The sequence below is a fragment of the Waltera acetigignens genome, from assembly GCF_025567015.1.
GTDB classification, from domain to species: Bacteria; Bacillota; Clostridia; order Lachnospirales; family Lachnospiraceae; genus Acetatifactor; species Acetatifactor acetigignens.
Window position 1 is genome coordinate 59,505 of record NZ_JAOQJO010000012.1, and the last position, 53,706, is coordinate 113,210.

Consider the following 53,706-nt stretch of genomic DNA (forward strand, 5'->3'; position numbering starts at 1 on the left):
AGGTATTCCGTTCTATTTTTGCATGGCTCGTAGCTAGGCTAACTTTCCATTTATTTCAGCTTCCAGATATCTCTGTTGTACTCTGCAATAGTTCTGTCGGAGGAGAAGAATCCGGCCTTGGCGATGTTCACTAACATCATCTTCTTCCACTTCTGCTGATCCTCGTAATCAGCAAATGCCTGATCCTTTACCTTGATGTAGTCCTCTAAGTCAAGCAGGGTCATGAACCAGTCTTTGTTCAGCAGCTCGTTGTACAGACGCTCCAGGTTCTCCTTTTTGCCGACCTTGAGCACTTCTTTGCTGACGATGAAGTCTACAGCCTCTTTGATCACAGGGCTCTTCTTGTAGTAGTCCTTAGAGACATAATCTGCCTTCTCGTAATGCTTGATCACAGTGTCGCTGTCCTTCCCGAAGATGTAGATATTGTCATCGCCTACCAGCTCATGGATCTCTACGTTTGCACCGTCACTGGTACCCAGTGTTACGGCACCGTTTAACATGAACTTCATGTTACCGGTTCCGGATGCCTCCTTGGATGCCAGGGAGATCTGCTCGGAGATATCGCAGGCAGGGATCAGCTTCTCGGCATAGCTTACGTTATAGTTCTCTACCATAACAAGCTTCATGTAAGGGCTGACTTCAGGATCGTTATTGATAATGTCGGACATTACCAGCAGGAGATGGATGATATCCTGAGCAATCACATACGCAGGCGCAGCCTTTGCACCGAAGATAAAGGTCAGTGGAGTAGAAGGCTTCCTGCCGCCCTTGATCTCCAGATATTTGTGAATGATATACAGTGCATTCATCTGCTGACGCTTATACTCATGCAGACGCTTTACCTGAATATCGAAGATGGAATCGGGATTCAGCTCCACGCCCTCCTTCTCCTTGATATAGGATACCAGTTCTGCCTTCTTGGTCTTCTTGATGTCGTAGATGGCATCCAGTACGGCCTGATCGTCCTTATGCTCTAACAGCTTCTGTAATTCATCCGCATCCTTCTTGTAGCCGTCACCAATGGTCTGGGTCAGGAAGGCAGCCAGCTCATGGTTGCAGGACAGCAACCATCTGCGGAAGGTAATACCGTTGGTCTTGTTGTTGAACTTCTCGGGATAGATCTTGTAAAAATGATTGAGTTCGCTCTGCTTCAGGATCTCGGTATGGATCGCTGCCACGCCGTTGACACTATAGCCATAGTGGATGTCGATATGTGCCATGTGCACTCTCTTGTCCTTGTCAATGATCTGAACTTTTTCGTCCTTATATTTCTTTGCCACACGGTCACTCAGCTCCTTGATGATGGGAACCAGCTGAGGCACTACTTCCTCGATATAAGCCAGAGGCCATTTCTCCAGAGCTTCTGCCAGAATGGTGTGGTTCGTATAAGCACAAGTGTGGCTTACTACGTCGATAGCTTCATCCATAGTGAAACCTTCCTCTGTGGTGAGAATGCGGATCAGCTCGGGGATAACCATGGTAGGATGGGTATCGTTGATCTGGATCGCTACATGCTCGGGCAGAGTATGCAGATCATAACCCTTTTCCTTTACTTCCTTCAGGATCAGCTGGGCACCGTTGCATACCATGAAGTATTCCTGATAGATACGCAGCAGATTACCTGCCTCATCGGAATCATCGGGATACAAGAACAGGGTCAGGTTCTTCTCAATGGCTTCCTTATCAAAAGTGATGCCCTTCTTTACCAGGCTCTCATCTACGGTCTCTACATCAAATAAATGCAGCTTGTTCAGTCCATTCTCATAACCTACGACATCAATATCATAAAGTACGGAAGTCACCTTGCGGTCACCGAAAGATACTTCGAATTTTGTGCCGGTATTGTTCAGCCAGGAATCCTTCTGGATCCAGTCATTCTTCTCGGCATTCTGCAGGTGATCCTTGAATACCTGCTTGAACAATCCGAAGTGGTAATTCAGACCGATACCGTCCCCGGGAAGTCCCAGGGTAGCAATGGAATCCAAGAAGCAGGCTGCCAGTCTGCCTAAGCCCCCGTTACCCAGAGAAGGTTCGGGTTCTGCCTCTTCGATGTCTGCCAGATTCTTGCCGTTCTTCTTCAGGATATCGCTCAGCTCCTCATAGATGCCTAAATTGATCAGATTGTTGGATAACAGCTTACCGATCAGGAACTCCATGGAAATATAATATACCTTCTTGTCTCCTGTAATGGCGGGAGTCTCTGCCATCTTCTCTTTGGTCAGCTGCAGTACTCCGGTGTACAACTGTGCATCGGTGCAGGCACCGATATTCTTGCCATATAATTTGCCGGTGATCTCATTTAAAGTCTGCTCTAAATTCATTTCAAACTCCATTCTGCACGATAGTTTTATTTTTGCCAAAATGAATGTACCGTGCCACACTCATTTTTTCATATTCTTTTTCTTTGTCTGGGTACTATACTTATTTTTGGTATCCCATCCCCTTGTCTCAGCTGTGCCTTGGGTATTTTCTATCCTTTTCGGCCTCCATACCCCTTCCTGCCGCTGCGCCTTGGGTATTTCTTGCACTTTCCGGCTTTTCATACCCTCGCAATACTGAGATTTTGTGTATGTCGTTCTCTTACAATACACAGGATAGCATAGGAAAACGTTTTCCGCAACCTTTTCTTTAATTTTCCTGATTTTTTGTGCAAAATAGCTTAACAGATAATGTCCTTATAGTACATTTTCACGATACTGTGGGGCATGATTACCTGATGCCCTTCCCCGCCGTTCATCAGCTGGTGTACCTCTTCCACGGCTCTGCTGGAGATGCTGTAGAAGTCCTGCCTTATGGTATTCATCTGCTTGCCGACATATCCCATCAGGGTGATACCATCGAAGCCGCACACCGGACGGAAAATATCCATATCGATCAATGCATTCATGGCACCTATGGCCATCAGATCGGAAGCGCAGACCACCACATCCTTATTCTTCGCATATTTCAATGCCACGTTTCTTGCCGTCAGCTCACTGAAGTCTCCCTGTCTGACCATCATGGTCAGATCCAGATCCTTCACCAGACGCTTCATCCCCTTCAATCTCTGATCCGTGACATAACCGTCTCTTCTGCCCGCAATGTAGAGCACTCGTTTACAGTTGTCATCCAGCACGGTCTTCTTCGCCACATCATACTGGGCCTGTTCCTGATCAATGCTGATGGATGTAGTCCTGGAATTGACAATCGGCGCATCCACTACCACACAGGCAAACTGTTTCTCCCGGATCAGCTTCTGCAGCACCTTGTCCTCCTTAGACATGCCATAGATCACCACGCCGGAAATACTCTGGGACAGAAAAGATCTTGTGATCTCTTCCGCCGTCATCCCCGCGATCATGGACGGAAAGATCGTCACAACTTCCACGTTCAGTTCCTTGGCCTTATCCAGTGCCCCTACCAGATACTGCATGAAGATCTGGTCAATGGCCTGGGTCTGTCTATTGGGATCCAGCACCAGCGCGATTCTTCCAAACTGCTTGGAGGAAAGCGCCGCAGCAATGGAATTCGGAATATAATTCAACTCCTTGATGGCGTCCTGTACTTTTTTCTTCGTCTCTTCACTGACATTAGGATAGCCATTTAAGACCTTGGATACTGTGGAAATAGCCACTCCGGCATGTTTTGCAACTTCTTTGATCGATACCATAAATCCCCCGTTCCGTCCGCAGCTCCCTGCGGTCGTCATTCTCGGTTACCATACAATTACGGTTTGTTTCATTTGACGTTTACCTATATATTCTCTATACTATAATTTAACGACAAATTCGTCAATGTACAGCATTTACGAAATATAGTGTGATTTTTTGGAAAAGGTTTTCCAAAGCATAATACCTCGGACAACGCAAGCATCAGAAAGGCTACAGATACCATGGCAGTAATCAAAAGTGTGGAAGAAAAATATATGAAGGAAGCTCTGAAGCAGGCGAAAAAAGCCTATGCCCTGGGGGAAGTCCCCATCGGCTGTGTCATTGTACATGAAGGTAAGATCATCGGTCGTGGTTACAACCGGAGAAATACAGACAAGAATACATTGGCGCACGCAGAGATCACAGCGATCAACAAAGCCAGCAAAGTGATCGGCGACTGGCGTCTGGAAGAATGCACGCTCTATGTGACCCTGGAACCCTGCCAGATGTGCGCCGGTGCCATTGTGCAGGCCCGTATCCCTGAAGTAGTGATGGGCTGCATGAATCCCAAGGCGGGATGTGCAGGTTCGATCCTGAATATACTGGAAATGCCCCAGTTTAACCATCAGGTGAAGGTTACCCGGGGCATTCTGGAAACGGAATGCAGCCAGATGCTGAAGACTTTTTTTGAAGAGCTCCGCATCCGGAACAAACAGGAGAAAGCTGCCAGAAAGGCATCAGGCGATCTCTCGTAAGCTTTCTTCCTGTGTCTGGTTCTGTTCGGTTGTTTTTCTTCTATGCTTCGGTAATCGGGAAATCGCTCTTCCCGTTTCATAAAGTCCCATCGGCACAAAGAGGATCAAAAATACATAGTACGGAAATACATATCTGCTCTGCGCTTCCCAGATGATACTGAACAGGAAGCCACCTACTATGCCAATCAACGGCAGCCACAATGCTGTCGGAATTTCTTTTTTTTGCCACCATCTTCCGCACAAAGCAATTCCAAGTACAAGTCCTGCCAAGTATACGATACTCTGGTAATAATTGGCCAGCTTCCATACTGTTTCATGTATGTTCCCATAGTACAGACTGGTAATCCCGGAGGACAGCGGTTCTCCATCCGTATCAAACGACTCTGTTGCCTTGAGGCTGGAAAACAGCGGTTCGATCCACTGATCTTCCAGTTTTCTCTTAAAGAAATCTCTGGCCATAGCCGGATTCTCCCGGAACTCCCGCAATCGTTCTCGAATATATTCCTTTCCTTCCTGTGCGGCAGGCTCCTGTTGAAAATCATGTTCTGCAAACGTGGTTTGCTGATAGCGATTGTACACCCCGGCCATGCCATCCGTCTCCTGTAATCCCATCGCAATCCAGAGAATGCTCGGAATGCCAATGTCACTGGGATATCCGGAACGGTATTCATACATTACATCTACCGCTTTCACCGTCAGTGCTGCCGTCAGAAGAATTGCAAACCCTGCCAGCAGATATTGTCCCTTCTTTTTCTTCAGGCAGACCAGAACTGCATAAATTCCCACTCCAATGAGTATGATCCATGTATTTTTCCGGGCAAGCACAGCAATCCCTGCCACACATGCCGCCAACGCAATATACCTCTTCTTCTCATAATGTTCATAAGCAGACACCGCCCAGAACATTACCATTCCAAAACTGATACTGAGCACGTCCCCGTAAATATACGGTAAATACAGCAAAAAAGGAATACAGCCCAACATCATAATACAATATACGATTCTAAATATGGCTCTGTCTGTATTCAGTTTCAGGAAACCGTATCCTGCCAGAATCGCCAGTACCCACCATATTACATGCAGGATTTTTGCCGGAGTATAATTGAAATTTCCAAACAGGGCAAACAGCATCTCGTATAATATCCCCAGTCCTTTTTGTTGTTGGTACATCCCCACATAACCTCCGGAGCACAACATAATGAAGTTGCCATCCCGGCAATATGCTGCAAATGCCGTGGCGCTGATCTGATCTCCTACCGGATAATAGGGATTGTTGAGAACGTAGATACTTCCCAGCAGAAACGCAGTAACACTGGTTGCCAACAATGTATAGATGCAGATTTTTTCCTGCTTTATCTGATTTTGGGCAGTCAGCCATTTATCTCCTTCGTAGACGATGACGGATGCCAGCAGGAAAATAACAAAATGTTTCCAGGTACTGTCTTTTATCAGGAGATTTCTGATGCTGTAATCCACCGTTCCGTAATAAGAATACCGACAGGACCAGTAACTCAGGACCAAAAGAATGGGAATCAGACAGACAAGAAATATTCCCAACAGAATACGGTATATTTTTTCCATTAATGTTCCCTCATTTTTATCTTATAGTTCCACATAATTTCTGTCACCGACATATACTGCCAGCTTTTCATTCTCATATTCCAGTATCGGTTCTTCCCCTTCCGGAAATTGCTGTTCAAAGGCTTCACGCATTTCTGTCCGTACGACGTAAGCGGTCCGCATTTCCGTGGGCAACGTCGGGGGATACCATTTCGTACTGGTGAGCCACCAGTATCCGGAAAGACTGGCCATGGTATAGGAATGTCCCATCGTCACCCGGCCGTCCGTGATCAGACAGATCCGTTCGGCATCCCAGAATTCTGCATATCCGTAGTCGATTCCCGCTTCTGTCAGATAATCCGCCACTTCCTGATATTCCTTCAGGTTATCCTGTGTGGTGGCCGCTTCACAGTAGGTGTATTTCAGATTCAGCACCGCGAACAGCGCTACGGCCGTTAAGATCAGACCAGCGAACACCGGCTGTCCTTCCGACATATGATCCACCATCACCGCTACCAGAACAGCTGCTGCGAACCATGCCATGAAAAAGTAATAATGGGCCGCCTCCGCGCTGGTGATCCCGATGATAAATGCTGTGACTCCCACAGAAGCAAGGAGAATTGTCAGTGCATCTTTTTGTCTGTCTGTGCTCTCTGTATTTTTCCGGAACACATACCAGAGTCCATACCCCAACAGGATCAGGAACACCCAGACAAGAAGCTGCATCAGAGAAGCAAAGCTCCCTACCTTTGCATTTCCCACCAGTCCGAAGTTCTCCAACAGGGCTGCCGGAACCCCAAGAAGCAGTTTCTCTACTGCCTCTCCCGGCTGCAGCAGATAGACTGCATAATCTCCTCTGCCGCCGTACAGACAGGATACCAGAAAAGCAAGTACAAGACTTCCCACATAGGCTGTGGCAAGATAACGTCCACCGGGCAGCTTCTGCCGGAGATGTCCGGATTCCATGAATAAAGCGATCACTTCCACTACAAGCAGTGGCAGGATGATGACCTGCAGACATCTCTGTCCTCCACAGTTCAGCAAAACTGCGGCAACAAACAATACCAGCCACTCCAGAAAGGTCTTCCGGGTCATCTGCCGGTTTTCTTTTAATTTCAGGTAAAACAGGATATTAAAAAACAGAAAAATGCCATGAAACACATAATACTCTGCAAATAGGAATAAAAGCAGCGCTACAAAAGGAACCATCTGCCCCTCATTGCGAAAACCGTTGATTGGCAGCGCACACAATACCAGCAATGCCGTAATTGATGCCGGTCTGCTCAAAGATAATTTTCTCAGAAAAAAATAAAATATCCCCAGCAAAATCGCACCCAATAGAACGCAGGTAATCCCCGCCGCCGTCTGCATACTGCCGGTGATACCGTAAAATACGGCTGCAACCGTAGGCATTCCAATGATCCGTCTTTCCGTGCTGGAGATCCAGTCGTTGGGTGTAATATCCTTCTCCACCCAGATCTCCCGGGCCAGCAAAGCCTCTGCTGCAATATCCGAATCCACATGTTGTGCATATTTACACAGGTTCAGGTAGCAAAATACTCCCAGATATATCAGTAAAAGTGCACCTATTATCCATCCCAGCAGGGATATACTTTTTCGCTCGTTTCTCATGGATCCTTCTCCGTAGGCAACTATCTTTCGACAAAATTACATATTATTTTGATTATAACACTCTTCCCTGTTTCCTTCAAGGCAAAGAGGCTTGACAAAAACCGGGGAACAGGATACACTAAAAAGGCCGTACATGTCCGGTATCATGGGAATAGTGATGAAACTCGGTCTTACGCAATGGGAATCTACGAACCGTGTCAGGTTGGGAACAAAGCAGCACTAAGTAGAACCTTCCATGTGCCGTGAGGAAACTGGGTGGAGCTGTTATCCTGGTCCGGCATGTGCGGTTTTGATATTTAAAGTGTTCTGTGAATTCATGGATAAGTCAGTTAAGAGGTTATAGATTGTGTCAGGCGATATGTCATCCCCTTTTTCGGTTTCCAACAGCATAGCATCCGTTTCCGGCGATCTGGCTCCCCAAGATGCCGCATGGTTCCGGAAAATCATGTCCGACTGCATCCTGTGTCCCAGGGCCTGTCATGCCGATCGCCTGGATGGTGGCGTGGGATATTGTGGCCAGACGGCAGATATTATGGCTGCCAGAGCCTCTCTGCATTATTGGGAGGAGCCCTGTATCTCCGGTACTTCCGGTTCCGGTACCGTCTTTTTCTCCGGATGCAACCTGCGCTGTGTCTTCTGCCAGAACCATAACATCGCTCTGGGGAAAGCCGGACGAGTCATCACTCCCGAACATCTGGTGAAAATCTTTCTACAATTACAGGAACAGGGTGCTAACAATATCAATCTTGTTACTCCCACACATTTTCTTCCCCAGATCGTCATTGCCTTACAGCAGGCCAAAAATCAGGGACTGTCCATCCCCATTGTATACAATACCGGCAGTTACGAATCTCCGGAGGCTTTACGCCATCTGGATGGTCTGGTGGATATCTATCTGCCGGATCTGAAATATTTTTCTCCGGAGCTTTCCGCTGCGTATTCGCATGCCCCGGACTATTTTGAGATTGCCTGCGCTGCCATTGCGGAAATGTACCGGCAGGTCTTAGATCCGGTCATGGATCCCGACACCGGGCTGATGCAGCGGGGGATGATCGTACGCCATCTGCTCCTGCCGGGACAAGCGAAAGACTCCAAGAAGATCCTGCGGTATCTCCATGAGACCTACGGGGATCATATCTATATTAGCATTATGAATCAATATACACCTCTTCCGCAGGTGGCAGATATTGAAGCACTCAATCGCACAGTGACACCGGAGGAATATGACCGGGTGCTGCGCTTTGCGGAGCGAATCGGCATTGAACAGGGCTTCCGGCAAGAGGGAAGTGCCGCCTGTGAAAGCTTTATTCCGGAATTTGACGAGCGGGGACTGTGATTCTCTCACAGTTCCACTGCGATCAGATAATATCCGAAATCCCCTTCCCATGCCGGTTCTCTGGTTCCTTCAAAACTTTCAAAGCCAAACATTCTGGCTACCTGTTTTTCTCTTTCATAAAAATTACCCGGGACTCCTATGTAATATTTCACTTCCCCAGAGACTTCCTGACGCATTAATAATAAATGTCTGTAATTATAATAGCCATGCAACAAAAAACTGTTGTGGGTCATCTGATAGCAACGCTCCCGCAACACAACGAAATCCTCCGGACCCACGGAAAGAAATTCTCTGGCATCCCGGAAGGGATGGATGTGGGGGTAGATACTGCTTAATTGCTCCCATTTGGTGTCTTTCATGTGGAGAGTGTGTTCCGTGGGAGTTTTTTTCGAGCTCCGGGCTTCCGATCCACTGACCATTTTTTCGTTTGCGACTACGGTTTCTGCCACTTTTTCGGTCTGTTCACGGGCTTGCCTGCCTTGCTCCTGCACCCGCTCCCGCTGCATCTCCCTATTTTGGGCTTCCTGCTGTTCTGTCTGTATCGGCCGCTTTGCCTGCTCCGGCTGGTTTCCACCTTGCCCCTGTCCTTCGATTTCCCCCACCGTAACCGGTGCAATCGCAGTCACAGGCGCAGGTACTTTCTTCGCACCAGCCGCTCCTGCAAACCGCCCTATGATCTCAAAATTACGTTCCAGGGGAATGCGTATCCCCAGTGTCGGCTCCCAATCCGCTTTTCTGGAAATTCTTTTTTCACAGGAAATGGTCCCCCGTTCTGCCGTCATTTCACATAACAGTTCTTCTCCGCTTTCCCGCTGCAGATACAGCAGCATCATCTCCTTGCCAGACACGATCCCCTGTCCTCTCAGCTGCACCATCAGAATCTCTTCCTTTTCCCAGCTTTCCAGCTTTGCATACCCGGCTCCCCGGATCCGTTGCCCGTTTTCCTGTAATTCCAAATAGCTGATCTGTTTCCGATATGACATAAAATCCCCCCGTATAAAGTTTCTATCTAACTTTATGCGAGGGGTTGTCCTTAATATTCCTGGCTGTCCAGATATTTCATATAATTTACGACCATCAATGCGATCTTGAAAGTCAGTGCATCATCAAAGCTCCGCAGATCCAGGCCGGTGCTCTTCTGAATCTTCTCAATACGATATACCAGCGTATTACGATGCACGAACAACTGTCTGGAAGTCTCCGACACATTCAGATTGTTTTCGAAGAACTTGTTCAGGGTGTTCAGGGTCTCTTCATCCAGATCCATGGGTACATTGTCACCGAAGATCTCCTCAATAAAGATCTTGCACAGATTCACCGGCAGCTGATAGATCAGACGTCCGATTCCCAACGTGCTGTAGGCGATCACCTTTTTCTCTGCGTAGAAGATCTTGCCTACATCCAGTGCCATCTTGGCTTCCTTGTAGGACTTGGATACGTCCTTCAATTCCTGTACCACGGTGCCATATGCCACCTTCACATCCAGAAGAGCCTCCGCATTCATCATGGCTACAATAGTCTCGGCCAGTTCATGCAGTGTCTCAGGTGTGGTGGTGCTCTCAACAGATTTAATCAGGATCAGGCTGGACTCATCCACCGCTGTTACATAATCTCCCGCCTGCGGGGAAAACATGCCCTTCAGCACTTCAGATACAATGCCATCTTTCTCATCCTTGGTCTCAATGAGATATACGGCTCTGGGACAGCTGACTTCCACATGAAGTTTCTTCGCCCGATTGTAAATATCTACCAGCAACAGATTATCCAACAACAGGTTCTGAAAGAAATTATTCCGGTCAAACCGTTCCTTGTAGGCAATGACAAGATTCTGGATCTGACTGACAGCAATCTTACCCACCATATATACGTCATCCGTCATTCCCCGTGCCACCAGTACATATAAAAGATCCCCTTCGTCACGGATCTTCAGAAGGTGATGTACTCCGATCACCTGGCTATCCGCCGGAGAAGCCGCAAAGCCTGTGATCAGATCTGTGGTTATGTCATCCTTTTCCATGGTAGATGCCACTTCGGATCCGTTCAGATCATAGACTCCGAGGTCTACCTTAGTGATTGCTTTTAATTCATCAATGCTTGTCTGTATAATCTGGCCTGTAATCATATTGTCCACGCCTTTCTGTAATATTCCATATCCGTTTGCTCTACTCATAGATGTTGGGGTCAAACGCCCCCGACTGTAATGCCTACGGATTGTTCCGTGCTACGCACTCCCACAATCCTTCCCCTCTATTCGCATATCGTGGGATTATCATCCCACTTTTATGCTCATATCGGGGCGGGTCAAAAGGTCTTTCACCCACTTATGAGCAAGCTCATGTGGGCTTAGACCTTTTGACCCTGGCATCACTATATATTCTTAGTATATCTGATTTACTCACCCCGTGCAAGCAAAATGCATAAAAAAAGCCCTGTCTGCATTCACAGACAGGACCTTGAAATCTCTTATGAAACTTAAGACTAGTTGGTAATAACCTGCTCGGTCTCTTTGTCGAATACGTGGATCTTCTCAACATCCAGAGCGAACTTAACGGTATCGCCAGGTCTTGCAGTGGTACGAGAATCTACTCTTGCGGTCATAGGGAACTCGTCAAGATCGAAGTACAGATATACTTCTGCACCAAGTAACTCATAAACCTTGATGGTAGAGGTAAATACGCTCTGAGGAGAGGTCTCGATGTACATCTCGGAATCATATACATCCTCAGGACGGATACCGAAGGTAACAACCTTTCCATCGTAACCGCCATCGATCAGCTTCTTGGACTTAGCGGGAGGAAGGGGAATGCTGTGGCCTGCGATTACCAGGTTAGCGATGTCGCCTTCTACCTTAACAGTAGCATCCAGGAAGTTCATCTGCGGAGATCCCATGAATCCTGCTACGAACAGGTTGCAGGGCTTCTCATACAGGTTCTGAGGAGTATCTACCTGCTGGATAACGCCGTCCTTCATAACAACGATTCTGGTACCAAGGGTCATAGCCTCAGTCTGGTCATGTGTAACGTAGATGATGGTGGTGCCCAGTCTCTGATGCAGCTTAGCGATCTCGATACGCATCTGTACACGCAGCTTAGCATCCAGGTTGGACAGAGGCTCATCCATCAGGAATACCTTAGGGTTACGAACGATTGCACGTCCCATAGCAACACGCTGTCTCTGACCACCGGACAGAGCCTTGGGCTTACGATCAAGCAGCGGAGTCAAATCCAGGATCTTAGCTGCTTCCTTAACCATCTTATCGATCTGATCCTTGGGAACTTTTCTCAGCTTCAGACCAAATGCCATGTTGTCGTATACGGACATATGAGGATACAGAGCGTAGTTCTGGAATACCATTGCGATATCTCTATCCTTAGGCTCTACATCGTTAACTACTCTGTCACCGATCTTCAGTTCACCGGAAGAGATATCTTCCAGACCTGCGATCATACGAAGGGTGGTGGACTTACCACATCCGGAAGGACCTACGAAAATGATGAACTCCTGATCTGCGATCTCAAGGTTGAAATCCTTAACAGCTTCGAAACCGTTAGGATATACTTTGCAGACATTCTTTAAAGATAAACTTGCCATTTGAAAATACTCCTTTCATATTTACCAATGTTATTTTCTCTCATTGTGAAACGATATGTCTCGTTTGAATCTGAATTCAGTATAACGAAAATCACGAAAATGTGCCATACCACTATTTCACAAAGATTTTGAATCCTATTGTAAGAATTGCTTATAAAGTTTGTTTTTTTTCGAAATGCTTGTCAGATTGAACAAATCCGCCCGCATTTCTTGGACATATTCCACAAGAATCGCCCTACTTTGTCTCATTTCCCGGCTTTTTATAGAAGCTAAGCTGGTTTTTGCCATGTCTTTTTGACACATACAGCGCATTATCTGCGGCTTTGTACAGTTCCTCGAAAGACTTGCCGTCCCCGGGGAAGACCGCTGCTCCCACGCTGGCCGTTACGGAATATTTTACATATTCTCCCACTTCAAACTGATGGAAGAACTGTTCGATCTTCTTGCCTTCCCGTTCGATCATACTGATCTCGCGGATATCCTTCAGAAACACCATGAACTCATCGCCACCGGTACGACCCACGATATCCGTAGCCCGGAACATGGATTGCAGACGTACTGCCAGGCTGCGGAGCACTTCATCTCCGAAGGCATGTCCCATAGTATCATTGATCTTCTTAAAGTTATCAACATCCAGTACGAACAATACGCCCTGCTTGTCCGGGTACTTTTCCATGTATTCCCGGATCTTACGCTCTGTGGCCATCTTATTGTTCAGATCCGTCAATAGGTCGGTATCTGCTTTATCCTCCAACACCTTACTGTGTTCAGAGGCTTTGATGCGTACCAGAATATTGATTGCGGTGATAATAATAAGCGCTACTGCAATGGAAATACTGATCTTGACGATCAGATTCACAATCGGGCCGCGGAAGGACTGCTGGATTCCAGACAGATAGGATTCATCAATACCGACCACCAGGTTCCACTCGGTACCGCGGATTGGAAAATGACAGACGATCTTGCCTACACCGTCTTCCTTAACATGTAAAATGCCGCTGTTGCCCTTCTGCTGCTGTCTTTCAAACAGGGTCCAGCTTCCCAGGCTTTCCGAAATATCTTTCAGGGAATTCCAGAAATCATTCTGCAAAATAGCCGTTCCGTCAGTGGCACCGTAGCATGCCATAATGGTTCCGTTCCGGTTGACCAGAGAGAAAAATGCCTTGTCACCATATACAGAATTGTCGAAGAATTCCTTCATGTTATCCGGGTTCATATAACTGAGCAGATATCCTGTGACATTTCCGGATATCGCAATCGGACACACATAGATAAAGGCAGTCTGTCCGTTGATCCCATCCGTGCCGGCATAAATATAATGGGCGGAGGTTCCGCTGATGCTGCCATAATAGTTTAACTCTGACATATCGAACTCCCGGCGGTCACTCAGCATTCCTTTTCCGTTCACAGCACAATAAGCAGACATATAGGCGTTGCTGGCTTTTACAATGGTGTCCAGCTTCTCATATACAAAAGCATCACTTCTGTCCGGCCGGCTCGCCATAATGTTTGCCATGGCACTCGTGATATCTCCCAGTGCCCCCAGCTTGTCATCTACTCCCGCGGAATAGTAATAGCCGATCTGCTCTGCCTGATCATCCACCACCGTCTGTATGGCTGAATTCATTTTATTATTAAATTCGTAAATACTCAGAACCAGTGCAACAACCAGCAATGCGCAGGGAAAGACCCACTGGAAAACAATTTCCCAAAATTTTCTCTTTTGCATACTCCGAACACCTCTCGTCTGATGCCCCCGCAGGACATTTTTGTTACTTCACGTCTGTTTTCAGGCTTTCATCCAGTTCATCATGGAATACTCTCTCATCCTCTTCCGGCGAGATTTCCGGTGCAGGCTCCTGTTCTGACAACAACTGATCTTCCAGCTTCTGGAAGAATTTATTGTACAGCATGGCAGAGGCATAAGCCGGCAGCGAAAAACCAAACAGGAAAATAATGGGTATCAGTCTTAAAGATACCAGATAAATAATCAACGGAAAAAATGCCATTACGAACATTACAACGGTCTTGGGCAGCTGTAAAATACTCATGATAAATGCATTTCGAATGGTTCCCATGATTGTATTGTCAAATTTGGCAAGTACCGGAAATACATATAAAGAAGTGCAGATCACCAGCACTCCTGCTGCCATGATCAGTACCACCAACACCTGGCTGAACTGCATTCCGGATTTGGTAATAATGTAGTAATCACCGCCAAGGATCGCCGCTACCAGCATAAGCAGCAACCAGATCAGGGTTGCCTGGCGGAAATTGGTCTTAAAGGATTTAAAAAAGCTTCTTGTAATATAACTCTCCTCGTTACGCACGATCTTCAATGCCACATAATGCATGGAAGTCAGCGCAGCTCCAGCGGTAATGACAGGGATGCAGCAGATCAGTGTCAGAATATTGAGCCACATCAGATCTGCCATTTTGTTCAGTACATTCATTAAAGGGCTATCCAGGTCAAAAATTTTCATTTACATCTTATCCTTTTCTGTTTTATAAAAATTTTTCCATGGGGGTCACACGTATTCCGGAAAATGCTTCCTCTTCATGTACCGCATGAAACCCCAGTTTTCGATAGAACTCTACGGCATACGGAGCTGCTTTCAGCGACATATACCGTTCCCCTTCCTCTTTTTTCAGATATTCACACATTCTTCTCATCAGATCCCGTCCGATTCCCCGATGATGATACTCCTCATCGACAAAAAGAAGTGATAAATGATTATAATTCCGCACGGAAGCCGCTCCGATGACTCTCTCACCGTCCAGCGCCACCATCATCTGGTATCTTCCCTGCAGGAACGACTTATAGAGGTGTTCATCCGTAATAAAATCATAAAAGTTACGGATTCCCTCCTCTGTATAATCCACCGCCTCAAATTTCAAAAATGTCTTCCAGATCATATGCATGGCAGGAATCCAGTCTTTGTCTGCCGCCCATCTGATCTCGTAAGTGCCCGCTGCCGTATCCGACATGATGCACCGCCTCTCTGATCCGAAAGCTTTCCGGTCTTAATCCAGTCCCGGAATCTCCCTGCGGATCCATTGATAGATGTCCTCCATGGCCTGTTCACCGTCTTCCTCATTCAAAAGCTCATGTCTGTCATTCTCGTACAGTTTGACGGTAATATTTTTCACACCAGCCTTCTTCAGAGAATCACATGCCTTCCGGACACCCTTACCGTAATCTCCCACCGGGTCCTCGGCACCGGATACCATAAGGATTGGCAGGTTCTGCGGTACCTTCTCCAGATTCTCCTGCTTCTGCAGTCTGCGGATCAGTTCAAACAGCGTCTGGAACCCATTCACAGTAAAGGTAAATCCACACAGCTCATCCGCTATATAGCGGTCCACATTCTCCGGATTCCGGCTCAGCCAGTCACTGGATGTCCTCGGAGCATCGATCCGCTTGTTATAGCCGCCGAAAGCAGCCTTGTCAATAAAACGGCTGATATGCTTTGAACCACAGAACAGCTTCTGTATGCCTGCCATGGCTTTGGAACAAAGGATCAATCCCCCGGACTGCATTCCCGTTCCGACAATTACCGCCCCGTCGACTCCCTTACCGTAACGACACAGATAATTCCTCGTAATAAAGGAACCCATACTGTGTCCCAAAATAACATAGGGCACCTCCGGATAGCTTTCCTCTGTGATCTTCTTCAGCCGATGTACATCCCTTACCACTACCGTTGCCGGATCCTGTTCGCAGAAGTAACCGTAAGTGCCGCCTTCCGCCACAGATTTTCCATGTCCGAGATGGTCTTCTCCGGTAACAAGGATTCCTCTGGCAGTCAGAAATTCAGCCAGGTTCTCATAACGCTCCACATACTCTGCCATTCCGTGCACTACCTGCACAATGCCTTTTACATTGCCGTCATCGGGAGTATATCTCACTGCATGGATACGGCTTTCGCCGTCCCGGGAATCAAAGTAAAATTCTTCCTTAATCATAGGACCTCCTTGGTTACTGGAAAATCATAGGACGCACAAAACAAATGTCAATTTTACAATCATCTGCTTTGGCATCCTATTCATTATATATCATTTCTTATAAAATTTTAAGCCCTATATTGCTTTTTTTGTAAAATAGTAACAGTTCATCCCGCCTCATTCGTAAAGTTGCGTTGTCATATACTATTTAACAGATCTCTGCTCCGGCAGGCATATTCTTCTCCGGGGTGACCAGAGCCAGATTGCCTTCCGCGTCTTCTGCGCACAGGATCATGCCCTCGGACATTACTCCTGCCAGTTTCGCAGGCTTCAGGTTCACCAGTACCATAACCTTCTTGCCCACCATTTCCTCCGGGCTGTAATGTGCTTTGATGCCAGAGACGATCTGACGTACCTGGCTGCCGATCTTCACCTGGCTGCACAGCAGCTTCTTGGACTTGGGCACTGCCTCACAGGAAATGATCTCACCTACCTGGAACTGCATTTTTGCGAAGTCGTCATATTCGATCTCTGTCTTGGGCTCAATATCGATGGCTTCCTGCTCTGCCTTTTCTGCCTCGGCATTTGCCTCTTCCGCTTCATGCTCCGCTGCTGCCTTGATCATGGCTTCTTCCAGCTCTGCCTCTTTTTTTGCTACATCCTTCATATCCAGACGGGCGAAGAGGATCTCAGGCTGATCTGTCACCCTGTTGCCGCTCTCATACAGGCCGAACTGCTCTAACTGATCAAAGTCACGCAGGGAGGTATTCAGCTGTTTTGCGATCTTCTCTGCGGTTTCGGGCATATAAGGCTCTAACAGGGATGCGCCAATGATAATACCTTCCACCAGATTGTACAGAACGGTAGCCAGACGATCTGCCTTGGCTTCGTCCTTGGCCAGTACCCAGGGTTCGGTCTCATCGATGTATTTATTACAGCGTTTGAAGATGCCGAAGATCTCGGTCAGGGCATCTGCTACTCGCAGTTCTTCCATTTTGGCTACTACTTTTGCATAAGTGCCGGTCACAGTCTGTTTCAGATCGGCATCCACTGCTGTATCGTTCTCGGTCAGCTGTACATTCCTATTCTCTACTACACCGCCAAAATACTTGTTGCTCATGGAAATGGTACGGTTCACCAGGTTGCCCAGGGTGTTGGCCAGATCGGAATTGGTACGCTCTGCTACCAGTTCCCAGGTCAGATTACCGTCATTTTCAAAAGGCATCTCATGCAGTACATAGTAACGTACTGCATCTACGCCGAAATAATCTACCAGATCATCCGCATAGACCACATTTCCCTTGGATTTGCTCATCTTGCCACCGCCCATAAGAAGCCAGGGATGTCCGAATACCTGCTTCGGCAGGGGCTCGCCCAGTGCCATCAGGAAAATAGGCCAGTAGATCGTATGGAAACGAATGATGTCCTTGCCGATCAGATGCAGGTCTGCGGGCCACAGTTTCTTGTACTGCTCGGTGCTGTTGCCATCTGCATCGTAGCCGATACCGGTGATGTAGTTGGTCAGTGCATCCAGCCACACGTAGATGACATGCTTGGGATCGAAGGTCACCGGAATGCCCCAGGTAAAGGAGGTACGGGATACGCACAAATCCTGCAGTCCGGGGAGCAGGAAGTTGTTCATCATCTCGTTCTTACGGGAAACGGGCTGAATGAACTCGGGATGCTCATTAATGTGCTTGATCAGTTTGTCTGCATATTTGCTCATGCGGAAGAAATAAGCCTCTTCCTTGGCAGGCTTTACGACACCGCCGCAGTCCGGGCACTTGCCGTCCACCAGCTGGGACTCGGTCCAGAAGGATTCACAGGGAGTACAGTACATTCCCTCGTAAGCTCCCTTATAGATGTCCCCCTGATCATAGAGACGCTTGAAGATCTTCTGTACCTGCTTCTCATGATCCTCATCCGTGGTACGGATGAACTTATCATAGGAAATGTTCAGCAGATCACACAGACCGCGGATGACACCGGCGATCTTATCTACATGTTCCTTGGGAGTGATGCCGGCTGCCTCAGCCTTCAGTTCGATCTTCTGTCCATGCTCGTCAGTACCGGTCTGGAAGAAGACATCATAGCCCTCCTTTCTCTTGAAACGCGCGATGCTGTCAGCCAGTACGATCTCGTAGTTGTTGCCGATATGGGGCTTCGCAGATGTATAGGCAATCGCTGTGGTAAGATAATATTTTCCTTTGCTTTCCATAAATCACATTCTCCTTTTCTTATTTATTTTAATTCCAACGGATCGTTCCGTGCTCCGCACTCTCACAATCCAACCCAATATTCGCATATCGTGAAGCTTACGCTCCACTTTTATGCTCATATCGGGGCAGGTCATCAAGTCATAAAATTACTCTTGTGCAAGCACATCGTAATTTTTGACTTGTGACCTTGTTGCAATAAAAAAGTCTCCTCAAAGAACCTTATGTTCTTCAAGAAGACGAGCGTTGTCTCGTGTTACCACTTCTCTTCGTCTGCGTTTCGCAACACAGACCTCTTCGGGTCCGTAACCCTATCCGCTGTAACAGGCGGATCCTGTCGCAGCCTTGCTTCCACCGTTCCTATTCTCCCCGGTATCCGTTCGGTGCGCCGCTCAGAAGCCATCTTCTCTATCTGTCCGTTCCATTCCTCTCAGCCTTACGGAATGTTCTCTGTAAAACTTCTATGATAAATACTCTCTTCCTCATTGCATTTGCGTATTCTTACAGTAGCACAGGAAATCCGGACTGTCAATGCAGTTTTTGTTGCCATGCAATCGTAAATGTGTATAATGGTATATTATATAAGGTAATTTTTATAACATACATAAGAGGATATAAAATGAAAAAAAGTAAATTACCAAAACAGGCCTTGATCATTCTGAGCATTGCTCTGGTGCTGGTAATTTCCACAGTTATGTGGAGTTCTGCCCAGATCACACAGGATACAGCGGAAGAAGTACAGTCCACTCTCCGGGATGTTGCCACGCAGAACGCCCTGATCGTACAACAGGAGCTCCGTGAAAACTTCAACTTATTATACAGCCTTGCCGATGCGATCAGCGTTTCCCCGGATGCAGTCAATGCAAAATCCATTGCTGCACAGTTGGGATCTTTTGTCTCCACCTATGAGTTTAAACGGATCGGTTTCGTCTCACCGGACGGTCAGGTGATAAGCACCGATGGCTATGTACAGGATCTGTCCAGCAGAGATTTTTTTAAGGATGGTATGCAGGGACTTCCTGGTATTACCAATACCCTCCAGGATCGCCTCGGTACTCCGGAGCCCATCAATGTATTCAGCATTCCCGTATATGATCAGAGTGATTCCATTATCGGTGTTTTATTTGCCACCTATCGGAACCAGCATTTTGAAGAAATTTTAGGCGTGCAATCCTTTAATAATCAGGGATTCAGTTGTCTGGTAAATCAGGACGGTGACCTGATCGCCACATCTTCCAATGCACCGGCTTCCCTGCAGGAAGCCGACCGTATGTCCGATTATCTGACTCAGGATGCCCGTAACGACCAGCCCTTGCAGGATCTGCATACGCTGCTTCAGAGTTCTTCTTCCAACGGTGGTTATTTCTATGGAGGCAGTCAGAAGTATTATTACTATGCGGCTGCAATGGATAATCTCCGCAGCGACAGACAGTGGTTCGCCCTGACTATTGTTCCCGATCAGGTACTTTCCAGTCGTTCCGCTCCGATATTGTTTCAGGTGCGGCTGCTGATCCTGCTGATCATTGTGATCGCCGGAGTCGGTACTTTTGCTTTTGTGCACAGTATCCGGACACGGCGCAGGCAGTTATATCGTCTGGCTTATGTGGATCCTCTGACAAATGGTGATAATTTTGCCTGCTTCAAGGAGAAATTATCCCACCGAGGCGGAGACAGCGGCTTCTATGTTGCCCTGGATCTTCAGGATTTCAAGCTGATCAATAATACCTGTGGTGTGGCCAAGGGTGACGAAACACTGTTGGAAGTATGGAAGATCCTGCAAACCGGTACACATCTGGGTGAATTTTCTGCCCACATCAATGCAGACCGGTTCATCCTGTTCCTGCGGGATAATGACCGGTGTACCTTAGAACCCAGATTGGAGTGCCTGTGTCAGGATATTTCCAATTTGTCCACAAAGCTTAATATTCCGAAACTGTTCCCACTGTGCGGCATCTATGAGACCGCCGATCATAAGGAAATCGAACAGAATTACGGCAAGGCTGTACAGGCCATGTATCCGATAAAAGGAAAACGTACCAGGCATTATGCTTTTTATGATGAGCTGGATATCAAACAGCTCTCCGAGGATCGTCTGATGGAAGATGTCTTCGAAGATGCCCTGAAGAACGGAGAATTCCAGCTGTGGTATCAGCCGAAGGTAGACCCCGTCACCGGAAACATTCTGGGAGCGGAGGCTCTGATCCGTTGGAAGCGCCCCGACGGCACCATGCTCTCTCCCGGCAAGTTCATTCCATTATTTGAGAAAAACGGTAATATCACAACACTGGACGAATATGTGTTCCGCACGGTGTGCGCACAACAGCAGAGATGGCTGCAGGCTGGAGCAAAATTGTATCCGATTTCTGTAAATATTTCCAGAGTCAGCCTATACTACAGCAATGTGGTAGATAAGTACCGGGAGCTTTTGAATTCTTTCCAGCTGGATCCGAAATATGTTCCGCTGGAGATCACCGAGAGTGCTACCATTAATAACAGTGATATCTCCTCCCTGATCGAGCAGTTCCATGAAGCGGGATTTACTCTACTGCTGGATGATTTCGGAAGCGGATATTCTTCTCTGTCTTCGCTGAATGTCATGCATTTCGATACAATCAAGCTGGATAAGAGTCTGATCGATTACATTGGTGACCGGAACGGTGAAAAGCTGCTGTTGCACATCACGCAGCTGCTGCAGAGCTTCGGTATGACTATTACCGCAGAGGGGGTAGAAACTTCGGATCAGGTAGAGTTTCTGAAGAATCTTCACTGTGATGATATTCAGGGTTACTACTTCTCGAAGCCGTTACCGGTAAACGAATTTGAAGATTTTGTAAGAAAGCATACAGGTCTGTAGGGTTCGCCCACAGACCTGTTTTTTATTTCTGTATTCTTTTTTCTGTATCATTCTTCTCCCAGGATCAGGATCGACCAGGCCGGAAGCGTGATTTCTGCACCGGTACGCTCCGCAGTCTCTTCTCCGGTATAAAGCTCCCCAAGCAGTACCAGCTCCTCCGCTGCCGTCTTTCCTATCGTAAGTCCGCTCAGATCTACTGTTGCGGTCTCCGCAGAAGTATTGCCTAACATCAATAAGCTGCTGTTCTCGTCACTTCTTGTCAGGGCAAAGCATTGTTCACCGGAATACTGCTCCAGATAAGCGGTGGTGCCTCTGGCGATCACCGGGTTCTGGTTGCGGACACGGATCACCTGTTTCACATAATTATAGATGGAATCGGGATCCTCCTGCTGTTCTTCCAGACTGTCAAATTTCATCCGGAAATCATCCATATCTGCCGGGCCCTTACACATGCCTTCCGCATTGCCGTCCTTGCTCCAGTACATGGGGGCCCGTTTGTTCTCGTCTTTGCCGGAGCCCTTCATGCCCAGTTCTTCCCCATAATAGAGGAATGCATTGCCATTCATTAAGAGATTAAGGGCATTGCCCATTTTCGTCTGAGCTTCGCTATTCTCCCCGGCATAGTAGCCTGCACTGCGTCCCATATCATGATTGGTGTAGAAGGGAGCATTGATATAATCCGGATTGTACTGCGCATACATGCCCTGCTCTGTTTCCAGATTCTTTGCATAAGATGTTGCCGATGCCTTACCGTTCATCACATTGGCAATGATACCGGACTTGTCGGCAAAAGCAAAATCAAACATGCTGTCCACGCCGCTCTCATAATATTTGGCATAGGTATTCTGATCCGTCCAGCATTCACACACCAGATAATTCTCCGGATCTTTGCCATGAACATAATCCGCGAACCAGCTTAGAATTTCCACATTGTCCTCTGTGGATCCGGTAACATACTCTTTCACCGCATCCAGTCGGAAGCCATCCACACCCATATCCAGCCAGAAGTCCGCGATCTGCTCAAATTCCCGGCGTACCGCCTCATTCTCCAGATTCAGATCCGGCATTCCGTCCCAGAATCTCGCTTCATAATACCAGGCCGTTCCATCCAGCTGCGCATACCCGCCCTGGTATTCTCTGGAAAAATGGTAATAATCCACATACGGGCATTCGGAACTATCCGGTTCCGCCCCTTCCGGCAGGCTCTTCAGATACTCCGCAGCCTGTTGGAACCAGGGATGGCTGCTGGAAGAATGATTCATTGCCAGATCCAGGATCACACGGATCCCACGGTCATGACAGGCCGTCAGCAACTCCTGAAACGTTTCCAGAGTGCCGTACTGCGGATCGATATTCTCATAATCCGTGGTATCGTATTTATGATAGGTGACGGAGGGCATCACCGGCATGAGCCAGATACCATTGATTCCCAGATCCATATCTGTGGTATCATCACCGTCATTCAGATAATCCAGCTTTTCCAGTACGCCCTGTAGATCTCCAATGCCATCACCGTCGCTGTCATAGAAGGAATATACGAAAAGCTCATAGTAGGTACGGTAGTTGTCGTCCGGGATCTGCAGTACCCGGTTGTCCTGCACCAGAGACGTGGTACTGCCGGTGCTGTCAGTGTTACTGTCCGTGCTCTCATCCTGTACGGTGGCAGTCTCATTCTGTGTACCGGCAGCAGACGCATTGCTGTTTTCTCCTTTGCTGCCTCCACAGGCAGTCAGAGACGCTGTCATTCCCACCACCAGTATTGCTGCCCATATTTTTCTGTTCCATTTGCTCATAGTTATCGCTTACTCCTCAGATCCGCTTTTTTCAAACCGGAACCATTTGAAATCAAAATTGCATCCCGGCAGGAAAACGAAGGTCACATTCTGCTCTCCTGTCACTCTTTCCAGAGGGAAACGCAGTTCCCTATATTCCTCGCTGTGCGGGAAGGGAAGTACCTGTGTAGCTCCATCGGTAAACCTAAGCTGGATCGTATTCTGCTGTAAAGGAGTTCTTCCGCAGATGACAATGCTATCGGTTCCCGCTTCTCCAAAGTTCATATCCGTAAATTCGAGAGAGACATTATTGCCGATCTGTTCAACGGCATCCCCGGTTCTCACAAAGCTGTCACCATAGGTAACTCCGTCCGTGAGAGCACTCAGTCTTGCATAAGCTTTTTCCTGTCTGGTGAAATGAAACTCTTTCAGGAAAATTTTATCTTCTGACACCATTGTCAGTTTTGTTACACCCTTTAATCTCCGGGGCAATACGAAGGTATCCGGCTGGAAGACTTCCCAGATGCCCGGCTTCTGATAGGTTATTTCACCCACCAGTGTTCCCTGTGTCCCGGAACCGCTCTCTTCGGGCTCTCCCTTCCATATCTGAATCCGGTGGGGATCATTATCGTTGGCAAAAATGGACAGCGTGATCTCGTCACTTCCGAATTCACCAAAGTCTAACGCTTCATAGACCAGTCCGGTAGGCTGTGCCTTGTCCGTTCCGGCACTGTTCTCCACTCCGCGGCTTACGTCTCCGCCAAAACTTCCGACATAAGAAATACCCGTCACCGGCTCATACGGAGAATGGAACGTCTGTCCCATGCCCTCCACTGCAAAGTCAAGTTGGGAAATCATTTTAATATTGGTTGTTCCGTTACAGGTCATACACCTTACCTGAAAACTGCCATCACTGACGCCTGTGATCCGGATGCTCTCGCCGTCTTCCAGTTCCGCCAGCTTTGCCACAGGGCTGGGGATACCGGAAGCATCAGTAATGCTCCAGAGAAGCTTACGGTCTGTGGCTTCCATGGGATAGATACGGGTATGTAGCAATACATACGGCTTCTCCGGTGTCAATCTCATATAGGGAGCGCTCATTTCCAGTTTCCGCACCGGAACAAATCCGGGATCCACAAAGGCGGGCGGATATTCTCTGTTTTCTTCTGTTGCGCAGACACCGGGACGAATCGGTGCTTCGACTGCCTGTAACGTCACTGTCGCCGTGCGGTGCCCGGCAGCTGCCGTTGCTGTTCCAGTACCGGTTTCATTGGTCATGCTGTTCACTGTGGCTGCCCATGCATCCTCCACAGTCACACGAATCTCCCCCGGCGTAGTTTTTGCTGCGATCATAGCCAGTAATTTCCCCTGGAACAACTTACGTACGGTTCCCTTGTAGGCATCGTAATCGGCGCTGTCACCATTGTCCAGTCCCACCAGTCTTCCAGCACCTTCCACGGTCACTCTCACATAATCGGAGGCATTTTCCACAGGATATCCGTCCCGGTCCTCCGCTGAGATCTCCACAAAGATCATGTCCTCGCCGTCAGCATGCAAGGCTGATTTATTTGCTTTTAATACATAATGATCTGTGTTGCCGAAGGAATGTCTCTCCTGTCTGGCTATCTCCCTACCCGTTTCGTCGTATGCCACGGCACAGATACTGCCGGGCGCATACGGTACTTTCCAGGAAGGCTGCAATACCGTTCCTTTCTGATGATCGATCTGCTGTTTTCCCTGTGACACTCCGTTTACGAACAGTTCCACCTCCGGAGCATTGCTGGTGATCCGCACGTCCACCTGCTGTCCCGGATTAAAATCCCAGTAGGGATATACATGGATCATGGGATCTTTTTTCCCATCCGTCCATTCCGAACGGAAGACGTAGTAGGAGTCTTTGGGAAATCCCGCCGTATCCATCTGTCCGAAATAGCTGTTTTTCGTCTGATAAGGGGTCGGCTCACCGATATAGTCAATGGCTGTCCAGATGAACTGACCACAGGAATAAGGGGTATCTCTGTCCATAGTGATACAGTATTCCGTATTTTTCGCCGCCCAGCTGGTAGTACTGTTGCCCAACGCAGAACACTGTTCGTCCGCTTCGATCAGATTCGCCCTCTCCAACGGAAAATGATACACCCCTCGGCTCTGTACCACAGAGGAAGTCTCACTTCCGTAGATGATCCAGTCCGGATGCTTTTCATGGTGTTCCGCATAATATTTTTCCGCGTAGTTATAGCCCGCCACTTTCACGATATCCGCACATTTCTGGGCATTTTCCCAGGGCATGTAATTGGAACCGATCGTCACCGGTGCCACCTTCCGGTAATCCCACTTTCTGACTGCTGCAAGGAGGCTACGGGTGATCTCCTGTCCATGGGCATCCGCATGGGTATCCGGAATCTCGTTGCCAATGCTCCACATGATAACGGAAGGATGATTGCGGTCTCTGCGGATCCAGCTGCGTACATCCTTCTCCATCCACTCCTTGAAAAATCTGGCATAATCATAAGGATTCTTTGCCATCTCCCACATATCGAACGCTTCGGATACGATCAGAAATCCCATCTCATCCGCCAGTTCCATCAGTTCCACAGCGGGCATATTGTGGGAAGTCCGCACAGCATTGACACCCATGGAACGCATGAGTTCAAATTTCCGGCGCATGGCTTCTTTGTGAAAAGCCGCTCCCAGTGCTCCGAGGTCATGGTGATCGCAGGCACCGTTCAGGCGCACTTTTCTGCCGTTTAATAAAAAGCCCCTGGCAGGATCAAATTGCATGGTGCGGAAACCGATACGGAAATGTTCTTGCTGACATAGTTCCCGGCTGTTGGTCTCCTGCTCTCTCCACAGGCATACCTGCAGATCATACAAGTAAGGATCCGTAATGTCCCATTTTCTAGGATTATCCACAGGGATCGTTATGGATATCTTGTTCTGTCCACAGGTGAGAGGCTGTTTTACCCGGAAGAGCTCCTGGTTTTCTGTTTCTATGGGACTTTTGCTGTTATCAGCATCTCGCAGACAGTATTCCAGTTCATAATTTCCACTATCTGTTCCCCATTCCAGTTCCGTGTCGATGGTCAGATCATAACCATTTTTTGTCTCAACAGAAGATGTATAGATGCCGTCCAGAGGAATATGTGTCTTGGGCAGCCGGATCATCCACACATTCCGATAGATTCCGGCACCGCTGTACCATCTGCTGTTGGGCGCCTGAAATACGACACGCAGAACGATTTCATTATCTCCCTTATGTAAAGCATCCGTAATATCCCAGTCAAAGGTAGAATAGCCGTATTTCCAGTCGCCAAGGTGCTCACCGTTTACATAAATAGAAGAATCCATGTAGCCACCTTCAAAGCGGAGGATGACACGGTCATCATTTCCTGTTTTATCCGGGGCATAGGCAAAGTTCTTCCGATACCAGCCGATGCTGTCTTCATAGAGATTCTTCGTATCATAGATCAACCAGTCATGGGGCAGATCCACCGGCTGCATTTTGGCTTCCCAGATCTGCCTGTCTTCCCATTTCACACCTAATTCCGTTTTGGCAAAATACCAATTATCATTCCATAACGTTCTGCTGTTCATCAAAGTTTTTGCCCTTTCTGTCTGATCCCGGTTTCTGTCCCGTTATTTTATTTTTCCTGCACGTGTTCGGTTTTATCTGCGTTCGATGCAGACTGCGCATCTGCACGGTTCTCCAAGTGTTTCACAAGCCAAACCGCCAACAGCGCATCCAGCGTTCCCAATAAGATTCCGCCCAGGATATCCGTCGGGTAATGAACGAAGAAGTAAAGTCTGGAAAATGCAATAAGTGCCGCCATGAGCAGACTTAAGAGTCCTGCTCTACGATAATAACAGAAGATCGTCACTGCACCGGCGAATCCATTGGAGCTGTGTCCCGAAGGGAACGAATATTCAGAAGGAAACGGGATCTTCAATATGACACTGTTGTCGACTGCGCAGGGTCTGGGTCTGGCGATCACATTTTTCAGAAACAGATTCCCCACCAGATAGGTAATAGCCATTGCGATCATCATAGTCAGACCGCATTTTCTGGTCTTCGGTATACATGTCAGGACGATGGCGATGGCAATCCATACAAGCCCGCTTTCTCCTATGGTGGTAAAAAGACGCATGACGTCCGTCAGCCATCCCTGATGAATTTCTTGTATTGCGTGTAATATCTGTAACTCCATATCAATCTCCATTCCGCAGACAACTGTCTATCCTTCCGTCACCGTCTGCCGACAGTCTGCGCCTTCCATAAGACGTTCCCCGCCCAAGTCCTGCCTATGGCGATGTTACTGCATCTTCGCAAGAAAAGCCTTCGCATTGGCCGCGATGTCATCCTTGAATACAGCAGAACCTGCCACGATAACATTAGCTCCCGCATCAAGTGCCAGCGCTACGTTGTCAAGATTAATGCCGCCATCTACTTCCAGATCGGTAGCCAGTCCTCTGTCCGTGATCATTTTACGGATCACCGCTACCTTATTCAGGCATTCCGGGATCAGCTTCTGTCCGCCGAAACCGGGCTCCACGGTCATGACCAGTACCATATCCACCAGTTCCAGATAAGGCTCCACTGCCTCTGCCGGGGTGGCTGGTTTGATGGTGATGCCGACCTTTTTGCCGGTGGCACGTATTTTTTCAATGCATCCCTTCACATCCTCTGTGGCTTCCAGATGGAAATTCACCAGATCCGCGCCGCAGGCAGCGAACTCTTCCACATAACGCTCCGGCTTCTCAATCATCAGATGCACATCCAGGAACATGTCTGTATGGGGTCTCACTGCCTTCAAGACAGGCATTCCGTAAGAGATTGAAGGCACAAACAGTCCGTCCATCACGTCTACATGCAGCCAGGGCACGCCGGCTCCTTCCACAGCTTTGATATCTTCTCCCAGCTTCCAGAAATCCGCCGAAAGAATTGAAGGTGATAAAATATTCATGATACTCCTCATTTCTGCCCTTTAGGGCTTTGTCTGCAGCACTTTTCCCAATGAATAGGAAATCGTATTCCATATGCGTCTATTCTAACAAACTTGCATTCTTAAAACAAGACAAACTAAAAGGAACCTTTCCTTTCGGGAAAAGTTCCTCTTTTCTATAGATTTTTGACATCCTCTTTTAACCGGTCCCAGGCATCCTCGTGTTCCGTATAATATATGGGACATTTTTTCCCACCGCAGTCATAATGGCGGAGAATATCCTCCGGTTCCAGTTCATAGGCGTCGATCAGCCATCTCAACAGCCTGATCAGGGAGTCGTAGGTTTCCTGCGTGAACTGTCCGTTGTCCGCCTTATAGCAGCATTCGATAGAGATGGAATCCTCGTTACGGGTCTGCACCGCATAAGCGATCTCATCCAGAGGAACGCACTGGAGGATCTCCCCGTTATAGCCGATGATAAAATGCGCACTGGCACTGCGCTCATGATTGTCCTTAAGCTGTTCGAAATAACTGCGGTTCTGTGCTGCACTGGTGCCGGGGTTGGCAGTATAATGCACGAAAATATTATTCACCTCCGTCAAAGGATCTCCCGGTCTGGAATATTCATTTACCGTGAGGAAATCCTCTGTCCAGTCAGGGTGCGCTGCGTAAGTCTCCGCCGACAGTCCCTGAATCCGGGTTCCTATAGTATTCTCAATCCCTTTTTCCACCTGCTGCGCCATGTCTATTGCTTCCATCGGTGTGCTGGCTTCCGCAGTACCGGCAGGCACATTCAGAAGCTTTGTCAACGCAATGATTCCTACCAGAATTCCTGCACTAAGCAGAGTCAGCCGGATATATCTGCGGATTCTTGCCCGTCTGCGGCGGCGCTGTCTCTCCGCCCTCGCCAGACGGTGCCTGGCACGGGTATTGTAGGTATTGTCTTTGTATACATTTTCCCCATATACCGCATCCGCAGTTCGCTGCTTCTGCTGGTGGGTTCTATTTTCCTGCCGGGGTGCTACACTGTGCTGAGGATATGTTCTTGTCCTTGTGCCCTCCTGCGGCATTGCAGGTGTGCTGTGTTGTGACCGTTCTGTGCGCCTTCCCATATGTCTGCCCATATTTTTCCCGGTTTGATAATCCACCAGATACGGATTCCTCCGCATCTGCGTTATATGGATCTCTGCCTGTCTGCTTGAACGATTTTCCTGCGTCATATTGCCAGCCCCTCCAAATGAATTACTTTCTATGGGTTTCAATATAGCGCGGAGTTGTCACATTTTACGTCACATTTTTCTTAAGAAATTATAAATTTCTTCCATAACAGTGCTTGCAGATATGTTTCAATCTCTTTCGCGGTGATTTGATGGGCTTTCACTCCGGGATGCAGGCGGCTGCCAACGGTATCCGGTGTCGTGTCGGGGAGATGTAAAAAGTGAATCCGGGAATCGGCGGTCTGCTTCGCATAGCCTTCCACAGCTTCCCGGATGACGGACAGAAAGTTGTCTCCCAGCATGCCGTAACCCCAGATGATCTGTGCTGTGGGGTTGCTGTTCCGCACTACTTTCAGGAAATCGCAGATAGCTGTTGTCAGAATCTCTTTAACTTCTTCTATGTCCCGTGTTCCTGCCCATTCCTGCCCCAGTTCCGCTGCGGACTGAATCGCTGTGGCATCATTGGTTCCCAGATTGATAATGACCGCATCTGGCTGCCATGCTTCGAAATCATAGTCTTCCAACGCTCCCAAGGAAGCATTCCTCTCCCCGGTGAGCAATCCACAGACCTGTGTGTAAAACGGAGGAATCTTATTCTCCACATTTCCATCCCATCCGGTGACAATTCCCCAGCCGCTCTGGGATACCACACGATACTCCGCAGAAAGCGCGTCTGCCACCATACAGGGATAAGTATTCACTGCTGAGAAAAAAGCGCTGATCCAATCCTCTTCGCAGGCGTCTCCCACCGTACCTTCCCCACTGGTAATGCTGTCTCCCACGAATTCCAGCCGGTACTTCGGCTCCGGCAACTGCAGGAATTCACCGTCTGCATATTGCAATCCCACAATCTGTAACAGATGCCCGGGATCCTGATGCATTGCCTGTACTTCCTTCAGTATCCGTACATGCTTTGGTTTTCCTACCGTCATCCCCCGGAACAGGCACACTTCGTTTTTCCCTTTATTTAATGGAACTCTACTGATCTGCACGCCGTTCAGTTCCACCGCAAGCCACGGTTCATAAGCGTCGTAATCGGCATTTACCTCCACCTGAAGTTCACTGCCGGTATAGATAAATTCTATTCCGCTGCCGGTCCAGAATAAATTCACCACGTCCGTTCCTGTGGTGCGTCCCAACACCCGTACCTGCGGCAATGCTGCTACACTGACTGTCTTTGTTGGCTGCTCCATTTTCTGCCATACCTCCCTGTGCATTGTTTTATCTGTCGTTCTGATTTTCGCTGTTCCGCCCTCTTATCTCCGGTTCTTGCCACGACAGCTGTATTCTTCTGCGATCACAGCCTCCGCAGGGCGACCACAGACCGCATAAGGACTCTTCCATTCCATACTTCCCGGCCAGTCCCAGATTCCGAAGCCTTTCACCCAGTCCCGTTTTTCGCAAGCAGAAAACATTGCCAGGTACCAGTCTGCCTGTTCAGCATCATCCTCTTCCCCTCGCAGTTCCCAGTTATTTGGAACCTGTGCGGAACCATGGATATTCATACATCCAGCCTCCGAGAAAAGAAAAGGCTTCTGGTATTTTTTAACTACTTCTTCAATGCGATCCAACTGATTCTCCCAATCATCGATGGGATAGTATCCGCTGGAAGCAATCACATCCACTGCCTCCCACCATGTAATATGATCTTCCCCGTATTTGTCACAATTATAACCGACAGGCCCGTCATATACTGTGCGGACCTCTGCGATCAGTTTTCTCCACTCCGTCTCCCGGTGCTCTGTCATCGTCATCTCGCATCCTGTAAGAAATAATTCACACCCTGTCCTCTGTGCGATCTGTGCATAATGCTTCTGAAAAGCAATATGGCTTTCAAACCAGTTGCCCCACTTCGGTTCACAGGGAACATCATGATCAAAAAAGCTTATCCTTGCTCTCCAGACACCATTGTCACAATTCACGGTAGGCTTTAATGCCACCTTTAATCCCAGACTCTGCGCAAAGCGAATCATATCACACAGTTCTTCATCCGTGCAGCTTTTCTCCCCATCAAAACAAATTTCTTCACTATAAGGGGTCTCCTGTATCCCCGAGGGAGTGAGTATCACCCAGTTCGCGTGGGTCTTATGCGCCATTTCCTCCATACTTTTTCTGGCTTCTCCAGATCCCAGTACGCCTTTGTGCGGAAATACCGCAAAATTCACCCCATGAAATTTTTCTGTACCAAATTTCTGCATCAATAGTTTTCCTTTCCATAATTGTTTTATCGTAAAGCTTTTCCAATCTCCGTTCTTGTATTGTATCATTATTATCTTTATTTAGCTAGCTATTTTAACTTAATTTTAGTTAAAATTATTTTTGTTTTCTCACTTTTCCTATGTTAATATAAAAATAAAGTTATACAATCAAATGAGGGAGAATATTGCCATGCATTTTGTCCAGGCGAAGGGGATTTTATCTCAGAATAACGGAATGAATATTTACCGTGGATGCTCCCACGGCTGTATTTATTGCGACAGCCGCAGCAAATGTTACGGTTTTACACACGCCTTTGAAGATATCGAGGTCAAGGAAAATGCTCCTGAACTGTTGGAACGGTCGCTTCGTTCCAGGCGGCACAAGTGTATGATCGGTACAGGTGCCATGTGCGATCCGTATCTTCCCGCTGAAAAAGAGCTTCAATTGACCAGGAAGTGTCTGGAACTGATCGACCGGTATGAATATGGCGTTACGGTACTCACAAAATCCAATCTGGTGCTTCGGGATCTCGATCTGCTGCAATCTATCAATAAGAAGGCCAAGGCAGTCGTGCAGATGACGCTCACTACTTATGATGAGGAGCTGTGCCGGAAGCTTGAACCGAATGTGTCTACTACGAGAGAGCGTTTTGAAGTGTTGATGAGATGTAAAGAATTGGGAATACCGACTCTTGTGTGGATGACACCGATTCTTCCTTTTATTAACGATACCAGGGAGAATATAGAAGGCTTGCTTGATTATTGCCTGCAGGCAGGAGTTCAGGGAATTCTGGTGTTCGATGTTGGTGTCACGCTGCGGGAAGGCGACCGGGAATATTTCTATCAGGCGCTGGATCGTGATTTCCCCGGCATCCGGCAAAAATATGTCAGCACCTATGGAAATGCCTACGATATTCCAAGTCCTTATGCAAAAGAGCTTATGACACTGATTCAAAACACCTGCACAGCGAATGGTATACTGTGTTCCCCGAAGGAATGCTTTACTTACCTGCATGAATTTCCGGAGAGATACGTGCAGCAGACGTTGTTTTAGGTTCCAATGGCGATACTTTCTACAAAAAAGTTTAATATAGCCAACACAGTAAAATCGGGAGCTTTTGCTCCCGACATCTTGATAACGCAAAAAACAAATATTTACATTCAGAATAGAACTACACTCAGAAAATTGGTAGCTATAGCTTCAACACCCAAAACAAAAACGGCATTGTGATCACGGAAAGCAATGTGGTCAGGGCCACGCCCCTGGATGTCAGCCGATAATCGCCATTGTACTGCTGTGCCAACATTACTGTCATGCTGCCTACCGGTGTTGCCATCATTACCAGACAAACGCCTCGGAATATAGGATCTTTGATAAAAAAGCATAGCCCCCACAGAAGCAATGCCGGTAATAATACCAGTTTTATTATAGAAAAAATGAGTAGGCGCACATCTGTAAATAAATCTCTTAACCGGGTCTGCGCCAAAGAGTCACCAATGACCAACATGCTTAACGGACCTGTGATGGCACCAGTGAAAGTTGCTGTATCTTCAAGGATCAATGGGACCGGAAGATTGGTGATATACAGAACTATCGCAATAATGCAAGAGCCTACGCCTATATTCACGAGCTGTTTCCAATTTATATTTTTCTGACAACCACCAATCTGCATTTTGTGGATGCCATAAGTATAGATCAGGACATTATATAACAAGTTGAAGATTACAGCGTGAATTATTGCATTGCTGCCATACATGACATCCAGCAAAGGATAACCCATAAAACCAATATTGGAAAAAAGCGTCATGACCTGATAAGCACCGTAGTCCTCTCTGTCTGCATGAAGCAATCTGGGCAATAGTTCCGCGACAGCAAGCATAATTGCAAAATAGATCAGAGCAACCCCTAGAGTAAACAACAATTTTCCTTTATTCTCCAGTCTCTCAGGATTCATACCAGAGGCAATAATCAGCGCAGGATTTCCAATATTGATTACTATACTTGAAATTGTTTTGCCTGTAGTATCTTTAAACACACCGATTTTCCGACAGATATATCCGATGAGCATAATCAAGAAAAACATTATCATTTTTTGGAGTAAAAGCATACAACACCTTCATATAGTAAATATATAAGCTCGCAAATTATACGTTCTTACAAATGCATCTCTAACCGCTGCCAACATTACTTTGCAGAGTCGCCCATTATAACACAGGAAGGAGAGGGAATTACAATTTCCTGTCCGCTCCACTTTAAAATCCCTTTATTTTCATCAAAGAAAAAGGTCTGTACCACATCTGTATGCTGAATACCCACTATCAGCATAGAGCCATCTGGTACAAAACAAAACTCCCGGCAGAAATCACCTGCCAACATTGTATGTCCTTTCAACATCAACAAACCGGTTTCCTTATCTACCTCATAGACAACAATTGAATTGTGCCCTCTGTTCCCAGCCAAAAGATATCTACCGGATGGATGCATCTGTAGTGCCGAAGTATAGTTCTCCCGGTCATAACCATCCTCACGTCTCGTCGATATTACCTGGACATTCCGTAACATATTTTTGCAATCCGGCTGATACTCAAACACAAAAATTTGACAGCTCAATTCAGATACCATATATAGATATTTTCCATCCGGACTGAAACGGAGTTGTCTGGGTCCACTGTCCTCCGGTGCTTTCCACTCGAAAACTTTTTGATACGTTTTTGCATCATAAAGATATATATAATCAAGACCGCAATCCGCAACCGCAATATATTTTCCATCCGGTGTAGGCATGGATGCATGAATATGAGACATCCTTCCATTTGGTTCCTGGTGATGCTCTACTCGTCTTTCCTCCCCAATGCTTCCATCCTGATTAATGCCGTACACCACCAGCAATCCATTACGAAAAACAGATACTAAAAGACTATCTTTTTCCTCATCCGCTATAACATGACATGGCCAGCCACCATAAGCATATCTGCTATTTAAAAATGAAAGTTTATTATCCTCTATGTGATAAGCAGCAACACCTCCACCCGGTACACCTTTATATTCCAGTGATTCCATAACCGCATACAGACATTTTCTCTTTTCCGAAACATATAAATATGCAGAATCGTCAGCCTCTACTGTTGAAACTTCCCTCATTTCCCCATTTTGAGTATTTATCTCCAATGTGTAAATACCTTTCGATCCTCTCAAGGAGTTCGTTCCTACGTAACACTTCATCCATTTCTCCATATCTTTACCTTTCCGTTTCGTCATTGTACTCTCCGTTGTAAATTTGATAAGCTCTTGGCATTCTTTTTTCCCATAAACGTTTTCCCTCACATAGATCAAAAAGCTCCAGTCTTCCGGTTGATTCCGCAAATTCTTCATCAGCAATCAGCAAACAATCCAGCTGTTTCAGATACAGAAAGCTCCTGGGCCATCCCAGTGTTTGCAAAATTCTCCCTTCCCGGATCATTCCGTTTTGCTCAACGACCAATTCCCGGATCAGATTAGCTCCCCGTACTCCTACGAACAATCTTCCTTTTGTCCAATCTGGACACAAAATTGAAGAAAGACTTTTTCGTGCTCCGGCAGGGAGCAAACTGACACGCTGCTTTTCTTTCAAACCTCCGTCTGAATTTTTCTCCAACACGATCAATTCATTCGATAATTCTGTAACGAGGTATACGATTTTTCCTAATGGATGTATCTCCAGAAATCTTGGACCTGATCCCCGGGGCTGTTGCTCTATTCTCCAGTTGTCCCGGTTTCCCCAAAGTTGGCTCTCACTACTATGATATACTGCATCCGCGCCCAGATCGGCAATCCAGCACTCCTCCTGCATCCACTTTACAAAATGCGGATGAGACGCTTCCTGCCTGCTAACTACCGGACCATTTCCTTTGAAAATCACCCTTCCAGATTCTTTGCCGATGCGCCCCTCCGCTACGTCCACTGATACAACCATTTGTTCTCCATACACAGCAATCAAAAGAGCCTTTCCCTGCTCCCAAAAGCTCATATGGCTGATCCCTCTCCAAGGGAAACAGCTTTTCTCCAAAAAAAACAGTTCTCCTGTAAGTTGCTTCAAATAAAACGACTGAATATAACTTCCCCCTGATTCTTCCTGTCCTACCGCATACAGTATTCCGTTGGGCGCAATACACGCCCATTCCAGATTTTTCAGTGGTGCAGCCAAAGTTTCCCTGCTGTCATTTCTCCCCAGGTCAATACGATATATCCCATCTGTCGATGTGTTTCCAAATGTATTGCAAAAATAGAATGTCATTTAAGTCAGCTCTCTCCATTATGAAAACAAAAACTCTACTTCCTCTTGCGTTAATCTCTTTTCTGATGCACGAAGGCTCTCTTCCAGTTCCTTAACCCTGCAAGGTCCTACGATCGGAATAACCTGAAAAGGCTGCGCATAAAGATATGCTAATGTTATTTCCAATGGAGTGGCATTCGTGAGCTTGCATAGTTCGTCTACTCTCTCCGCTCTTTTTAAGGATTCCGCATTATAAAACATATCTCTGGGGAAAGCAAATTTATCGTCCTTGAGAAATCCCTCTTCCTTATGTAATACAAAAAATCCTGCTGCCTGAGAAGTATATGCAGTTACCGGTTTACCGGTTTTTTGGTGATATTCATATATGTTCTCTGTCATATGGGTCTGTACAGCTGCCTCCACTGCCTCGTCATTCGGTTTTGCCAAATTGAACATAATTTCATGCCCAACAAAGGATTTCAAATTATGCTCTTTCGCGTAAGCATCTGCAGCCCACATTCTTTCTGCCGACCAGTTCGAACAAGCAAAATATCTCACCTTTCCTTCTCTGACAAAGCTGTTCAAAGTTTCAATAATTTCACCAACCTCACGCTTCGGATCATCTGCATGTAAATAGTATAAATCTATATAATCAGTCTGTAAGCTTTTCAAACTGCTCTCCAGATCCTCTCGTATCTCTTCCGGCGCCAGCCTTTTTATGTTCGGTGTTTCAAGTGCATGGCAGGCTCCTTTGGTCGCAACTACCAGCTTGCTTCTCAATCTATGCTGTTTCATCCATCTTCCAATCAATAATTCAGATAGTGGAAGATTTCCTGGATTCCACCTTCCATACACATTCGCTGTATCAATAAATGTACCCCCATTTCCTACAAAACAATCGAGGATATCGAATGATGCCTGGTCGGAAATACGGCTCCCGAGCACTCCACCTCCCAACGCTATATCTGACACTCGCAAATTTGTTCCTTTATAATTTACAATATTCATCCTTCGCTCTCCTTTTAAAACACTTCTCAGCCTTTCACTGCTCCAACTGTCATACCTCTTGCAAAATAGGACTGGAAAAACGGAAATATAATCATAAGAGGTAAAATACCGATTACTGCAATTGCCATACGAACCGTGATGGTAGGCATTTTACCCAAGGCATTGGCAGCCTCTGCGCTTCCTGCCATACTTTGTGTCATAAACTGAATATCCAGCAAAATTCTATTCAAATAATTTTGCAGACTGAATAATTTTGTATTCGTAAGATAAAGGAGACCATTATACCAGTCATTCCAATAACCAATACCAATCAACAATCCTACCGTAGCCAGGATGGGTTTCGAAATCGGCATAATAATACTAAAGAAAATTCGGAACTCCTTAGCGCCATCTACCATAGCTGATTCGATCAATTCCTTAGGCGTATTGTTATTAAAGTATGTTCTCACCAGCAGAACATTGAAACCATTTACCAAAATATTATTTGGCAAAAGTAATGCAAATATAGTATTTTTGACATGTAACGTATTTACATATAATAAATAGGTGGGAACCATACCTCCGTTAAAAAGCAATGTAAAAAACACGAGAAAATTGATTATCTTTCTTCCGGGTAATTCATTACGCGAAAGTGTATATCCCAGCATGGCTGTAAGCATCAATCCGGAAATCGTACCTATAAATGTAGTTAGTATTGAAATCCCGTATGCACGGAATATTGTCTGCCCCTGCGTCGCCATATAGCGATATGCTTCCAGACTCCACTCTTTGGGCCAAAAGGAATAACCATTTCGGAACACACTATCATTATCCGACAGAGAAGACGTTACCAGCAACAACGTAGGAAGAGTACAGAAAAGCACGAAACAAATTAAAACTATATGTGCTACTAATGCTGATTTGTTTACTTTCATTCGTTTCATCTCACACCTCCTAAAACAGAGAATCTTCCGGGCTGATCTTCCGAAGTAACAAATTTGTAATTAAAACAATTAAAAAGCCGACTACTGACTGATATACTCCTGCTGCTGCAGACATACCCACGTCTCCTGTCTGTATCAATGTGCGGTACACATAGGTATCTATTGTATTTGTAGTACTGTATATTGCTCCTGAGTTCTGTGTAACCTGATAAAATAAACCAAAATCAGAATAAAAAATCTTTCCTACCGCCAATAATATCATCATTATAATAACCGGTTTCAACAATACCAGTGTGATATACCGTACCTGTTGAAGCTTTGATGCCCCATCCAGTTGAGCCGCTTCATAGTAAGACTTATCAATAGAAATAACATTGGCATAATAAATAGTTGCCTGAAATCCAAATGACTTCCATGTATTTACGATCGGTAATATTATAGGCCAGTACTTTGACTCATTGTACCAGGATATCGTGCTTTTTCCCAAGGGCTCCAGGATCCCTTTATTAATAAAGCCTACATCCGTACTTAAGAAAGCAAATACCAGATAACTGATAATGACGATAGAAAACAAATATGGCAAAAGAATCACTGTCTGATATACTTTTAAAGCCTTTTTGCTTGTCACTTCGCTCAAAAGAATTGCTACTAAAATACCTAAAAATGTATTAATTATAATAAATGCCACATTGTACAATATTGTGTTTCTGGTAATAATAAAAGCAACTGAGTTTTTAAATAAAAACAAAAAATTTCTAAAGCCTGCCCAATCACTTCCATAAATTCCTTTGCTGTAGTCGAAATCTTTAAAAGCTACCACCATACCCGTTAGTGGTAAATAATTGTTAATAAACAAATAAACCAATGCCGGCAAAGCCATAATGTATAGTGGCAAAAGCTTTTTTATTTTTTTTAATCTTTTATACATACCAGGCTCCTTTGAATAGAAAGGTCAGTTGTGTTATACCTCTGACCTTTCCGAGAAACTTTACCTATTTTGTTGCCGCCCACTCGTCTAACTGCCGCTGCTTTTCTGCAATAACAGTATCAATCCCTGCATCCTTCAGTGCCTGTCGGAATTTCGGTAAATTTTCATCAGGATCGATTACTCCATTCTCCAGAGGCAGACGATACTCATCCATTACTGCCTGTACAGCCGCCGCTTCTGCCTTCACAGGAGTGGTGTCAAACACAAATCCCAGCGCTTTAGATTTGATTGCATTATCATTAAATTCCTCATATTTTTCATTTAAATCTTCGGGATCCGTATTCCAAATATAACTCAGATAACGATTTCCAAAAGCGTAAGTTGCACTCAGAGTATAGCCGGATGTTTCTCCAGTTACACCGTCCGGATAAGTAATCCACTTTTCGCTTCCTTTTACATGCTGATAGTGTGTACCTTCAATACCCCATACCAACGCATTATATACTTCTGCATCACTATAAAGCAGATTGACAAACTCCAACACTTTTTCAGGATTCTTACAGCTGACAGGGATCGACTGAATAACAGCTCCAACCGTTTGTGTATTTCCAAAAGCCGGATTTACAATTGCTGTACTGCATGGAATACCTGTCATATTGGTGCTGTCTGTAGGCACACCCGGATGAATCAGGGACATTGTGGATGCCACTTTTCCTGTTTTGAAATAAGCTACTCCTGTATCAGGATTCGTTGAAGCATCTGGAAGAATATAGCCCTTCTCATTCCACTCTCTGGCTTTCCTCACACACTCCTCGTAATATTCTGTATCAAAGAGATTTTGCACGGTCAGATCGCCCTGTCCCCAATCCATCAGGACTCCCATGGTATCACCCAGCCCATCATATGTTTTAAAAAGGCTTTCCAGAATGCTGGTTCCCTGGCTTTGCGGCTGCGTTACATACTTGTCCGGTTCTCCCTCTTTAATTCTGGCAAAAAGGTCATCTAATTGTTCTACTGTTAATCCTGCATCAGCATCAATTCCATATTTCTCGATAATATCATTGCGAAGAATCAGTCCGTATGCACTTGCCATATCACGTATGGTCGGAAATCCATATATTTTTCCGTCAACTGTGGTAGCTTCCATATAGTCGCCGATTACTTCCATTGCATCCGGTGCATATTTACGAACCGTTTCTTCATCCAGCCCAAGCAGTTTATTGGAAGTGACATCACTACTGAATGTAGTTCTGGCTGATGCATTTACCAGATCCAGCTTTTCGCCACTGGTAATCATCAGATTAACCTCCTGCTGATAGTTTGCTCCTGTCATAGGCAAAAGCTTAACCTTGGCACCAATCTTGTCATAAACAATGTTACTTAGATTCTCCTCTACCAAATCCCAATCTGCCTGCTGTACCCATACATCAAATGCATAAACAATGGTATATGGTTCCTCTCCTTCCTGCACAGTGTCATTCGTTTCACTTTTGTCTGTCTGACCTACGCTCTGATTACCGCTTTCATTTCCACATGCGGAAAGCACTGTACACGCTGCCAACAATATGGCAAATACTTTACTTACAATTTTCTTTTTCATATCATTTTCTCCTTCCTTTTATGTATGTTTTGTATCTTTTGTAATTAAACTATATCTCTTATAATTATTTCTTTCTCCCTGAATTTCGACCTTCACTTATGAATTTTATACGCTTTTTGTTTTATCGAAATCCAGCTCATGAAATGGATCTTTGTCCTCTCCATCATAATCCGTCAGCTTACTCGCGATCCTTTTCAGATAACTATTTGTGTTTGCAAGAGATCCGCTAATAATATCCTCTTCTGTTATTTTGGCAATTAAAATTTCTCTGGCGGAAGCCATCACCTCTTTCATATTGGATAGATAACTTCCACGTTCCCGATCATATGTTACATAGATAAATCCGTCATCTGCTTCCTTTGCATCCGGATAAGAAACTTCTCTCTCGTCTAATAGTAATTTATAAGGGAACGTTTTTCCTTCATCCTCTGACAGCATTGCCGTAAGATTATTTCTTCCACTAAACTTAAAATGATTGATCAGCAGGATTCTACCTGAACGCAATCTTGTAATATGGAATCTCGAACAGGGACCACCATAGCCAGTGTCAAAATCTTTACTCCAGCTTCTTCCTCCATCATAAGAATTCGATGCGCCAATCCCATACTTTGTCCTAACAAACATTCTTAGGCTTCCATCCTTCATCTCCAAGATCATATGTTCATCATAATGCCGGTCTTTCACGTCTGCAAAGCCAAGCTTCTGAAAGGTTTTCCCGCAATCATTGGTAGCATAAACAAAGGAGCCTTTTTCCGTAATTTTAGTATCATATTCTTCTGATAATACTCTTATACCATCATTCCATACAGCAATCGGGAACAACCATTCACCAGATTTCACCACTATAGGTTTATTCATCATTACATTATGGCCTACCAGAAATTCTTCTCCCCAAACCAGCTCCTCTGCATCAGGATCTCGGCAAACAGATGCATATAAACCATCGTCCGGACACTTTGCCCATGTCAGCCAAAGTTCTCCCAATGGATCTATCCAAAGGCATGGGTCAAAGCATCTTCCATTATCTTCTTTTACAATAACAATCGGTTCCGAGAAATGATTCCCTCCGTCATCCGACTTAATTACGATCACATAATTTCCTATTTCTTCCTTGACTCCACCTGAATAGAAAGTAAGGAAAATCCTTCCTCGTTTTGTCACCTCAATGCTTGGGATTCCTTGCCATAGGCGTTTTGAAGCCCTGTATTTTTGTAATTCCTTTGTTTCCGTATACAACATAATCGTTTCCTCCAACAGACTTATATCCATGTTTTCTGCATCTTCTTTAAAAATACAGGAGCTGTTATATCAACGGAACAACGGACAATGCAGCCCCTCTTTTTTCATTTTCTAAATATACAGTATATATAATATATAATTTATGATCTGCTTCATAGGCGCATGGGTAACACCACGCTTTTCCATAACCTAATCTGTCGGAAAAGCCATTTTGTAGTATAATGCCTGTCTCAAAGGTACTTTCTTTGGGTTTGGAGAATGCGAGTACAAGTTTTTCTCTTCCCGGATACCAATTTCCTATTATATAATTTCTACCATCAGAAAGCGTGCCCGCATATATTTTTGAATCTGAAAAAGGAATATCATAGGAAAAGGCATCCGACCATGTCTCGCCATAATCCTGTGATAAATATACAAGCGGAACTTTTCGCTCGTCATCTCTTGAAAACATGGCAATTTTATTATCTTCTATGATTGCGGTAATTTCCGGATGTACCAACTTAGAACCATCAGGTAAGTCTCCATTTTCCTGAATATACACTAATCTCCAATCATCATCTATTTTCCCAGAATCCGAAATAAGTACCGCCGGAGTATTCGGGAAGCCATCTAGTTCAGCAATACGTCCCGGCAAAAGCAATTTCCCATTTGCCATCTTATACACATTCGTATTTAGCTTAAAAGGAATCGGTTTGGACCATAAAAATTCAAAACAGTCCTTTTCCTCTTGAAATACATAAAGATCAAGAGCATGAATATGATCTGCTGATACCATTTCATTAATAAGCATATATAGTTTATCTTCACAAATACCGTACACCGGTGGGCAGAACAAAATTTTGCCGGTTTGATCCTCCGCTACCGTTTCAATATCACTCCATGTCTTTCCACCGTCTTTTGACCTTTTTTGTCTGATTGGAGTAGGTCCGATCAGTTCTTTTTCCTCGCAATTATACCAGGCAGCAAATAGCGTTCCATGATATTCTATAATAGCTGCTTCATGCAAAAAAGCATATTCATCATCCGGACAGGCAACTTCATATATCTCTGTTTCACTGTTATCCTTTAAGCTTATTTCTTTTTCAGCCATGTTCAGATGTCCTAACATATTATATAGTTGTTTATCTTCCTTTGAAAAAAAATTAAACATTTTGTTCCTCACTTTCCATATCATTTTTTTCATTTAGGATCAACTATAGTATAATCTGTTATTATGTTCTGACTCTACTTGAAACTCGACCTTCACTTATGATTTTTATACAAAAAGCCCTGATCCTTAAAGATCAGGGCTTTCCATCCCACCGTTTTTTCGATATTCATTTGGTGAAATTCCTACTTCTCTTTTAAACATTGCAGAAAAATTAGACATATTTTCATAGCCGCACCGGGATGCAATCTCACATATGGAAATCTTTTGGTTTAACAGCAATCCTTTTGCCATATTCACCTGTTCCCTTAAAATATAGCGATTTACTGAACACCCCATTTCCTTTTTAAATCGTCTATCCAGGTAATCTGGATTTAAATACAATGCTGAAGCAACTTTTATCCTATTCAGTTCTTCATCAAGATGTGTCTGTATATAATAAATCGTTTGTTCCCTGATCCCACTTAAGTTCGATACGTCCTGCATGATCCTGGAAACAGCTCCCATAGTTTCCTCAATCCATGCATCCATTTCCTCCAGTGAACCAATTGCCGTAACTCTGTTACATCCATTTTCTCTATCATATAAAAATTGATGTGCCTGAATTCCATTTTCCTGAAGTGTCGAATAGAACAACTGTTCCAAATCATACTGAAGCATTTGAAGTGCTCTCCTATTTAACTTGGCCTCATTGTCTTTTCCCCAAAGCCATTTTCGGATTATATCTTGAAGTTCCACAGTCTTGCCATTATCAATATATGCTTTCCATAGCGTCATATCAGGCATACCAATTGCTTCACTGTTTTTAGGCATATTTATAATATCCAAAATCTGTCTTCTACTGCAAACATTATTCCATGCAAACTGTCGAAGCTTATCTACCATGGACTGTACTTCTCTCCCTGTACACACTTCTCCTATGCATATTCCAATTTTTTCGTATAATCTTTCTGTCTTAAATTGCTGTAATATCGCATCTTTTAATATTATGCCATTTCTTTCAGTGCCAGAACTCAGCCACTCGTCTGAAATAAAAACCAGGCCTGCAAATTCTTTTTGAGACAATACCGGAAGCAGAAAGTCACCAGCCACTGTTCCCAAGTCCTCTTTTACCTTCTTCCTGGTCTGCTTTATGTCTTCTTCTGTTTTGTCATTTGCATATTGATAAAATAAAATTGGGATCAGCCTTCTATCTTGCTCCTCTTTCCATTGCTTCTCCTCATATTCTTCACACTCCCTGTTCGGATCATCACGTAGTCCTCTGAGCATTTCCTCCCAATATTTTTCTTTCCATACTGGTTTTAACTGGTTCCATACAATTCCTTCTTCCTGTAACTGCGCCTGATGACGCTCTCTTTCAATCTTAGTGACAAGATTTTTCATCACCTTAATAATATCATCTTCCATGACCGGTTTAAGCAGATAATCATAACATCCGTATCGCAAGGCATTTCTGACATAATTAAACTCCGCATGGCTTGTCAACATGACGATTTCTAAATCCGGAAAATTTTCCTTTGCCTTTTTTGATAATTCCAATCCATCTGTCTGGGGCATTTCAATATCGCAGATCATAATATCAATTTTTTTCTCATTTAAAATTCGAACAGCGCTAACTGCATTTGTAGCAGAATAAATCTCCGTAATACCCAGCAGCTCCCAGTCCGTTACTGTAACTACTTCTTCTACCACCAGATATTCATCATCTACAATAAGTAAGTTCATAGCTGATCTCCATTCCAACATCTTTTTCTAGTTATCTTATAGTTTCCCTTTTGTTCATTTTGGTACATTTATGACAACGCTAACTCCTCCACTGTCCCGATTTGTAACCTTGACACTGGCAGCCTCTCCATAATGCATGTGCATTCTATCTACTATATTTTTTATTCCAATATGCTCCCTATCGTTTTTCACAATTTTCTCGTTTTGGTTTATTTTTTTAAGAATGTTCTCCTCAATTCCTTCTCCATTATCCTGAATTTCAATTTTTATATTGTCTCCCTCTATTTTGGCTGAAACGACAATCATCAAATCATTCGAGAAATCCGTGGAATATTTGATTGCATTTTCCACAAAAGTTAATACACACATAGCCGGCACCATGCTGATTTCTGCTTCCGGCTCTATTTCACACTGAAGATGCATAGCACCCGCAAAACGAAACTTTTGAATCGCCATATAGTTTAACATAAAATTGATTTCCTCCTTCAGAGGAACCATTTCTCCTTGACGAGCAAACACACTTTTAAAATAATTTATCAGATATGTTAGAAGAATATTTACCTGATTGTTATCTTTTCTTTTATTCAACATATAAATAGTATTTAAAGCATTTAAAAAGAAATGAGGGTTAATCTGAAGCATTAAATATTGTTTATACAGCTCAGACTGCTTTTTTTCTTTCTCATAAACATCAATTTTCAGAATTTTAATTTTTTCCATCATATTGTTAAAGTTTTTACTGACAATATGATACTCTTCCCAGTTGTCAAACTCCGGCATTTTAAGATCTATTCCTTCTTCATCCACCTTTTGCATTACTGATACAATCCTTTTTACCGGATTTGTAAACCAGTGATACATGGAAATATAAAGAGCAAAAAGCAGTATGATCAAAATCACAGCAAAAACCATACTGAAGTTTAATAACGTTCTGATTTCTTCAAATAGCTTTTCTGAAGGAATTACAATTCTTACACCCACATCTGTTTCTTGAATTGGCAGTTCTATTTTTAGATCTTTCCCTGACTCGTTGTCTAAAATCATTGTGCCTATTTTATAGTAAGAAACATAATAATCACTTAGTTGTACAGCTTGCATTGTTTCAATCAGTCGATTAAGGCTCACTGCACAGCCAATCCCCACACCATCCTTTGATACAACTCTGATTAAATATTGATAACCTTCTGCATCAAACAGCTCCCATTTTTCTGTAGGTTCTCTACTCTCCAATAACCTTTTCAACTGTTCTCTGATATTCTGACTTTGTATTTTTGCTTTCTTTTTTGCAGATTCCACCATCATGATATCTGCATACTTGTCTTGAAATATAAAAAAGTAATCCGCAGAACTATAAACAAGAATATCCTCATTCAATTGATTATACAGCCGCTGTCTTGACAAATTGTTCATAGATTCTTTATCCTCTTCGCAATTAGTCATACCATAATAATCCGCTGTTTCGCTTATTCGAAGAAGATAGTCCGAAATATTGCTCAAATTATTTTCTACATCGCGCGTATAGTACTCCACCATAGAATGATAAGTCTTTTTTGCCTGTTTCCAAGTCGTACGAGCTGCACTGACGCAACTACATAAAAGCATTATTATCATGCAAAAAATAATTACAGATATAAGACTATTCATGCAAATTACAACAGATTTTTTCATTTTGCTTAACATGATTTCGCCTTTCTTAAGAGCACCAACCGTTGTGACACCAGCACCGTATATATATTTCTATCTAATATAGTATCATATTCTTGTGTAACTTCCGCTTGAATATCGACTTTTGATACCTAATTTTCGACTTCTTTTACCTGATTATCGACTTCTTTACAATATTGTCTTCTTTTTCATTTATTATTTCGAGTTCATGATACCACGACGCAAAAGAAGCCGCCAGTCTCTGTTTTCACATAACTGGCGGCTTCCTCTTGATATCTTATATTCTCTTACAGAAATTCTTTGACAGACTTGTAAACGCCCTTGGCATCCAGACCGTACTTCTCTACCAGAGCAGCAGCGGAACCGGACTCACCGAAGACATCCTGCATGCCGACCTTCTTCACAGGCACGGGATGATTTGCGCACAGACAGTCGCAGACAGCGCTTCCCAGTCCACCAATCACGGAATGCTCTTCCACGGTCACTACCTTGCCGGTCTTCTTGGCGCTGTTAATGATGATCTCCTCGTCCAGAGGCTTGATGGTACAGATATTTACAACCTCTGCACTGATGCCTTCCTCTTCCAGCATCTTTGCTGCACCCAGAGCGGAATCTACGCAGATACCAGTGGCTACGATGGTGACATCCTTACCTTCACGGACTACGGTTCCCTTACCGATCTCGAAATGATAACCAGGATGATCATTGATCACGGGTACTGCAGCACGTCCGAAACGAATATATACAGGTCCTTCATATTCCAGAGCGGCACGGACAGCGGCTCTTGCTTCCACATCATCGGAAGGGCACATTACTACCATGCCGGGAATAGTACGCATCAGAGCAATATCCTCGTTACACTGGTGGGTAGCGCCGTCCTCACCTACGGTGATACCTGCATGGGTCGCACCGATCTTGACATTCAGATGAGGGTAACCGATAGAGTTACGTACCTGTTCAAAAGCACGTCCTGCTGCGAACATTGCAAAAGAGCTTACGAAGGGAATCTTACCTACCAGAGACAGTCCTGCAGCCACACCCATCATGTTGGACTCTGCGATACCGCAGTCGATGTGGCGGTCGGGATATGCCTTACGGAAGATTCCGGTCTTGGTAGCTGCTGCCAGGTCGGCATCCAATACGACCAGATTGGGGAATTCTTCTGCCAGCTCCTTCAGGGAGTTACCATAGCTTTCTCTGGTTGCGATTTTTTTCACGGTATTCTCTGCCATTACTGCTCACCTGCTTTCTCTAATTCTTTTTCGATCTTATCAAGGTCTGCCATTGCCACTGCATACTCCTCATCGTTGGGAGCCTTGCCGTGCCAGTCCACACTGTTCTCCATGAAGGAAACGCCCTTACCCTTCAGGCTATGGAATACGATACAGGTGGGCATGCCCTTGGTCTCTCTTGCTTCCTTGAATGCTGCACGGATCGCATCAAAATCATGAGCATCTGCATTGATCACATGGAAATTGAATGCCTCGAACTTCTTATCGATAGGATAAGGAGAGCATACCTGGTCGATAGGTCCATCGATCTGCAGATTATTGTTATCTACCATAACACAGAGGTTGTCCAGCTTACGGAAGCCTGCGAACATGGCTGCCTCCCATACCTGGCCTTCCTCGATCTCACCGTCACCCAGCAGTGTGTATACACGGAAATCACGATTCTCCATCTTTGCACCCAGTGCCATACCTACTGCTGCGGAAATGCCCTGTCCCAGGGATCCGGAAGACATATCCACGCCGGGGATATGGATGCAGGGATGACCCTGCAGATAGGAACCCAGGTGACGCAGAGTAGGCAGATCCTCTACCGGGAAATATCCTCTGTAAGCCAGTGCGGAATAGAGTCCGGGAGCTGTATGACCCTTGGACAGTACGAATCTGTCACGCTCCTCCATATCGGGATTCTGTGGGTCAATGTTCATCTCCTCAAAATATAAAAATGTAAAAATATCTGCGGCTGACAGGGATCCACCGGGATGTCCCGCTTTCGCACCATGAACTGCGGTCACAATGCCCTTGCGGACATCATTGGCACGCTTTTGCAGTTCTAAATTCTTCATTGTCTCCTCCATTCCGCCATATTGGCTTGTCTGTTGCGATTTACGTTGTTATACTAGCATACTTACGAATGCTAGTCTAGTAAAAGAATTGCTCTTCTACCGTAAAATATTGTTGTCTTCTATCAAACAGCTTTGCCCTGTCATTCATAAATTTTCTCACTTCGTTCGAAAATTCATTTCATGGAGGGGCGCTTTGCTAATAGAATTTGTCATATAGTGCTAGTACGCAAGCGTCCACGCACTATAAGTCAAATTCTATTTCAAAGTTGTTTGGCCATAGTATGCATTCTTTCCATGCTTGCGATTATAGTGCTTATCCTGCAGCTCCTGCGGTGCCGGCTGAATTCTGGGGTTGATCGTCTCTGCACGGTATGCCATTTTGGCCACTTCTTCCAATACTACGGCATTGTGGACAGCCTCTCTGGCATCCTTGCCCCAGGCAAACGGTCCATGATTCTTGCACAGCACAGCGGGAACTGCCTTGGGATCCTTGCCCAGACGCTTGAACTCATTGACGATCAGATGTCCGGTATTTTCCTCGTAAGCATCCTCGATCTCTTCCTTCGTCAGGCAGCGCACGCAGGGAACCGGACCGTAGATATAATCTGCATGGGTGGTTCCGTAGCAGGGAATGTCTCTTCCCGCCTGTGCCCAACTGGTAGCATAGGAAGAATGGGTATGCACGATACCGCCGATCTCCGGGAACGCCTTGTACAGCTCCAGATGAGTTGCAGTGTCGGAAGAGGGATTCAGATCCCCTTCCACCTTATTGCCGTTCAGATCCATGACTACCATCATCTCCGGTGTCAGCTTGTCATAATCCACACCACTGGGTTTGATCACGAACAGTCCACTCTCTCTGTCAATGGCGCTGACATTTCCCCAGGTGAAAGTCACCAGACCATACCGGGGCAGATCCATATTTGCTTCATATACTTTCTGTTTTAATTCCTCTAACATATACTTAATCTCATTCCTTTCCACAGCCTGCCAACTTTCCGACACATAGGTATCGTGTACTTCCGTACACTCTGCAGGCTCAAATTGCATCTGAAAAATTATTTTGCCGCAACGGCTGCCTTTTCTGCGGGAAGCAGTTTCTTGTACTCTTCCAGGAAAGCATCAAATCCCTTCACATCCTCGACATCCGGGTTCAGTGTGGTTCCTGTCTGTCCTGCGAAGATCTTGTCATTCAGATAGGAAGAAAGAGTCTCGCCGTCTTTTTTCTCCTTCATGAAAGCTGCCAGAATAGCAATACCCCAGGCACCGCCTTCACTGGCTGTATCCATAACGGTGATCGGTGCGTTCATGCCTGCTGCCATGACACGCTGTCCCACCACGGGAGTCTTGAAGAAGCCGCCATGGCCCATCAGGGAATCCACGGCCACATGCTCTTCTTTTAACAGAATGTCCATGCCAATCTTCAGGGTAGCAACTGCGCTGTACAGATGGGAACGCATGAAGTTTGCCAGTGAGAAATCCGCATCGGGAGTTCTTACCACCATGGGACGCCCTGCATCCAGTCCGGTGATGGGCTCTCCTGAGAAATAATTGTATGCTGTCACGCCGCCGCAGTCCGCAGCACCTTCCAGTGCCTTGCGGTACAGCACGCCGTACAGTTCATTCTTATCTACTTTTACGCCAAAGCTCTCTGCACATTCGCCCAGAAGATTTACCCAGGCATTCAGATCGGAGGTACAGTTGTTGCAGTGTACCATAGCTACCGGCATACCGTCGGGAGTGGTGACCATATCGATCTCTTCGTGTACTTTTTCCATAGCCTTCTCCAGTACCACCATAGCGAAAATGGAGGTTCCGGCAGAGACATTACCGGTGCGGACTGCCACACTGTTGGTGGCTACCATGCCGGTTCCCGCATCACCTTCGGGAGGGCACATGGGTGCGCCGGGCTGTAAGGTTCCGGTGGAATCCAGTAATTTTGCACCTTCCGCGGTCAGAACACCGGCAGGCTCTCCGGCTACCAGTACCTTCGGCAGAATGTCACGGATCTTCCAGTCAAAATTGTGTAAGCCATCGAACTGATCCAGCATCTTCTGATCAAAATCCATAATGGTGGAATCAATGGGGAACATACCTGCTGCCTCACCGATGCCCAGCACCTTTTCTCCGGACAGCTTCCAGTGAATGTATCCTGCCAGTGTGGTGAAGAATGCGATATCCTTCACATGATCTTCTCCGCTCAAAATAGCCTGATACAGATGTGCAATGCTCCATCGCTGGGGAATGTTGAAATTAAATACCGGGATCAGCTTCTTGCAGGCTTCGGATGTCTGTGTATTTCTCCAGGTACGGAAAGGCACCAGAAGTTCTCCGGCTGCATTGAACGGCATATAGCCGTGCATCATTCCGCTGAATCCCAGCGAGCCCAGGGTGGTCAGCTTCTCACCGTATTTTGCCTCTACATCGTCTGTCAGGCTCTTGTAGCATCCCTGCAGGCCTTTCCAGATATCTTCCAGGCTGTAGGTCCAGATGTTGTTCTCCAGACGGTTCTCCCAGTCGTAGGTTCCCATGGCGATGGGTGCGTGGCTCTCATCTACCAGTACCGCTTTGATTCTGGTGGAACCAAACTCAATACCGAGGGCTGTTTTTCCTGTTCTGATCGCTTCTTTTACTGCTTCGTTCATTGTGTTCTCTCCTTTTCACTTCTTTATTTATCTCATTTTTTATTTCCGTTTTCAGTGCATTCCGCAACAGATTCCCGCTCTACGACACGGGTGTCAAATTCGTAAGTCAGGTCCTTTTTCCTGCCCGCGATCATCTGTAACAATGTCTCCGCTGCTTTTTTCCCCAGATTCTCCTTGGGGTGCGGCAGGGAAGTGATGGGCACCTCGCTGTGTCTCGCCAGATCCGAATCGTCGATGCTGATGACTGACACATCTTCCGGTACCCGGATATTGCGTTCTGTCAACATCCGAATCAACTGAAAAGCAATCTGATCATTGTATGCCAGAAGGGCGGTGCACTCCTCCACCCGATTCAGGATTCTGTCCCGGCAGTAACCAAGTTGCCTCGATTCGTCCGTGTCGATCCACACCATCCGGGAATCCGTCACCGTGAGCCCGGCCTCTTCCATGGCCTTCAGATATCCCAGATAACGCTGTCTGCCCTGACCGTCATCCAGCTTCAGGATTGCCCCGATCTTCTGATGCCCCTTGTCGATCAGATATCTTACGGCCTTGTAGGCCGCCTCCGCATCATTTAACGATACATGCGGTGCCTCCAGCTCGGGATAATAGGTATTGAAAAACAGAAGCGGTATCTTTCTGGCCATCAGGTGCCGGTACAGATCCAGGTTCGGATTCGGCAATCCGCTCTTTGTCCCCTCCATGATCACTCCGGCCACATCGTCCCGTTTCAACAGATCCTTCAGAATACTTTTCTCCCGGTCCAGCGTGTTGTTTGTGAAATAGATCTGGACAGAAAACCCGCTTTCAAATAAAGTATTCTGCATTCCCTGTAAAATTCTGGGGAAAATGTAGCTGTCCACGTAGGTAGTCACCACGGCGATGCTGTTGCGCTGTTCCAGATTCTTCCGGCGGTCAAAGCTCACATAAGTGCCACTGCCACGGATCCTCTGCACCAGCCCGTCCTCCTCCAGCGTGCCGATAGCTTTCCGCACCGTCTGCCTGCTGATATGGAACTGTTCCGACAGCTGATTCTCCGAGGGAACTTTCTCTCCCGGACCTAGTTGTCCGTCTGAGATCTGTTCCTGTATGTAATTAATGAGGTTTTGATATTTTGTCTCCATAATCACTTTCAGTATAATCAGACCACCGTACAAAGTCAATACATCTTTTACCTGTTTTAGGTACATTTGTATATAGTTGTATGGTGTACAACCTTGCAGTAAGTCTATCCCGTGGAGTATTCACATATACTCTTACCAACACTCTTTTTCATCAGGTAATCATCGTGCGTAAACGTCCCCCTCTCTCCTTCCCACAACTACTCGTATGTATTAGTCTTCTCTGCGCCCTCACCGGTGCTCTGACCCTTGTAGCTTCCCATACCTCCCCGGATAGACGTTTTGAGCAGTTCACCTCTCAACTTTTTCAGGAGGAAATGACTGGCAATACCCTGAATATGCACTACACCATTGCCGATCCAAAGACCTTTGGCATCTCCGAATATGAACCTGTGCTTCCGATCTACCACTCCGACCAGCCGGAAGACAGCAAAGAACACTGTTCCGACTTGTTGCACCGGCTTGACCGTATAGACCCTGACAGACTTTCCCCGGAAAATGCCTATACTTACCGGTTATTGCATCGCTCTCTGGAAAATGATCTGGCTCTGGCAGATTTTCCTTATTACAATGAGCCTCTGTCACCTTCCTCCGGAATGCAGTCCCAGCTTCCCGTTCTGCTGGCGGAATACACCTTCCGCACAAAACGGGATGTCACGGATTACCTGGCTCTCCTGGATCAGATAGATGACTATTTTGCCTCCCTGCTTCTCTACGAGCAGGAAAAAGCTGCCGCAGGCTTCTTTATGCCTGCCTGCTCCTCAGAAAAGGTCCGGAAGCAATGTGACACCATTGTCACAACCGAAGAACTGGCACAGGGAACCCATTTTTTACAGACTACTTTTGAAGACCGCCTGTCAGAGCTACCGAAGCAGGGACTTTTTACACCGGAGGAGACTGCCTCCCTGATCAAAACCAACGACCGCCTGCTTGCCACGGTGGTGCAGCCCGCCTATGCCGCCCTGTCCGAAGGGCTGCACTCTCTGGAGACTTCCACCAATGTCGATTCCACTGCATCCGAAACAACTCCCAATGCTGCTTCGGGCAAAAACAACAGTGCCCACAATGGGCTCCCGAAAGGGCTCGCCCTGCTGCCAGACGGAAAGACCTACTATCTCCATCTACTGTTTTCCGAGACCGGTTCCTCCCGTTCCGAAAAAGAACTGGTGCAGATGCTGCTTGTGCAATTTCAGAAAGAGCAATCCGCAATCCGTAATCTGGCTTCCCAGTCCCCTTCCCTGATTACACTGCTTTCTGAAGAAAATACGGCAGTTTTCCCTCTGGCAGAACCGGAAGAAATGCTCTCGGATCTACAGGCTCGTATGAAAAATGACTTTCCTGTCAGCAGTCCCGTTCCCACCGTCACTGTCAAAGATGTGGTCCCCAGTCTGGAACCCTATAGTGCACCGGCCTTTTATCTGACCACTCCTTTGGGAAATTCCGACAATAATGTCATTTATATAAACCGCCGGAACTCCCCTCAGGGACTGGAGCTCTATACCACACTGGCTCATGAAGGGTTCCCGGGTCATCTCTACCAGACCGTGTACAGCAACCGCATCTTTTCCGACATGCACACGGATCCTGCCAGAAAACTCATCTGGTACGGCGGTTATCTCGAAGGCTGGGCGTTGTATGTGGAATTTCTTTCCTATGATTATGCGGCCACTCTGTTGGAACAGGCCGGACAGTCGGATGCCGCACAGTCGGCCCGGCTGGAGAAGCATACCCGC

40 protein-coding genes and 1 other RNA gene are annotated in these 53,706 nt (G+C 45.9%); 6 read left to right on the forward strand and 35 right to left on the reverse strand.

What is annotated here, in order from left to right:
* Nucleotides 1–50: 50 nt before the first annotated feature.
* A complete protein-coding gene (locus tag OCV96_RS11960) occupies nucleotides 51–2,321 on the reverse strand; it encodes a glycogen/starch/alpha-glucan phosphorylase (protein ID WP_262594625.1) in 2,271 nt (756 codons plus the stop codon).
* 338 nt (nucleotides 2,322–2,659) lie between these two features.
* The gene (locus tag OCV96_RS11965) at nucleotides 2,660–3,649 is read right to left on the reverse strand and encodes a LacI family DNA-binding transcriptional regulator (protein ID WP_022312642.1); all 990 of its coding nucleotides are present in this window, start codon (nucleotides 3,647–3,649) and stop codon (nucleotides 2,660–2,662) included.
* 222 nt (nucleotides 3,650–3,871) lie between these two features.
* Between OCV96_RS11965 and tadA the strand changes: the two genes are divergently transcribed.
* On the forward strand, nucleotides 3,872–4,384 hold the full coding sequence (gene tadA / locus OCV96_RS11970) for a tRNA adenosine(34) deaminase TadA (protein WP_022312641.1): 513 nt from the start codon (nucleotides 3,872–3,874) through the stop codon (nucleotides 4,382–4,384).
* Here tadA and OCV96_RS11975 read toward each other — a convergent pair.
* Both OCV96_RS11975 and OCV96_RS11980 read right to left on the reverse strand, forming a co-directional pair.
* Nucleotides 4,367–5,965 carry a glycosyltransferase family protein gene (locus OCV96_RS11975; protein WP_227061908.1) on the reverse strand — a complete coding sequence of 533 codons (1,599 nt, stop codon included), beginning with the start codon at nucleotides 5,963–5,965 and terminating at the stop codon, nucleotides 4,367–4,369. The two genes, tadA and OCV96_RS11975, sit on opposite strands and share 18 nt — an antisense overlap.
* A 21-nt stretch (nucleotides 5,966–5,986) precedes the next feature.
* Entirely contained in the window at nucleotides 5,987–7,576 is a 1,590-nt protein-coding gene (locus OCV96_RS11980; RefSeq protein WP_262594626.1) for a hypothetical protein, read from the reverse strand.
* A 122-nt stretch (nucleotides 7,577–7,698) separates the two neighbouring features.
* Here OCV96_RS11980 and ffs point away from each other — a divergent pair.
* Nucleotides 7,699–7,867: signal recognition particle sRNA large type (gene ffs / locus OCV96_RS11985), an RNA gene on the forward strand.
* Nucleotides 7,868–8,021: 154 nt separating this feature from the next.
* Nucleotides 8,022–8,912, forward strand: a complete 891-nt coding sequence (locus OCV96_RS11990) for a radical SAM protein (protein ID WP_118538636.1) — start codon at nucleotides 8,022–8,024, stop codon at nucleotides 8,910–8,912.
* 5 nt (nucleotides 8,913–8,917) lie between these two features.
* Here the strand turns inward: OCV96_RS11990 and OCV96_RS11995 are convergent, their stop codons facing one another.
* The 8 genes from OCV96_RS11995 to metG form a co-directional block, all read right to left on the reverse strand.
* A complete protein-coding gene (locus tag OCV96_RS11995; protein ID WP_118538623.1) occupies nucleotides 8,918–9,895 on the reverse strand; it encodes a DUF6128 domain-containing protein in 978 nt (325 codons plus the stop codon).
* Between the two features lie 50 nt (nucleotides 9,896–9,945).
* A complete protein-coding gene (locus OCV96_RS12000) occupies nucleotides 9,946–11,034 on the reverse strand; it encodes a PucR family transcriptional regulator (protein ID WP_262594627.1) in 1,089 nt (362 codons plus the stop codon).
* Between the two features lie 356 nt (nucleotides 11,035–11,390).
* Nucleotides 11,391–12,503 carry an ABC transporter ATP-binding protein gene (locus OCV96_RS12005; protein WP_022153948.1) on the reverse strand — a complete coding sequence of 371 codons (1,113 nt, stop codon included), beginning with the start codon at nucleotides 12,501–12,503 and terminating at the stop codon, nucleotides 11,391–11,393.
* 235 nt (nucleotides 12,504–12,738) lie between these two features.
* Nucleotides 12,739–14,232 (reverse strand): sensor domain-containing diguanylate cyclase, encoded by a 1,494-nt coding sequence (locus tag OCV96_RS12010; protein ID WP_262594628.1) that lies wholly within the window; start codon nucleotides 14,230–14,232, stop codon nucleotides 12,739–12,741.
* 43 nt (nucleotides 14,233–14,275) lie between these two features.
* Complete coding sequence (locus OCV96_RS12015) at nucleotides 14,276–14,986, reverse strand: YesL family protein (RefSeq protein WP_117466013.1); 711 nt, start codon at nucleotides 14,984–14,986, stop codon at nucleotides 14,276–14,278.
* 22 nt (nucleotides 14,987–15,008) lie between these two features.
* Nucleotides 15,009–15,491, reverse strand: a complete 483-nt coding sequence (locus OCV96_RS12020; RefSeq protein WP_262594629.1) for a GNAT family N-acetyltransferase — start codon at nucleotides 15,489–15,491, stop codon at nucleotides 15,009–15,011.
* 36 nt (nucleotides 15,492–15,527) lie between these two features.
* Nucleotides 15,528–16,469 (reverse strand): alpha/beta fold hydrolase, encoded by a 942-nt coding sequence (locus OCV96_RS12025; RefSeq protein WP_227061897.1) that lies wholly within the window; start codon nucleotides 16,467–16,469, stop codon nucleotides 15,528–15,530.
* Nucleotides 16,470–16,656: 187 nt separating this feature from the next.
* Complete coding sequence (metG, locus tag OCV96_RS12030) at nucleotides 16,657–18,666, reverse strand: methionine--tRNA ligase (RefSeq protein WP_262594630.1); 2,010 nt, start codon at nucleotides 18,664–18,666, stop codon at nucleotides 16,657–16,659.
* 617 nt (nucleotides 18,667–19,283) lie between these two features.
* Between metG and OCV96_RS12035 the strand changes: the two genes are divergently transcribed.
* On the forward strand, nucleotides 19,284–21,518 hold the full coding sequence (locus OCV96_RS12035) for a GGDEF domain-containing protein (RefSeq protein ID WP_262594631.1): 2,235 nt from the start codon (nucleotides 19,284–19,286) through the stop codon (nucleotides 21,516–21,518).
* Between the two features lie 47 nt (nucleotides 21,519–21,565).
* On the opposite strand, the gene OCV96_RS12040 is transcribed toward OCV96_RS12035, so the two are convergent.
* The 7 genes from OCV96_RS12040 to OCV96_RS12070 all read right to left on the reverse strand — a co-directional run bounded on the left by OCV96_RS12040 (nucleotide 21,566) and on the right by OCV96_RS12070 (nucleotide 31,645).
* On the reverse strand, nucleotides 21,566–23,311 hold the full coding sequence (locus OCV96_RS12040; RefSeq protein ID WP_262594632.1) for an alpha-amylase family glycosyl hydrolase: 1,746 nt from the start codon (nucleotides 23,309–23,311) through the stop codon (nucleotides 21,566–21,568).
* Between the two features lie 9 nt (nucleotides 23,312–23,320).
* Nucleotides 23,321–26,884, reverse strand: coding sequence for a glycoside hydrolase family 2 TIM barrel-domain containing protein (locus tag OCV96_RS12045; RefSeq protein ID WP_262594662.1), 3,564 nt, complete (start codon nucleotides 26,882–26,884; stop codon nucleotides 23,321–23,323).
* Nucleotides 26,885–26,931: 47 nt separating this feature from the next.
* Nucleotides 26,932–27,495, reverse strand: a complete 564-nt coding sequence (locus OCV96_RS12050) for a phosphatase PAP2 family protein (protein WP_262594633.1) — start codon at nucleotides 27,493–27,495, stop codon at nucleotides 26,932–26,934.
* A gap of 105 nt (nucleotides 27,496–27,600) precedes the next feature.
* Entirely contained in the window at nucleotides 27,601–28,251 is a 651-nt protein-coding gene (gene rpe, locus OCV96_RS12055; RefSeq protein ID WP_262594634.1) for a ribulose-phosphate 3-epimerase, read from the reverse strand.
* Between the two features lie 155 nt (nucleotides 28,252–28,406).
* Nucleotides 28,407–29,450 carry a peptidoglycan recognition protein family protein gene (locus OCV96_RS12060; protein ID WP_262594635.1) on the reverse strand — a complete coding sequence of 348 codons (1,044 nt, stop codon included), beginning with the start codon at nucleotides 29,448–29,450 and terminating at the stop codon, nucleotides 28,407–28,409.
* Nucleotides 29,451–29,530: 80 nt separating this feature from the next.
* Entirely contained in the window at nucleotides 29,531–30,640 is a 1,110-nt protein-coding gene (locus tag OCV96_RS12065; RefSeq protein WP_262594636.1) for a GDSL-type esterase/lipase family protein, read from the reverse strand.
* 63 nt (nucleotides 30,641–30,703) lie between these two features.
* Entirely contained in the window at nucleotides 30,704–31,645 is a 942-nt protein-coding gene (locus OCV96_RS12070; RefSeq protein WP_262594637.1) for a glycoside hydrolase family 113, read from the reverse strand.
* A 190-nt stretch (nucleotides 31,646–31,835) separates the two neighbouring features.
* Between OCV96_RS12070 and OCV96_RS12075 the strand changes: the two genes are divergently transcribed.
* A complete protein-coding gene (locus OCV96_RS12075; protein WP_262594638.1) occupies nucleotides 31,836–32,699 on the forward strand; it encodes an SPL family radical SAM protein in 864 nt (287 codons plus the stop codon).
* A 139-nt stretch (nucleotides 32,700–32,838) separates the two neighbouring features.
* On the opposite strand, the gene OCV96_RS12080 is transcribed toward OCV96_RS12075, so the two are convergent.
* From OCV96_RS12080 to OCV96_RS12155, 16 genes are all read right to left on the reverse strand, one after another.
* Complete coding sequence (locus OCV96_RS12080) at nucleotides 32,839–33,753, reverse strand: AEC family transporter (protein WP_262594639.1); 915 nt, start codon at nucleotides 33,751–33,753, stop codon at nucleotides 32,839–32,841.
* A gap of 77 nt (nucleotides 33,754–33,830) precedes the next feature.
* Nucleotides 33,831–34,880 (reverse strand): lactonase family protein, encoded by a 1,050-nt coding sequence (locus OCV96_RS12085; RefSeq protein ID WP_262594640.1) that lies wholly within the window; start codon nucleotides 34,878–34,880, stop codon nucleotides 33,831–33,833.
* 4 nt (nucleotides 34,881–34,884) lie between these two features.
* Entirely contained in the window at nucleotides 34,885–35,919 is a 1,035-nt protein-coding gene (locus OCV96_RS12090) for a lactonase family protein (protein ID WP_022312719.1), read from the reverse strand.
* A gap of 18 nt (nucleotides 35,920–35,937) precedes the next feature.
* Nucleotides 35,938–36,906 (reverse strand): aldo/keto reductase, encoded by a 969-nt coding sequence (locus OCV96_RS12095; RefSeq protein WP_178015797.1) that lies wholly within the window; start codon nucleotides 36,904–36,906, stop codon nucleotides 35,938–35,940.
* A 26-nt stretch (nucleotides 36,907–36,932) separates the two neighbouring features.
* Nucleotides 36,933–37,829, reverse strand: coding sequence for a carbohydrate ABC transporter permease (locus OCV96_RS12100; RefSeq protein WP_022312721.1), 897 nt, complete (start codon nucleotides 37,827–37,829; stop codon nucleotides 36,933–36,935).
* A 10-nt stretch (nucleotides 37,830–37,839) separates the two neighbouring features.
* Complete coding sequence (locus OCV96_RS12105) at nucleotides 37,840–38,757, reverse strand: ABC transporter permease (protein WP_117569116.1); 918 nt, start codon at nucleotides 38,755–38,757, stop codon at nucleotides 37,840–37,842.
* Between the two features lie 64 nt (nucleotides 38,758–38,821).
* Nucleotides 38,822–40,357, reverse strand: a complete 1,536-nt coding sequence (locus OCV96_RS12110) for an ABC transporter substrate-binding protein (protein ID WP_178015793.1) — start codon at nucleotides 40,355–40,357, stop codon at nucleotides 38,822–38,824.
* A gap of 105 nt (nucleotides 40,358–40,462) precedes the next feature.
* A complete protein-coding gene (locus OCV96_RS12115) occupies nucleotides 40,463–41,626 on the reverse strand; it encodes a sialidase family protein (protein ID WP_262594641.1) in 1,164 nt (387 codons plus the stop codon).
* 34 nt (nucleotides 41,627–41,660) lie between these two features.
* Nucleotides 41,661–42,746 carry an exo-alpha-sialidase gene (locus tag OCV96_RS12120; protein WP_262594642.1) on the reverse strand — a complete coding sequence of 362 codons (1,086 nt, stop codon included), beginning with the start codon at nucleotides 42,744–42,746 and terminating at the stop codon, nucleotides 41,661–41,663.
* Nucleotides 42,747–42,872: 126 nt separating this feature from the next.
* On the reverse strand, nucleotides 42,873–44,468 hold the full coding sequence (locus tag OCV96_RS12125) for a response regulator transcription factor (protein ID WP_262594643.1): 1,596 nt from the start codon (nucleotides 44,466–44,468) through the stop codon (nucleotides 42,873–42,875).
* A gap of 54 nt (nucleotides 44,469–44,522) precedes the next feature.
* A complete protein-coding gene (locus OCV96_RS12130; protein WP_262594644.1) occupies nucleotides 44,523–46,148 on the reverse strand; it encodes a sensor histidine kinase in 1,626 nt (541 codons plus the stop codon).
* Between the two features lie 272 nt (nucleotides 46,149–46,420).
* Nucleotides 46,421–47,365, reverse strand: a complete 945-nt coding sequence (locus OCV96_RS12135) for a transketolase family protein (protein WP_022312728.1) — start codon at nucleotides 47,363–47,365, stop codon at nucleotides 46,421–46,423.
* The gene (locus OCV96_RS12140) at nucleotides 47,365–48,207 is read right to left on the reverse strand and encodes a transketolase (protein ID WP_022312729.1); all 843 of its coding nucleotides are present in this window, start codon (nucleotides 48,205–48,207) and stop codon (nucleotides 47,365–47,367) included. The genes OCV96_RS12135 and OCV96_RS12140 overlap by 1 nt, the downstream gene beginning before the upstream one ends.
* A 255-nt stretch (nucleotides 48,208–48,462) precedes the next feature.
* Nucleotides 48,463–49,167 (reverse strand): L-ribulose-5-phosphate 4-epimerase, encoded by a 705-nt coding sequence (locus tag OCV96_RS12145; protein ID WP_117466072.1) that lies wholly within the window; start codon nucleotides 49,165–49,167, stop codon nucleotides 48,463–48,465.
* 98 nt (nucleotides 49,168–49,265) lie between these two features.
* Nucleotides 49,266–50,852, reverse strand: coding sequence for a xylulokinase (locus tag OCV96_RS12150; RefSeq protein WP_262594645.1), 1,587 nt, complete (start codon nucleotides 50,850–50,852; stop codon nucleotides 49,266–49,268).
* Between the two features lie 32 nt (nucleotides 50,853–50,884).
* Nucleotides 50,885–51,976, reverse strand: a complete 1,092-nt coding sequence (locus tag OCV96_RS12155) for a GntR family transcriptional regulator (protein ID WP_262594646.1) — start codon at nucleotides 51,974–51,976, stop codon at nucleotides 50,885–50,887.
* A gap of 314 nt (nucleotides 51,977–52,290) precedes the next feature.
* Between OCV96_RS12155 and OCV96_RS12160 the strand changes: the two genes are divergently transcribed.
* Nucleotides 52,291–53,706, forward strand: a 1,416-nt coding sequence (locus OCV96_RS12160) for a DUF885 domain-containing protein (RefSeq protein ID WP_262594647.1), incomplete at its 3' end; no start/stop codon positions are given.

What these genes read in the sequence shown, in the direction of transcription:
- OCV96_RS12035 (WP_262594631.1), top strand. Translation starts at nt 19,284, where the DNA reads ATGAAAAAAAGTAAATTACCAAAACAGGCCTTGATCATTCTGAGCATT.
- OCV96_RS12015 (WP_117466013.1), bottom strand. Translation starts at nt 14,986, where the DNA reads ATGAAAATTTTTGACCTGGATAGCCCTTTAATGAATGTACTGAACAAA.
- OCV96_RS12020 (WP_262594629.1), bottom strand. Translation starts at nt 15,491, where the DNA reads ATGTCGGATACGGCAGCGGGCACTTACGAGATCAGATGGGCGGCAGAC.
- OCV96_RS12080 (WP_262594639.1), bottom strand. Translation starts at nt 33,753, where the DNA reads ATGCTTTTACTCCAAAAAATGATAATGTTTTTCTTGATTATGCTCATC.
- OCV96_RS12145 (WP_117466072.1), bottom strand. Translation starts at nt 49,167, where the DNA reads ATGTTAGAGGAATTAAAACAGAAAGTATATGAAGCAAATATGGATCTG.
- OCV96_RS12075 (WP_262594638.1), top strand. Translation starts at nt 31,836, where the DNA reads ATGCATTTTGTCCAGGCGAAGGGGATTTTATCTCAGAATAACGGAATG.
- OCV96_RS12135 (WP_022312728.1), bottom strand. Translation starts at nt 47,365, where the DNA reads ATGGCAGAGAATACCGTGAAAAAAATCGCAACCAGAGAAAGCTATGGT.
- OCV96_RS12140 (WP_022312729.1), bottom strand. Translation starts at nt 48,207, where the DNA reads ATGAAGAATTTAGAACTGCAAAAGCGTGCCAATGATGTCCGCAAGGGC.
- OCV96_RS12125 (WP_262594643.1), bottom strand. Translation starts at nt 44,468, where the DNA reads ATGAACTTACTTATTGTAGATGATGAATATCTGGTGGTAGAAGAAGTA.
- OCV96_RS12150 (WP_262594645.1), bottom strand. Translation starts at nt 50,852, where the DNA reads ATGAACGAAGCAGTAAAAGAAGCGATCAGAACAGGAAAAACAGCCCTC.
- OCV96_RS12120 (WP_262594642.1), bottom strand. Translation starts at nt 42,746, where the DNA reads ATGTTTAATTTTTTTTCAAAGGAAGATAAACAACTATATAATATGTTA.
- OCV96_RS12105 (WP_117569116.1), bottom strand. Translation starts at nt 38,757, where the DNA reads ATGTATAAAAGATTAAAAAAAATAAAAAAGCTTTTGCCACTATACATT.
- OCV96_RS11980 (WP_262594626.1), bottom strand. Translation starts at nt 7,576, where the DNA reads ATGAGAAACGAGCGAAAAAGTATATCCCTGCTGGGATGGATAATAGGT.
- tadA (WP_022312641.1), top strand. Translation starts at nt 3,872, where the DNA reads ATGGCAGTAATCAAAAGTGTGGAAGAAAAATATATGAAGGAAGCTCTG.
- OCV96_RS11975 (WP_227061908.1), bottom strand. Translation starts at nt 5,965, where the DNA reads ATGGAAAAAATATACCGTATTCTGTTGGGAATATTTCTTGTCTGTCTG.
- OCV96_RS12000 (WP_262594627.1), bottom strand. Translation starts at nt 11,034, where the DNA reads ATGATTACAGGCCAGATTATACAGACAAGCATTGATGAATTAAAAGCA.
- OCV96_RS12115 (WP_262594641.1), bottom strand. Translation starts at nt 41,626, where the DNA reads ATGGATATAAGTCTGTTGGAGGAAACGATTATGTTGTATACGGAAACA.
- OCV96_RS12095 (WP_178015797.1), bottom strand. Translation starts at nt 36,906, where the DNA reads ATGAATATTGTAAATTATAAAGGAACAAATTTGCGAGTGTCAGATATA.
- OCV96_RS12130 (WP_262594644.1), bottom strand. Translation starts at nt 46,148, where the DNA reads ATGTTAAGCAAAATGAAAAAATCTGTTGTAATTTGCATGAATAGTCTT.
- OCV96_RS12090 (WP_022312719.1), bottom strand. Translation starts at nt 35,919, where the DNA reads ATGACATTCTATTTTTGCAATACATTTGGAAACACATCGACAGATGGG.
- OCV96_RS12060 (WP_262594635.1), bottom strand. Translation starts at nt 29,450, where the DNA reads ATGACGCAGGAAAATCGTTCAAGCAGACAGGCAGAGATCCATATAACG.
- OCV96_RS12050 (WP_262594633.1), bottom strand. Translation starts at nt 27,495, where the DNA reads ATGGAGTTACAGATATTACACGCAATACAAGAAATTCATCAGGGATGG.
- OCV96_RS11990 (WP_118538636.1), top strand. Translation starts at nt 8,022, where the DNA reads ATGTCCGACTGCATCCTGTGTCCCAGGGCCTGTCATGCCGATCGCCTG.
- OCV96_RS12065 (WP_262594636.1), bottom strand. Translation starts at nt 30,640, where the DNA reads ATGGAGCAGCCAACAAAGACAGTCAGTGTAGCAGCATTGCCGCAGGTA.
- OCV96_RS11965 (WP_022312642.1), bottom strand. Translation starts at nt 3,649, where the DNA reads ATGGTATCGATCAAAGAAGTTGCAAAACATGCCGGAGTGGCTATTTCC.
- OCV96_RS12040 (WP_262594632.1), bottom strand. Translation starts at nt 23,311, where the DNA reads ATGAGCAAATGGAACAGAAAAATATGGGCAGCAATACTGGTGGTGGGA.
- OCV96_RS12045 (WP_262594662.1), bottom strand. Translation starts at nt 26,884, where the DNA reads ATGAACAGCAGAACGTTATGGAATGATAATTGGTATTTTGCCAAAACG.
- OCV96_RS12100 (WP_022312721.1), bottom strand. Translation starts at nt 37,829, where the DNA reads ATGAAACGAATGAAAGTAAACAAATCAGCATTAGTAGCACATATAGTT.
- OCV96_RS12005 (WP_022153948.1), bottom strand. Translation starts at nt 12,503, where the DNA reads ATGGCAAGTTTATCTTTAAAGAATGTCTGCAAAGTATATCCTAACGGT.
- rpe (WP_262594634.1), bottom strand. Translation starts at nt 28,251, where the DNA reads ATGAATATTTTATCACCTTCAATTCTTTCGGCGGATTTCTGGAAGCTG.
- OCV96_RS12025 (WP_227061897.1), bottom strand. Translation starts at nt 16,469, where the DNA reads ATGATTAAGGAAGAATTTTACTTTGATTCCCGGGACGGCGAAAGCCGT.
- metG (WP_262594630.1), bottom strand. Translation starts at nt 18,666, where the DNA reads ATGGAAAGCAAAGGAAAATATTATCTTACCACAGCGATTGCCTATACA.
- OCV96_RS12085 (WP_262594640.1), bottom strand. Translation starts at nt 34,880, where the DNA reads ATGGAGAAATGGATGAAGTGTTACGTAGGAACGAACTCCTTGAGAGGA.
- OCV96_RS11960 (WP_262594625.1), bottom strand. Translation starts at nt 2,321, where the DNA reads ATGAATTTAGAGCAGACTTTAAATGAGATCACCGGCAAATTATATGGC.
- OCV96_RS12155 (WP_262594646.1), bottom strand. Translation starts at nt 51,976, where the DNA reads ATGGAGACAAAATATCAAAACCTCATTAATTACATACAGGAACAGATC.
- OCV96_RS12070 (WP_262594637.1), bottom strand. Translation starts at nt 31,645, where the DNA reads ATGCAGAAATTTGGTACAGAAAAATTTCATGGGGTGAATTTTGCGGTA.
- OCV96_RS11995 (WP_118538623.1), bottom strand. Translation starts at nt 9,895, where the DNA reads ATGTCATATCGGAAACAGATCAGCTATTTGGAATTACAGGAAAACGGG.
- OCV96_RS12110 (WP_178015793.1), bottom strand. Translation starts at nt 40,357, where the DNA reads ATGAAAAAGAAAATTGTAAGTAAAGTATTTGCCATATTGTTGGCAGCG.
- OCV96_RS12010 (WP_262594628.1), bottom strand. Translation starts at nt 14,232, where the DNA reads ATGCAAAAGAGAAAATTTTGGGAAATTGTTTTCCAGTGGGTCTTTCCC.